49 protein-coding genes, 1 tRNA gene, 1 pseudogene and 1 riboswitch (1 of these 52 only partly in view) are annotated in these 56,619 nt (G+C 69.1%); of the genes and pseudogenes, 21 read left to right on the forward strand and 30 right to left on the reverse strand.

What is annotated here, in order from left to right; all coding sequences use genetic code 11:
• The 3 genes from AB0J16_RS30230 to AB0J16_RS30240 form a co-directional block, all read right to left on the reverse strand.
• Window positions 1-12 carry the beginning of a ThuA domain-containing protein gene (locus AB0J16_RS30230; protein WP_358545405.1) on the reverse strand. The gene continues 693 nt to the left of window position 1, outside the view, so the window shows 12 of its 705 coding nt (coding positions 1-12); it begins with the start codon at window positions 10-12; the stop codon falls past the left edge of the window.
• A 122-nt stretch (window positions 13-134) separates the two neighbouring features.
• Window positions 135-599 (reverse strand): winged helix DNA-binding protein, encoded by a 465-nt coding sequence (locus AB0J16_RS30235; protein WP_358545407.1) that lies wholly within the window; start codon window positions 597-599, stop codon window positions 135-137.
• 96 nt (window positions 600-695) lie between these two features.
• Window positions 696-1,589: an N-acyl homoserine lactonase family protein gene (locus AB0J16_RS30240; protein ID WP_358545408.1), complete on the reverse strand. Its 894-nt coding sequence runs from the start codon at window positions 1,587-1,589 to the stop codon at window positions 696-698.
• A gap of 174 nt (window positions 1,590-1,763) precedes the next feature.
• Between AB0J16_RS30240 and AB0J16_RS30245 the strand changes: the two genes are divergently transcribed.
• Window positions 1,764-3,140 (forward strand): serine hydrolase domain-containing protein, encoded by a 1,377-nt coding sequence (locus tag AB0J16_RS30245; protein WP_358545409.1) that lies wholly within the window; start codon window positions 1,764-1,766, stop codon window positions 3,138-3,140.
• 125 nt (window positions 3,141-3,265) lie between these two features.
• Here the strand turns inward: AB0J16_RS30245 and fdhA are convergent, their stop codons facing one another.
• The 5 genes from fdhA to AB0J16_RS30270 form a co-directional block, all read right to left on the reverse strand.
• Window positions 3,266-4,492, reverse strand: a complete 1,227-nt coding sequence (fdhA, locus tag AB0J16_RS30250; RefSeq protein ID WP_358545410.1) for a formaldehyde dehydrogenase, glutathione-independent — start codon at window positions 4,490-4,492, stop codon at window positions 3,266-3,268.
• Between the two features lie 54 nt (window positions 4,493-4,546).
• Window positions 4,547-5,440, reverse strand: coding sequence for an MIP/aquaporin family protein (locus tag AB0J16_RS30255; RefSeq protein ID WP_358545411.1), 894 nt, complete (start codon window positions 5,438-5,440; stop codon window positions 4,547-4,549).
• A 174-nt stretch (window positions 5,441-5,614) separates the two neighbouring features.
• Window positions 5,615-7,765, reverse strand: a complete 2,151-nt coding sequence (locus AB0J16_RS30260; protein WP_358545413.1) for a SelB C-terminal domain-containing protein — start codon at window positions 7,763-7,765, stop codon at window positions 5,615-5,617.
• Window positions 7,765-9,141 (reverse strand): L-seryl-tRNA(Sec) selenium transferase, encoded by a 1,377-nt coding sequence (selA, locus tag AB0J16_RS30265; protein ID WP_358545414.1) that lies wholly within the window; start codon window positions 9,139-9,141, stop codon window positions 7,765-7,767. Before selA ends, AB0J16_RS30260 begins: the two co-directional genes overlap by 1 nt.
• A 15-nt stretch (window positions 9,142-9,156) precedes the next feature.
• Window positions 9,157-9,249, reverse strand: a tRNA-Sec gene (locus AB0J16_RS30270).
• A 72-nt stretch (window positions 9,250-9,321) separates the two neighbouring features.
• On the opposite strand from AB0J16_RS30270, the gene selD reads away from it, so the two are divergent.
• A complete protein-coding gene (gene selD, locus AB0J16_RS30275; RefSeq protein WP_358545416.1) occupies window positions 9,322-10,380 on the forward strand; it encodes a selenide, water dikinase SelD in 1,059 nt (352 codons plus the stop codon).
• 224 nt (window positions 10,381-10,604) lie between these two features.
• Here selD and AB0J16_RS30280 read toward each other — a convergent pair whose 3' ends face one another.
• The 5 genes from AB0J16_RS30280 to AB0J16_RS30300 all read right to left on the reverse strand — a co-directional run bounded on the left by AB0J16_RS30280 (window position 10,605) and on the right by AB0J16_RS30300 (window position 17,647).
• Window positions 10,605-11,279, reverse strand: coding sequence for an SDR family NAD(P)-dependent oxidoreductase (locus AB0J16_RS30280; protein ID WP_358545417.1), 675 nt, complete (start codon window positions 11,277-11,279; stop codon window positions 10,605-10,607).
• A gap of 129 nt (window positions 11,280-11,408) precedes the next feature.
• A complete protein-coding gene (nrfD, locus tag AB0J16_RS30285) occupies window positions 11,409-12,344 on the reverse strand; it encodes an NrfD/PsrC family molybdoenzyme membrane anchor subunit (protein WP_358545418.1) in 936 nt (311 codons plus the stop codon).
• Complete coding sequence (locus AB0J16_RS30290; RefSeq protein ID WP_358545420.1) at window positions 12,341-13,189, reverse strand: 4Fe-4S dicluster domain-containing protein; 849 nt, start codon at window positions 13,187-13,189, stop codon at window positions 12,341-12,343. The genes nrfD and AB0J16_RS30290 overlap by 4 nt, the downstream gene beginning before the upstream one ends.
• Window positions 13,182-16,433 carry a formate dehydrogenase gene (gene fdh, locus AB0J16_RS30295; protein ID WP_358545421.1) on the reverse strand — a complete coding sequence of 1,084 codons (3,252 nt, stop codon included), beginning with the start codon at window positions 16,431-16,433 and terminating at the stop codon, window positions 13,182-13,184. Before fdh ends, AB0J16_RS30290 begins: the two co-directional genes overlap by 8 nt.
• A gap of 29 nt (window positions 16,434-16,462) precedes the next feature.
• Entirely contained in the window at window positions 16,463-17,647 is a 1,185-nt protein-coding gene (locus AB0J16_RS30300) for a cytochrome P450 (RefSeq protein WP_358545423.1), read from the reverse strand.
• Window positions 17,648-17,847: 200 nt separating this feature from the next.
• On the opposite strand from AB0J16_RS30300, the gene AB0J16_RS30305 reads away from it, so the two are divergent.
• Window positions 17,848-18,279 carry a hypothetical protein gene (locus AB0J16_RS30305; RefSeq protein ID WP_358545425.1) on the forward strand — a complete coding sequence of 144 codons (432 nt, stop codon included), beginning with the start codon at window positions 17,848-17,850 and terminating at the stop codon, window positions 18,277-18,279.
• Window positions 18,279-18,638 carry a hypothetical protein gene (locus AB0J16_RS30310; RefSeq protein ID WP_358545426.1) on the forward strand — a complete coding sequence of 120 codons (360 nt, stop codon included), beginning with the start codon at window positions 18,279-18,281 and terminating at the stop codon, window positions 18,636-18,638. The genes AB0J16_RS30305 and AB0J16_RS30310 overlap by 1 nt, the downstream gene beginning before the upstream one ends.
• Before the next feature lie 50 nt (window positions 18,639-18,688).
• Here the strand turns inward: AB0J16_RS30310 and AB0J16_RS30315 are convergent, their stop codons facing one another.
• A complete protein-coding gene (locus AB0J16_RS30315; protein ID WP_358545428.1) occupies window positions 18,689-22,189 on the reverse strand; it encodes a WD40 repeat domain-containing serine/threonine protein kinase in 3,501 nt (1,166 codons plus the stop codon).
• Window positions 22,190-22,315: 126 nt separating this feature from the next.
• Window positions 22,316-23,197, reverse strand: a complete 882-nt coding sequence (locus AB0J16_RS30320; RefSeq protein ID WP_358545429.1) for an SDR family oxidoreductase — start codon at window positions 23,195-23,197, stop codon at window positions 22,316-22,318.
• Window positions 23,198-23,283: 86 nt separating this feature from the next.
• Here AB0J16_RS30320 and AB0J16_RS30325 point away from each other — a divergent pair, with 86 nt between their 5' ends.
• The 3 genes from AB0J16_RS30325 (at window position 23,284) to AB0J16_RS30335 (ending at window position 27,376) form a co-directional block, all read left to right on the forward strand.
• Window positions 23,284-23,862, forward strand: a complete 579-nt coding sequence (locus AB0J16_RS30325) for a helix-turn-helix domain-containing protein (RefSeq protein ID WP_358545431.1) — start codon at window positions 23,284-23,286, stop codon at window positions 23,860-23,862.
• 76 nt (window positions 23,863-23,938) lie between these two features.
• On the forward strand, window positions 23,939-25,192 hold the full coding sequence (locus AB0J16_RS30330) for an ATP-binding protein (protein WP_358545433.1): 1,254 nt from the start codon (window positions 23,939-23,941) through the stop codon (window positions 25,190-25,192).
• 96 nt (window positions 25,193-25,288) lie between these two features.
• Window positions 25,289-25,377: riboswitch (SAM riboswitch) on the forward strand.
• A gap of 859 nt (window positions 25,378-26,236) precedes the next feature.
• Window positions 26,237-27,376, forward strand: a complete 1,140-nt coding sequence (locus AB0J16_RS30335) for an RICIN domain-containing protein (RefSeq protein ID WP_358545435.1) — start codon at window positions 26,237-26,239, stop codon at window positions 27,374-27,376.
• Between the two features lie 60 nt (window positions 27,377-27,436).
• Here the strand turns inward: AB0J16_RS30335 and AB0J16_RS30340 are convergent, their stop codons facing one another.
• Window positions 27,437-28,234, reverse strand: a complete 798-nt coding sequence (locus AB0J16_RS30340) for a hypothetical protein (protein WP_358545436.1) — start codon at window positions 28,232-28,234, stop codon at window positions 27,437-27,439.
• 373 nt (window positions 28,235-28,607) lie between these two features.
• Here AB0J16_RS30340 and AB0J16_RS30345 point away from each other — a divergent pair, with 373 nt between their 5' ends.
• Window positions 28,608-29,135 carry a hypothetical protein gene (locus AB0J16_RS30345; protein ID WP_358545438.1) on the forward strand — a complete coding sequence of 176 codons (528 nt, stop codon included), beginning with the start codon at window positions 28,608-28,610 and terminating at the stop codon, window positions 29,133-29,135.
• A 73-nt stretch (window positions 29,136-29,208) separates the two neighbouring features.
• Here AB0J16_RS30345 and AB0J16_RS30350 read toward each other — a convergent pair whose 3' ends face one another.
• Window positions 29,209-30,744: an alpha/beta fold hydrolase gene (locus AB0J16_RS30350; RefSeq protein ID WP_358545440.1), complete on the reverse strand. Its 1,536-nt coding sequence runs from the start codon at window positions 30,742-30,744 to the stop codon at window positions 29,209-29,211.
• A 120-nt stretch (window positions 30,745-30,864) separates the two neighbouring features.
• Entirely contained in the window at window positions 30,865-31,494 is a 630-nt protein-coding gene (locus AB0J16_RS30355; RefSeq protein WP_358545441.1) for a helix-turn-helix domain-containing protein, read from the reverse strand.
• Between the two features lie 76 nt (window positions 31,495-31,570).
• Between AB0J16_RS30355 and AB0J16_RS30360 the strand changes: the two genes are divergently transcribed.
• The 7 genes and pseudogenes from AB0J16_RS30360 (at window position 31,571) to AB0J16_RS30390 (ending at window position 35,563) form a co-directional block, all read left to right on the forward strand.
• Complete coding sequence (locus AB0J16_RS30360) at window positions 31,571-31,978, forward strand: DUF4345 domain-containing protein (RefSeq protein WP_358545443.1); 408 nt, start codon at window positions 31,571-31,573, stop codon at window positions 31,976-31,978.
• A gap of 42 nt (window positions 31,979-32,020) precedes the next feature.
• Window positions 32,021-32,146, forward strand: a complete 126-nt coding sequence (locus tag AB0J16_RS30365) for a hypothetical protein (protein WP_358545445.1) — start codon at window positions 32,021-32,023, stop codon at window positions 32,144-32,146.
• 296 nt (window positions 32,147-32,442) lie between these two features.
• A complete protein-coding gene (locus tag AB0J16_RS30370; RefSeq protein ID WP_358545447.1) occupies window positions 32,443-33,360 on the forward strand; it encodes a hypothetical protein in 918 nt (305 codons plus the stop codon).
• Entirely contained in the window at window positions 33,357-33,806 is a 450-nt protein-coding gene (locus AB0J16_RS30375; RefSeq protein WP_358545448.1) for a hypothetical protein, read from the forward strand. The genes AB0J16_RS30370 and AB0J16_RS30375 overlap by 4 nt, the downstream gene beginning before the upstream one ends.
• Window positions 33,807-33,854: 48 nt before the next feature.
• Window positions 33,855-33,980 (forward strand): annotated as a pseudogene (locus AB0J16_RS30380) (BTAD domain-containing putative transcriptional regulator); the annotation flags it as partial.
• 52 nt (window positions 33,981-34,032) lie between these two features.
• On the forward strand, window positions 34,033-34,602 hold the full coding sequence (locus tag AB0J16_RS30385) for a TetR/AcrR family transcriptional regulator (RefSeq protein ID WP_358545449.1): 570 nt from the start codon (window positions 34,033-34,035) through the stop codon (window positions 34,600-34,602).
• A 49-nt stretch (window positions 34,603-34,651) separates the two neighbouring features.
• Entirely contained in the window at window positions 34,652-35,563 is a 912-nt protein-coding gene (locus AB0J16_RS30390; protein ID WP_358545450.1) for an SDR family NAD(P)-dependent oxidoreductase, read from the forward strand.
• Window positions 35,564-35,573: 10 nt separating this feature from the next.
• Here AB0J16_RS30390 and AB0J16_RS30395 read toward each other — a convergent pair whose 3' ends face one another.
• Window positions 35,574-36,035 carry an anthrone oxygenase family protein gene (locus AB0J16_RS30395; RefSeq protein WP_358545451.1) on the reverse strand — a complete coding sequence of 154 codons (462 nt, stop codon included), beginning with the start codon at window positions 36,033-36,035 and terminating at the stop codon, window positions 35,574-35,576.
• A gap of 97 nt (window positions 36,036-36,132) precedes the next feature.
• Entirely contained in the window at window positions 36,133-36,489 is a 357-nt protein-coding gene (locus AB0J16_RS30400; RefSeq protein WP_358545453.1) for an antibiotic biosynthesis monooxygenase family protein, read from the reverse strand.
• 139 nt (window positions 36,490-36,628) lie between these two features.
• Between AB0J16_RS30400 and AB0J16_RS30405 the strand changes: the two genes are divergently transcribed.
• Complete coding sequence (locus AB0J16_RS30405; RefSeq protein WP_358545454.1) at window positions 36,629-37,351, forward strand: TetR family transcriptional regulator; 723 nt, start codon at window positions 36,629-36,631, stop codon at window positions 37,349-37,351.
• A gap of 15 nt (window positions 37,352-37,366) precedes the next feature.
• On the opposite strand, the gene AB0J16_RS30410 is transcribed toward AB0J16_RS30405, so the two are convergent.
• Window positions 37,367-38,794 carry a serine/threonine-protein kinase gene (locus tag AB0J16_RS30410; protein ID WP_358545456.1) on the reverse strand — a complete coding sequence of 476 codons (1,428 nt, stop codon included), beginning with the start codon at window positions 38,792-38,794 and terminating at the stop codon, window positions 37,367-37,369.
• 169 nt (window positions 38,795-38,963) lie between these two features.
• Between AB0J16_RS30410 and AB0J16_RS30415 the strand changes: the two genes are divergently transcribed.
• The 3 genes from AB0J16_RS30415 (at window position 38,964) to AB0J16_RS30425 (ending at window position 41,280) form a co-directional block, all read left to right on the forward strand.
• On the forward strand, window positions 38,964-39,506 hold the full coding sequence (locus AB0J16_RS30415; protein ID WP_358545458.1) for a DinB family protein: 543 nt from the start codon (window positions 38,964-38,966) through the stop codon (window positions 39,504-39,506).
• A 401-nt stretch (window positions 39,507-39,907) separates the two neighbouring features.
• Window positions 39,908-40,423 (forward strand): RNA polymerase sigma factor, encoded by a 516-nt coding sequence (locus AB0J16_RS30420; RefSeq protein ID WP_358545777.1) that lies wholly within the window; start codon window positions 39,908-39,910, stop codon window positions 40,421-40,423.
• Window positions 40,420-41,280: a hypothetical protein gene (locus tag AB0J16_RS30425; protein ID WP_358545459.1), complete on the forward strand. Its 861-nt coding sequence runs from the start codon at window positions 40,420-40,422 to the stop codon at window positions 41,278-41,280. Before AB0J16_RS30420 ends, AB0J16_RS30425 begins: the two co-directional genes overlap by 4 nt.
• A 1,212-nt stretch (window positions 41,281-42,492) precedes the next feature.
• Here AB0J16_RS30425 and AB0J16_RS30430 read toward each other — a convergent pair.
• Both AB0J16_RS30430 and AB0J16_RS30435 read right to left on the reverse strand, forming a co-directional pair.
• Window positions 42,493-42,792 carry a hypothetical protein gene (locus tag AB0J16_RS30430; RefSeq protein ID WP_358545461.1) on the reverse strand — a complete coding sequence of 100 codons (300 nt, stop codon included), beginning with the start codon at window positions 42,790-42,792 and terminating at the stop codon, window positions 42,493-42,495.
• 90 nt (window positions 42,793-42,882) lie between these two features.
• Window positions 42,883-45,222, reverse strand: a complete 2,340-nt coding sequence (locus AB0J16_RS30435; RefSeq protein WP_358545463.1) for a hypothetical protein — start codon at window positions 45,220-45,222, stop codon at window positions 42,883-42,885.
• Window positions 45,223-45,619: 397 nt separating this feature from the next.
• Here AB0J16_RS30435 and AB0J16_RS30440 point away from each other — a divergent pair, with 397 nt between their 5' ends.
• Window positions 45,620-46,069: a hypothetical protein gene (locus AB0J16_RS30440; RefSeq protein ID WP_358545464.1), complete on the forward strand. Its 450-nt coding sequence runs from the start codon at window positions 45,620-45,622 to the stop codon at window positions 46,067-46,069.
• 91 nt (window positions 46,070-46,160) lie between these two features.
• Here AB0J16_RS30440 and AB0J16_RS30445 read toward each other — a convergent pair whose 3' ends face one another.
• The 6 genes from AB0J16_RS30445 to AB0J16_RS30470 all read right to left on the reverse strand — a co-directional run bounded on the left by AB0J16_RS30445 (window position 46,161) and on the right by AB0J16_RS30470 (window position 51,595).
• A complete protein-coding gene (locus tag AB0J16_RS30445) occupies window positions 46,161-46,772 on the reverse strand; it encodes a glyoxalase (RefSeq protein ID WP_358545466.1) in 612 nt (203 codons plus the stop codon).
• 53 nt (window positions 46,773-46,825) lie between these two features.
• Window positions 46,826-47,161 carry a VOC family protein gene (locus AB0J16_RS30450; RefSeq protein WP_358545468.1) on the reverse strand — a complete coding sequence of 112 codons (336 nt, stop codon included), beginning with the start codon at window positions 47,159-47,161 and terminating at the stop codon, window positions 46,826-46,828.
• Between the two features lie 1,346 nt (window positions 47,162-48,507).
• The gene (locus tag AB0J16_RS30455; RefSeq protein ID WP_358545470.1) at window positions 48,508-48,969 is read right to left on the reverse strand and encodes a hypothetical protein; all 462 of its coding nucleotides are present in this window, start codon (window positions 48,967-48,969) and stop codon (window positions 48,508-48,510) included.
• Between the two features lie 121 nt (window positions 48,970-49,090).
• On the reverse strand, window positions 49,091-49,606 hold the full coding sequence (locus AB0J16_RS30460; RefSeq protein WP_358545472.1) for a hypothetical protein: 516 nt from the start codon (window positions 49,604-49,606) through the stop codon (window positions 49,091-49,093).
• 108 nt (window positions 49,607-49,714) lie between these two features.
• Entirely contained in the window at window positions 49,715-50,101 is a 387-nt protein-coding gene (locus AB0J16_RS30465) for a VOC family protein (protein ID WP_358545474.1), read from the reverse strand.
• Window positions 50,102-51,595, reverse strand: a complete 1,494-nt coding sequence (locus AB0J16_RS30470; RefSeq protein ID WP_358545476.1) for an MFS transporter — start codon at window positions 51,593-51,595, stop codon at window positions 50,102-50,104.
• A 105-nt stretch (window positions 51,596-51,700) separates the two neighbouring features.
• Here AB0J16_RS30470 and AB0J16_RS30475 point away from each other — a divergent pair, with 105 nt between their 5' ends.
• On the forward strand, window positions 51,701-52,327 hold the full coding sequence (locus AB0J16_RS30475; protein WP_358545478.1) for a TetR/AcrR family transcriptional regulator: 627 nt from the start codon (window positions 51,701-51,703) through the stop codon (window positions 52,325-52,327).
• Window positions 52,328-52,457: 130 nt separating this feature from the next.
• Here the strand turns inward: AB0J16_RS30475 and AB0J16_RS30480 are convergent, their stop codons facing one another.
• A complete protein-coding gene (locus AB0J16_RS30480; protein ID WP_358545480.1) occupies window positions 52,458-56,609 on the reverse strand; it encodes a discoidin domain-containing protein in 4,152 nt (1,383 codons plus the stop codon).
• Window positions 56,610-56,619: the final 10 nt, after the last annotated feature.

The raw sequence follows: 56,619 nt of genomic DNA on the forward strand, positions 1-56,619 counted from the left end.
ATCACCCGACATGCTTTCACCCATCCCGCTCGGCAGTCGACGCCTCCGATCATCGCATTGACCACCAAAGCGGGCAAAAGGTTAGATGCCGTTCGATTTGGCGGTGAGCTGGCGATTCGGCGATCCGAGCGAGTTCACGACGCCGATTCGGCGATTCGGCGCGCCAGGGCCCGGCCTGCCGGCAGATCGGCGACGAACGTTCGGAGGAAAGCGGTGATCTGATCGAGGTCACGCCCCTCGGCTGCGGCGTCGATGGATCGGTAGAGATCATCTTCGATCGTGGTGATCTGCCGGGCGAGGCGCCTGCCCTCTTCGGTGAGGGACAGCTCGATGTGGCGGCGGTCGTGCGCGGACACCTGACGGTCGATGAGACCCATCGTGGTAAGCCGATCGACCAGGCGGCTGGGGCTGTTGCCGCTCTCGCAGACCAGCAGCTCGCCGAGCCCGTTGAGCGTAAGGGGCCGGCGATCGGCGAGGATGCGGAGCACCTCGGCCTGGGAGGGCGTGACTCCGAGCGGCTTGAGCGCCTGGCCGAGCAGCCGGTTGCCTTCGCGCTGCGCGGCCAGGATCAGGTAGCGGAGTTCTTCAGCGGGTCGCATGTGAGCCAGCTTGTCGTGTCTTGGCGAGAGCTGCCGCCACGGGTCTTGGCGATAGCCGCTGTCATCGGCGTCCGCCGGACTTGGCGAGAGCCGCCATCACGGGCGTCCGCCGGTCTTGGCGAGAGCCCCCGTCACGGATGCCAGCCGGGCCGCCGCTCTCGGATCGTGGGCCGGCAGGATCACCAGGCCCGGGTTGTTCTCCCGCAGCGTGTTGATCGCCTTGGTGGTGTCGTCCAGTTGCCGCCTGTCCCCTACTCCCGGCACATGGCCCTCGTGCAGGAGATGGGCGTCGTAGGTCAGGTCGCCGACCATGAGCAGCGGCGCGTGCCCGGCGCCACGGACCAGCAGTGACAGTGATCCGGGAGTGTGACCGGGGGTGGGCAGCAGCACGAGGCTCCCGTCGCCGAACAGGTCGTGGCCGGCCGCGAAGGGCGCGAGCCCCGGATCCTGGATCTCGCCGAACTCGATGTGCCGCCAGCGCAGCCCGGGGATGTCGATGTGGGACCGCAGGAGCCCCCGCAGCTCGGGCAGGGCTCCATCGAGCGTCCGCCATTCCGAGCCGCTGACCACGATCTCGGCGCCGGTCAGCTCCCGCAGTCCCCCGATGTGGTCCTGGTGCAGGTGGGAGATCACCACCGTGTGTACGTCCGCGATGTCGTAGCCGGCGGCGGCCAACTGGGCGGTGAGGGTGTCGCCGGGGCCGATGTCGAAACGGGCCAGCCGGTCGTACATCACTCCTGTGATGCCGCCGGGGAAGTAGCCGGCGTCGGTCACCGACGCCCGATCCTGGCCCGCGTCGAACAGCACCAGCCCACGCTCGTGCTCGATCACATAGACGTTGATCGGCAGCGGAGGCGTCCACCGGCGCGAGGTGAACAGCCACCAGTACATCGGCTTGCGGGTGGCGGCCACGTGCTCCGGGTGGATCGACACCGTCCCGGTGCTGACCACGGATACCTGCTTGATCGGGTTGATCATCTCGTGTCTCATAGGAATTAGATTACACGACATATATGTCGTGTCAACTATCTCTGAGGCGCCCCGGCTGAGAGCGCGTATCACGGCGCTGTCAGGCCCGTATCAGCGACGGCGGCCATCGTCCTACCTGCACGCCAGAACGTACGAGATCTCGCCGGGAACGGTCGGGAGAAGAGGAGAGACACGATGTCGCAGGAGAAGCTGTCCGAGTTCGTCGCGGCGACGGCCAAGGAGTTCGGCATTCCCGGTGTTGCCGTAGGAGTGCTGGCCGGCGGTCAGGAGCTCGTCGCCTCTCACGGGGTGACGAGCCTCGAGAACCCGCTGCCGGTCGATGACAAGACGCTGTTCCCCTTGGCCTCGGTGACCAAGTCCTTCACGGCGACCGCGCTGATGCGGCTGGTCGCCGAAGGCAAGGTGGAGTTGGACGCGCCGGTACGACGTTACGTACCCGAGCTCAGGCTCGCCGACGAGGCCGCCGCCGCGCAGATCACCGTGCTGAACCTGCTCAACCACACCGCCGGGCTGGACTGGAACCTGATCGACACCGATGAGGGGGCCGGTTCCCTGGCCGCGTTCGTGGCGAAGCTGGACGAGCTGACGTTGATCGCGCCGCCCGGCGCCCGGGCCTCCTACAGCCAGGCCGGCTACAACCTGGCCGGGCGGGTCATCGAGAAGGTCACCGGCCTGCCCTTCGAGAAGGCCGTGGCCGCGCTGGTCCTGGAGCCGGTGGGGCTGTCGAACACCTTCTTCGATCACGACGACGTCATGATCCGGCGGTTCGCCGTGGGCTACAACCGGGGCGAGGACGGCACGATGCGCGCCGCGCGGCCGTGGACGTCGTGGCGGGCCGGCTCGCAGGCCAACTACCCCGGCGGGGGCAGCGTGTCCTCCGTGAGTGACCTGCTGCGCTGGGCCCGGTTCCACCTCGGCACCGGTGACGGTGTGCTGCCCGCCGAGGCGCTGCGCCGCATGCAGGAGCCGACGGTCGAGCTGCGGGCCAGCACGCTCGGCGACGCCTTCGGCATCTGCTGGTTCCTGCGTGAGGTGGACGGAGTCCGCACCTTCGGGCACGGCGGATCGGGCAACGGTCAGTTCGCCGAGCTGATCATCGTGCCCGAACACGACTTCGCCGTCGTATCCCTGGCCAACGGCGGCCCTGATGGCTACCCCTTCAACCAGGCCGTCGTCCGCTGGGCGCTGGAGAACTACCTCGGCGTGGTCGACCGGGACCCCGAGCCGATCCCCTACGACGAAGCTCGGGCGCGACAGGTCGTCGGCCGCTACGAGATCGACGCCATGAACCTCGACATCGCCACCGATGGGCTTCAGCTCACCCTCGAGGTCGGGATCAAGCCGGAGATCCGCCAGGCATCGGATGCCGACATGCCCCCGGACTACGCGCCGGCCGCCTTCGGGTTCCTGCCCGGCGACGGTGACGAGTACATCATCACCGAGGGCGGGCTGAAGGGGCAGCGCGGTTACTTCAGCCGCGACGACAACGGCACGGTCGTGGGCGTCGACCTCGCCGGCCGGCTGTTCGGCCGGGCCACGGCCTCATCGTGATCGACCGGACGAGCAGGGGCGGTCCCTGGATGTGCTGCGAGCGGCGCGCGGCGCGCCGCTCGCAGTGGAGACCGGACCTGCTGCGAGCGGCGGGCGTTACACCGCTCGCAGTGGAGACCGCGTCGTCAGGACGCCGTCTTGGCGAGCATGCCGTGCGGGTCGAGCACGTACTTGCGCGCGGCCCCCTCGTCGAACTCGTGGTAGCCCCGCGGCGCGTCGTCCAGCGAGATGGGCGTCGCGTTGACATTCTTCGCGATCTGCACCCGGTCGTTGAGGATCGCCATCATGAGCTGGCGGTTGTACCTCATGACCGGGCACTGGCCGGTGACGAAGGAGTGCGACTTGGCCCAGCCGAGGCCGATCCGGATGGACAGCGAACCGTGCTTGGCCGCCTCGTCCTGCGCACCGGGGTCACCGGTGACGTACAGGCCGGGAATGCCGAGCGCGCCACCCGCCCGGGTGATGTCCATCAGCGTGTTGAGCACGGTGGCAGGACGCTCCACGTCCGACTCCCCGCCGTGGCCGCGGGCCTCGAAGCCGACGGCGTCGACGGCGCAGTCCACGACCGGCTCGCCCAGGATGTGCTCGATCTGGTCCTTCGGCTCGCCCAGGGCCACGTTGATCGTCTCGCAGCCGAAGGTGTGGGCCTGGTCCAGCCGTTCCTTGTTCAGGTCGGCGACGATGACCACGGCGGCTCCGAGCAGGAACGCCGAGGTCGCCGCGGCCAGGCCGACCGGGCCGGCACCGGCGACGTAGACGGTCGATCCTGGCTTCACCCCCGCGCTCACGCAGCCGTGGAACCCGGTCGGGAAGATGTCCGAGAGCATGGCCAGGTCGAGGATCTTCTCCATGGCCCGTTCCTTGTCGGGGAACTTGAGCAGGTTCCAGTCCGCGTACGGCACCAGGACGTACTCGGCCTGCCCGCCTACCCAGCCGCCCATGTCGACGTAGCCGTACGCCGAGCCGGGCCGGTCGGGGTTGACGTTCTCGCAGACGCCTGTCTTGCCCTCCTTGCAGTTGCGGCAGCGGCCGCAAGCGATGTTGAACGGTACGGACACGAGGTCGCCGACCTTGATGTACTCCACGTCGGAACCGGTTTCTATCACCTCACCGGTGATCTCGTGGCCGAGGATGAGGCCCGGCGGGGCCGTGGTGCGGCCGCGGACCATGTGCTGGTCGCTGCCGCAGATGTTCGTCGCCACCGCTTTGAGAATGGCGGCGTGCGGTAGTTTGCGCCCTACGTTGGCCGGGTTCACTCCCGGGCCGTCCTTGAGCTCGAATTCGGGATAGTCGGTCTCGCGTACCTGGACGTTGCCTGGCCCCTCGTACGAAACTCCCCTATTGCCGGGCATGACTCCCCCTTGCCCGATAGGTGGCGGATGTTCGTTCGCTCACGTGGTCACGGATCACCCCCCATGGCCGGGGCGCCAACGGCGGCGGCCGATGTGCCCCACTCGGTCACGGATCCGGTCGTCGTGCGGGCGCCGGGCCGTCGGGATGTCACCCGCGGTGCCCTGAGCCGCCTCGGGCAGATCCTGTCCCCGCGCGCCGATGATCTCTCCGGCGGTGCCCTGCTCGGCCGACACGGGCAGCTCGCGCATCGGGCGCGCCACCAGGTCGTACACCACGACGGCCAGCACCGCGCCGATGATCGGGCCGGCGATGTAGACGCCGTACTGCCACCATGGCGCGCTACCGCCGAACACCGTGGTCGTCAGGTACGGCCCGAACGTACGGGCCGGGTTGACGGAGCCACCCGTCAGCGGGCCGAGCACGAAGATCTCGCACGCCACGGCCAATCCGATCATCCACCCGGCCCAGCCGCTCGGCGCCCGCCGATCGACCGCCAGCGCCATGATCGTGAGCAGCAGCAGGAACGTCCCCAGTGCCTCCAGCAGGATGCCCTGCCCATAATTCACGCCCTGGCCCAGCGCGGTGAGCCCGACGCCGTTGTCCACCGCCCGCCGACCGAACCCGCCCACGATCAACAGCCCGCCGGCGAACGCGCCGACGAGCTGGGCAACGATGTAGAACGGCACCTCCGACCACGGAAACCTGCGCCCCGCGGCCAGGGCGATGGTGACCGCCGGGTTGATGTGCGCGCCGGACGTACTGCCGAAGGCGTAGATGACGAGCGCGACCACCACGGCGAACGAGAACGAGATGATGCCCAGTGCGGCGTAGTCGAGTCGGCCGTTCTGCATGACCAGCGCGGACACCACGGACCCGGCACCGAAGAGAACCAGCAACATCGTTCCGATGGCTTCCGCGACAAGACGTCGCGGCAGATCTCCAACCATCGCAACCCCCCGATGACGATGGTTTATCCCCAAACTCGAATATATACCCGCCCTCCAGCAGAAACCCAGGTCAGGGTGGCTGCCACGGTGGTTGGCGGGGTGGCTGTTGGGGTGGCGCTGGGGTGGTTGGCAGGGTGACTGTTGGAGTGGTTGCCGGGGTGGCTGGCGGGGTGATCAGAGACAGCGGCGATGAACCTCGTCCACTCGCTGCGTCAGCCCGCTCCGGTCGAGGTGTTCGAGCAGCGGCACCGCGACCCGCCGGCTGGTGTCGAGGGCCCGCCTGGCCTGGCTGACCGTGAAGGGCTGCGGCAGTCGGCGCAGCAGCTCCGCCGCCCGTACCTCCGCGCCGGGCAGCAACACGATCCCCTCGGCCACGCGCAACAGACGCCCGGCCCGTACGGCCGCTGCCAGCTCCCGCGACCCCAGCCCCAGCTCGGCCAATCGCCCGGCCTCCGGCGCCTGGAAGGGGTGTGCCACCAGCTCCCCCCTGAGCCGCTCGACCGCCCGCGCCACCGGCTCGGGCAGCCCGGCAGGCCGGGTCACGATCCGCCCCTCGGCAAGCGTGAACGGCGCCCGCACCAGCGCGGCGACCAACTGCCGGTCGGGCAGCCCGAGCGCGTGGCGGGCCGCCTCGATCGGCATGCCGGGCTCCAGAGGGTGCTCGACGGCGTAGCGCCGCGCCGTGTCAGCCAGCCGCTCGCCCAGCTCGGCCCAGTACTCGGGGTCGGCGTACCAGTCCCCGCAAACCGGGCCGCCGCCCAGACCACCGGCCTCGACCGTCGGGTCCGCGTGGAGCACGCCAGCTGTGGCGCCCGTGGTGGAGCGGGCCGCGCCGGAATCGCTCGTGGTGGGGTCGGCCGAGCCCAGGCCGAACGTGCCAAGCATGGCGGTCAGCTCAGCCACGCGCAGCAGCCGATGGATGCGCACGGCCGAGGCGGCGTCCGGGGCGGCCGACTCCAGCCGGGCGGCGTGCGCACGCGCCGCGCCCCGGCGGCCGAGCGCGGGCGGGCGCACGTCGAGCACGCTCGCCCCCGCCACCACCCGCACCTCGGCCCGGTCCCGGCCGGGGTCGCGCAGCAGCAGCACGTCTCCGAGGTGGAGCGGGAGCGGGCGGGCCAGGCGCAACCGTACGACGCGCCCGCCAAGCGTCCGCACCTCGCACGTCACCGCCGCCGACCCGATGTGCACGGTCAGCCGCCGAGGCAGCCGCCACTCATCCTCCCTTCCCCGACCGCGCACCCGAACGCCACCGCGGCTTCCTTCCGGAACGCCAGCGCCGCTTCCTCTCGAAACGTCAGCCGCTTCGGGACCGGGACCGGAGCCGTAGCCGGTGTCACGGAGGGTCCCGAGGGTCCCGACGGGGGTGATCCGGACGTCGACCAGGTCCGTAAACGTCCACCGGCCGGGCGTGACCAGCGCCCGGCCCCGCTCGGGCAGACCATGGCCGCGCTCCGGCAGGCCGTGACCGCGCAGATTGACCGCCACCCTGGCGACGCCGGTCACCGAGGACAGCGGCTCCTTCAGGGACTCCAGCGCCCGCACCCGTACGGGCTCGCCGTCCAGCGCCAGCTCGTCACCCACCGAGATGACGCCCTCGGGCAGGGTCCCGGTCACGACCGTCCCGCTGCCCGTCACGCTGAACGCCCGGTCGATCCACAGCCGGACCGGCGCCTCCGGATCGGGCGCGGGCAGCGCGGTGACCAGCCGGTCCAGCGCCTCCCGCAGCTCATCGAGCCCCTGCCCGGTCCGCCCACTCACCACCACCGCCTCAACCGCACCACAGCCACCACCACTGCCCAACCGGGCCACATCCGGGCTCTCTCCGCGCAACCGGGCCGCTTCCAGACGCGCGCCCTCCAACCCGGCCGCATCCGTCCGCATGCCTCCCAGAACAGCCGTATCCGGACGCACGCCACCCAACCCGGCCGAGGTCAGGCGAGTGCGTGCCTGGTCGAGGGCCGGAGCCGGGTCGGCGAGGTCGGCCCGGGTCACCGCGAGCAGGCAGTGCCGTACGCCGAGCGCCTCCAGCGCCACCGCATGCTCCTCGGACTGCGGCATCCAGCCCTCGTCCGCCGCCACCACGAAGAGCACCGCCGGCACCGGACCGACCCCCGCCAGCATTGTGCTGAGAAACCGCTCATGCCCCGGTACGTCGACAAAGGCGAGGCGCCGTCCCGAAGGCAGCGTGGTCCACGCGTACCCCAGCTCGATCGTCAGCCCCCGCCGCCGCTCCTCCTCCAGCCGATCGGGCTCCATCCCGGTGAGAGCCCGCACCAGCGTGGACTTACCGTGATCGACGTGACCCGCCGTGGCCACGACGTACATCAGCCACCCGCCCCGAAGCCACTCACCCCGAAGTCGCTTGGCCCGAGACCACTCACCCCGAAGCCACTCCCCTCGCAGCGTGCCATGAGGCCGCTCGCCCCCAGGATCGCGCGGGCCACGTCGCCGTCGCGATCACCGGGAACGGTGCGCAGGTCCAGCAGCAGCCGCCCACCCTCGATCCGGCCGACCACCGGGGGATCACCAACGCGCAACGGTGCGGCGAGCCGTTCGGGCAGGCTGACGGCGGCGCTCGGCAGCGTCACCCCGGGCGCCCCGCCGCCCCCGACAGCGGCCTGGCTCGGCACCGCCCGCGCGTCGACCCCCGCCTCGGCGAGCCGCCCGGCGAGGGCCGCGGCACGGTCGCCCAGCACCGCTGGGTCGGCATGCAGCGCCAGCCGGACGGGCACAACAGGACCCCGGAGCGTGGCCTCCAGCGCGGCCAGCGTCAGCTTGTCGACCCGCAGGGCGCGGGCGAGCGGATGCCGCCTGCAGCGTTCGACCAGGTCACGGCGTCCGAGAAGGAGACCCGCCTGTGGTCCGCCGAGCAGCTTGTCGCCGCTGGCCGTCACCAGGTCCGCCCCGGCCGCCAGTACGGTCGCCGCGTCCGGCTCCTCGGGCAGCAGCGGCTCGCGCGCCAGCAGCCCCGAGCCGATGTCGGCTACGACGGGCACGCCGAGCCCGGTCAGCTCGCGTACCTCGACGGAGCCGGTGAAGCCCTCGATCCGGAAGTTCGACGGGTGCACCTTGAGCACGCATCCGGTCTCCGGCCCCACGGCCGCCGCGTAGTCGCGGTAGGAGGTGCGGTTGGTCGTACCGATCTCGCGCAGCCGCGCCCCGGTGGAGACGAGCAGGTCGGGGATGCGGAACCCGTCGCCGATCTCCACGAGCTCGCCCCGGCTGATCACGATCTCCCGACCGGCGGCGAGCACGGTCGCCACCAGGACGAGCGCGGCGGCGTTGTTGTTGACGACATGCACGTCCTCGGCGGCCGGCACGGCACGGGCGAGCGCGTCCAGCGCCCCCCGCCCGCGCCGGGCCCGGGCGCCGGTCTCCAGATCGAACTCCACGTCGGCGGCACCCGCCGCGGCGGCCATCGCCTCGATCGCGGCGGGCGACAGGGGCGCCCGGCCCAGGTTGGTGTGGACCAGTACGCCGGTCGCGTTGATCACCGCACGCAGGCTCGCGGCCCGCGGCGGGAGCGCCGCCACCGCCGCGTCGGCGACCTCCTCGGGACCGATCTCACCGCTCCGCGCCCGCTGCTGCGCCCGCGCCACCGCGTCCTTGACGACCGACCGACCCAGCCGCCCACCCGCCGCGACCAGCCGCGGATCGGCGAGTACGGCATCCGTACGGGGTACGTGCCTGCGTGGGTCCACTCTTCGAAAATAGAACGGAGGCGGACGGGAATCGAACCCGCCAGGCCGAGGACCTCGGCCTCGTCGGTTTTGAAGACCGCGGGGGCCACCAGGCGCCCAGACGCCTCCAACGCAAAACCTACCCGTCACAGCGGGTATGACCTCAAACGCCACACCCGTCGCGAGCCACCCGAGGGCGCCATGACACGCACCACCGAGACGGTCCGGCTGACGCAGTACGCGCACGGAGGCGGCTGCGCCTGCAAGATCCCGCCGGGCGAGCTGGAGGCCGTGGTGGCGGAGCTGCGCATACGGGACGGCGGCGCCGCCGAAGAGCGTCACGCCGCAGGTGGGCGCGACACCGCAGACGGGGATGGCGCTGACGGGGAGCTGATCGTCGGGCTGGACGACGGGGACGACGCCGCCGTGGTCCGCATCGACGGCGACCGGGCGATCGTGGCCACCGCCGACTTCTTCACCCCGGTGGTCGACGACCCCTACGACTGGGGCCGCATCGCGGCGGCCAACGCCCTGTCGGACGTCTACGCGGTCGGCGGGGAGCCCTTGGTGGCGGTCAATCTGCTCGGCTGGCCAAGGGAGAAGCTGCCCATGGAGCTGGCGAAGGAGGTCCTGCGCGGCGGCCTGGACGTGGCCCGGGCGGCGGCTTGCCACGTCGCGGGCGGCCACAGCGTCGACGACCCGGAGCCGAAGTACGGGATGGCCGTCACCGGCCTGGCAGACCCCGCCCGGCTGCTGCGCATCGACGGCGGCCGGCCCAGGCTGCCGATCTCCCTCACCAAGCCGCTCGGCATCGGCGTGCTCAACACCCGGCACAAGGCGACCGGCGAGGTGTTCCCGCAGGCGGTAGCGGCGATGACCGCCCTGAACCGCGACGCCTCCCGGACCGCGCTGGCCGCCGGAGCCAGGTGCGCGACGGACGTGACCGGGTTCGGCCTGCTGGGCCACCTCTACAAGCTGGCTCGAGCGAGCGGCGTCACGGCCGTGGTGGACGTGGCGGCCGTACCGTACCTGGAAGGGGCCCGGGAGGCGGTACGCGACGGCTACGTCAGCGGCGGCACCCGCCGCAACCTCGACTGGGTCCGCCCCTGGCTCGATCCCGGCGGCTACAGCGAGGACGACCTGCTGCTACTAGCCGACGCCCAGACCTCCGGCGGCCTGCTGGTGGCCGGCGAGATCCCGGGCGCGCCGATCATCGGCGAACTGGTCCCTCTGGACGGCCCTCAGCTGCGGCTCCGCTGACCGTATCTCGTGTGGACCCCGCCTCGGCAGTGTGGACCTTGGTCGGCTCCGGATAACGAGCCGTGGTCCGCGTGGCAGCCGAACCTCGACCATGGAGTACTCACCGGACCCTGCCTCCTGCCGGTTAGGTGGAGGAGACGACATCGGCCGGTCGAGTGTCGGTGCTGATCAAGGGCGGGCACCTCTACGAGTTGTCGTATCACCAGACCGCAGGCTGACGCCCCCTAGAGAGCATCTTCCGGCGGTGTTGGGCCGGCGTGCAGCACTTCCCGCTGCCATCGGTGTCGTGGCTGTGTGTGCAACTGCCAATAGTGCTCGGCGATGCCGTCCGGGTCGAAGTCGGTGCCAGGGGCGACCCGGCCGGCCACGGTGACGCTCGCCACGTGTACGCCCGAGGGTCCGTACTCCTCGTCGAGCAGCGTGACCAGGGCTCGGACGCCTGCCTTGCCCAGGGAGAGGCTCACGTACTGAGGCTTGGGCTCGGGCATGCCGCCCGTGATGAGGAACGTACCGCTGCCGCGTGCCGCCATGGCGGGCGCGACATGGGCCGCGGCGTTGATCGCGCCGACCACGTTCACCGCCCATGCCTCCATGTGGCCGCGTACGGACAGCTCGCCCGGCGCGTCCGCCTGGATGATCGCGGCGTTGTACACGACGACGTCCGGCACGCCATGCTCACTGACAGCCTGATCGAGTGCGGCGTTCAGCCCGGCCTGGTCGGTGCTGTCGGCTGCCAGCGTGACAACCGGGACACCGCTGGGAGTGAGCGCCTCGGCCGCGGTGCGCAGCGTCTGCTCGTTGCGGGCGATCAGCGTCAGCGGCAGGCCCTCCCTGGCGAACCGGCGGGCCACCGCCTGCCCGATCCCCGGACCCGCGCCAATGATCACTGCGCCTGACATCGGCATCTCCTCGTTTTTCGTGATCAGTAATATTTGCGACGGTAAGGGTTCACATCCATGTGAAGGTCAAGGGGAGCAGGCGGATGCGGATCGGTGGCCTGGCTCACGTGACCGGGTGAACACGCGACATCAACGCGGCTGCCCTTGCCGCTGCCGCTGGGGAACGATCGTGTACTTCGGGTCGGCGGCCGACGCCCTGCCCGCCTCCAGGACGCCGAACCGGGTGCACAAAGCACCCGCCGTAAGGGCGAGACCAGACAGGGCGGTGAGGGTACGGCTACGCCCGGCGATCGAGGCGAGCAGCCCGCCGCCGACCGCCAGTACGCGGGCCGCGCGCATCCGGCCCCCCGCCTTTCCCAGCCGGTACGGCTCGCCCACCAGGCCGAGCCGCCGTTCCATCACCACGCCCGCGACGCTCTCCACGACGGCACCCATCACCGCCATCACGCGAGCCGGCCCCGCCTGCGCCCTCGGGGTGGCCAGCATGCCCACCGCCCCGGCGCTGGCCAGCGCGCTCCCGGCGAACAGGAACGGCAGTTCCCGGTAGGCCTCGTGCCAGGCCGGTACGGCGGTGTCGGCGACCACGACGGCTGTGTAGGTGGCGGTCAGCGGGCCGGTCAGGCCCGTGGCGAGGGCCGCCGCGTCTCCCACGGCGGGCAGGATCCTGGTCAGCTCGGTCGTGGCAGCGACCGCCGACAGCCCGCCCTGTGCGGCCAGGAGCCAGGAGCCCATGCTCATCGGCGATGTGGGCTTGAACACGCGGAACATGTTGAGGAAGCGTTCGGGCCTGCCCAGTTCGGCGATGAGGAACCCGGTTCCGATGGCGGCGCCGATCGCCGCCGCGACCCGGGCGGTGCGCTCCAGCCGGTCGTTCCCGGTGAACCCGGCCATGATCGCCATAGCCGACGAAACCCCCGACAGACCTCCAGCGTAGAGATATGCCGGCATATGGGGTTCGTGCCAGACAGGGGCCTTGATCACTGGCCGCCCGTAGTAGGACCGGAACTCCCCCTCCGGCACCATCGACCGCTCCCCCTTCGGCGCCGTCGACCGCTCCCGCGTCACCGCCGTCTTCCCTTCCGTGGACCAGTGAAGGCGCCCGAGCCCGCGAATGCCGCCACCACCGCCCCGGCCACGGACAGCGCCGCCGCCCCCGCCCAGCGCCACATCGACGGCAGGTCGCGAGTGGTCACCACGGGATCCGGCGGCAGCCCGTACACCTCCGGCTCGTCCAGCAGCAGGAAGAACGCCCCCGCCCCGCCCACCCCGTCGTCCGGGCTCTCGCCGTACAGGCGGGCCTCGGCCTGACCGTCGGCGTGCAGCCGCTCCACCCGCTCCTCAGCCCGCTCCCGGAGCTCGTCCAGCGGGCCGAACTGGATCGAGTCGGTCGGGCACGCCTTGGCGCACGCCGGTTCGAGGCCGCCGCGTTGCCGGTCGTAGCACATCGTGCACTTCCACGCCCGCCCGTCATCCTCGCGCCGCTCGATCACGCCGTAAGGACAAGCCGACACGCAGTAGCCGCAGCCGTTGCAGATGTCCTCCTGGATCACCACCGTGCCGAACTCGGTACGGAACAGCGCGCCGGTCGGGCAGACGTCCAGGCAGGCGGCGTGCGTGCAGTGCTTGCACACGTCCGACGACATCAGCCACCGCTCGACGCCGTCGTCAGGAGAGCCGTCGTCAGGAGAGCCGTCGTCAGCGGAAACGGGCATCGGCACCGGGCGGGACTGTTCGATGAAGGCCACGTGCCGCCAGGTGTTCGCCCCGAGCGCCCCGGTGTTGTCGTAGGAGTTCGCCTCGAACACGAAGCCGTCGTCGGGCAGCTGGTTCCACTCCTTGCACGCCACCTGGCACGCCTTGCAGCCGATGCAGACGCTCGTGTCGGTGAAGAAGCCCATCCGCTCAGCCATCGCGGTACACCTCCAGCAGGTCGAGCATCGCCTGCCCCCTCGGCCGTCTACCGGGCCGTAGGTCGCAGGTCACGGCCTTGCTCTCCTGAATGTAGACATTCGGGTCGAGCACCAGCGGAAGCAGGTCGTTGGCGACGTCGCCGGTCACCAGGCCGCCGCCGCCCCACCCCCAGTGGTACGGCAGGCCGATCTGATGGATCACCCTGCCCTGGATCCGCAGCGGCCGTACCCGGCCGGTGACCAGCACCCGGGCCTCGATCACGGTGCGACTGGTCACGATCGTGGCCCAGCCGCCGTTGACCAGCCCCACCTCGGCGGCCAGCTGCGGCGAGACTTCGCAGAACAGCTCCGGCTGCAGCTCGGCGAGGTAGGCCAGCGGCCTGCTCATGCCACCCGCCGTGTGGTGCTCGGTGAGCCGGTACGTGGTCAGCACGTACGGGTAGCGCGGCGACTCCGGCGGGTTGTAGGGGCTCTCCGGTCGCGAGTACATCTTGCGCGCGGGGTTGGCCTGCTGGGCGTACAACGGGTTGCCGACCGGCGACTCATGCGGCTCGTAGTGCGCGGGCAACGGCCCGTCGGCCAGTCCGGCGGGCACGTACAGCCAGCCCTTCCCGTCAGACTGCATGATGAACGCGTCGGTCCCGGAGAGCGCGTCCTCGGCCCGGGCGCCTTCGGGCGGCAGGTAGTCCGGCGGCTTGTTCGGCTCGAAGTCGGGCACGTCCCGCCCGGTCCACTTCCCCTGCTCCGCGTCCCACCAGACGTACGCCTTGCGCTCGCTCCACGGGCGGCCCTCAGGGTCGGCGGAGGCCCGGTTGTAGAGGATGCGCCTGTTGGCCGGCCAGGCCCAGCCCCATTCGGGCGCCACGGGCGACTGCTCCTGCCCCGGCCTGCGCCGGGCCGCCTGGTTGACCTCGTCGGCGTAGACGCCGCAGTAGATCCAGCAGCCACAACTGGTGGATCCGTCCGGCTTGAGCTGGGTGTAGGCCGACAGCGCCCGCCCGTCCGGGCCGACCCCGTTGATCTCGCGGAGCACGGCCGACGCCGACGGGTCCCGATGCTCGCCCAGCTCGGGGTAGTCCCAGGTCAGCTCGCGCAGCGGCCGGTCGATCTCGTCGTCGCTCAGCCGTCGCCTGACCAGTTTGCCCAGGTGGTAGTAGAACCACAGGTCGCTGCGGCAGTCGCCGGGCGGGTCGAGCGCCTTCTCCCGCCACTGGAGCAGCCGCTGGGTGTTGGTGAACGTGCCTTCCTTCTCCACGTGACTCGCGGCGGGCAGGAAGAACACCTCGGTGGCGATGTCCTCGGTACGCATCTCCCCGGTCTCAAGCTCCGGGCCGTCCTTCCAGAACGTGGCCGTCTCCACCAGCGTCAGGTCGCGTACCACCAGCCAGTCGAGGTTGGCCAGGCCGAGGCGCTGCGCCCGGCCGCCGGAGGAGCCGACCGCGGGGTTCTCGCCCGCCACGAAGTAGCCCTTCACCGTCCCGTCGATCTGGCCCATCACGGTGGTGTAGTGGCTGTGGTCGCCGGTCAGGCGGGGCAGGTGGTCGAAGCAGAAGTCGTTCCGCTCGGTGGCCGCGTTCCCCCACCACGCCTTGAGCAGGCTGACCAGGTAGGCGCGCCGGTGGCCCCAGAAGCCGACGTCGCCGCCCTCCCGGGCGAGGTAGTCCTCCAGCCCCTCGTGCCGGTGGGCGTGGGGCATGGTCAGATAACCGGGCAGGAGGCTGAACAGCGTCGGGATGTCGGTGGAGCCCTGGATGCTGGCGTGCCCGCGCAACGCCAGGATGCCGCCTCCGGGGCGGCCCATGTTGCCCAGCAGCAGCTGGAGGATCGAGGCAGTGCGGATATACTGCGCGCCGACGGTGTGCTGGGTCCAGCCGACGGAGTACACCCAGGCAGTGGTGCGCTCCCGGCCGGAGTTGGCGGTGATCGCGTCGGCGAGCTCGGCGAAGTGCGCCCGCGAGATGCCGCACAGCTGCTCGACCAGCTCCGGGGTGTAGCGGGCGAAGTGCCGCCGGAGGATCTGGTAGACGCAGCGCGGGTGGCGCAGCGTCGGATCCGTCGCCGGGGTGGGATGCGCGGCGGCGCCCCCGGAGCCGTAGGTGTCCGCCCCCGCGGCCTCGGCGTGGACCCGTCCGCCCTCCAGCCGCTCGCCCGGCGCCTGCTCGCCCTCCAAGTCCTCGCCCGGCGGCTGCGCGCCAGGCGCCCGCGCGCTCGGCGTCTCCTTGTCCGTCCCCTCGCCCGTCGCCTCGTACGCCCAACTGCCCGGATCGTACGAGCCCGTCTCCGCATCGAACCCGGAGAACAGCCCGTCAAGATCCTCGGTGTCCCGGAAGTCCTCGGACACGATCACGGCGGCGTTGGTGTAGGCCAGCACGTACTCACGGAAGTCCAGCTCGTTGGCCAGCACATGGTTGATCAGCGCCCCGAGCAGCACGATGTCGCTGCCCGCGCGGATCGGCAGGTGCCGGTCGGCCAGCGCGCTGGTCCGGGTGAAGCGCGGATCCACGTGGAACACCTTCGCGCCCCGCGCCTTGGCCTCGACCACCCACTGGAAGCCCACCGGGTGGCATTCGGCCATGTTGGAGCCCTGGATGACGATGCAGTCCGCACCCGCCAGGTCCTGCTGGAAGGTGGTCGCGCCACCGCGTCCGAAGCTGGTCCCCAGACCGGGGACGGTGGAGGAGTGTCAAATACGGGCCTGGTTCTCCACCTGGATCGCGCCGAGGGCGGTGTACAGCTTCTTCATCAGGTAGTTCTCTTCGTCGTCGAGCGTCGCCCCGCCCAGTCCGGCGATGCCCATGGTGCGGCGCACGACCTTGCCCTCATAGGTCTGCTGCCAGGTCTCCCGCCGGGTCCGTATGACCCGCTCTGCGATCATCTCCATCGCGGTGTCGAGGTCGAGCCGCTCCCATTCGGTGCCGTGCGGTCTCCGGTACAGCACCTTGGTCTGGCGGCCGGGGTGGGTCACGAGCTGCTTGCTCGCCGAGCCCTTGGGACACAGCCGCCCGCGCGAGATGGGCGAGTCCGGGTCGCCCTCGATCTGCGTGACCTTGCCGTCCTTGACGTAGACGAGCTGGCCGCAGCCGACCGCGCAGTAGGGGCAGATCGAGCGCGCGACCGTGTCGGCCTCCTCGGTGCGCGGGGCGAGCGCGTCCGTACGGGCGGAGCGCACAGCGTCGCTCCGACCGTCTTCTCCCTTGAACTGCCGGATCACCGGCCACCGGGAGAACCACCCCTTACCGGACACAATGCAGGCCCTGCCCCAATCGGTGCGAGCTAACCACCCCGGCGGTCGAAGGTCAGGTAGAGCTCGGAAGGGCTGCCGAAGGGCTCGCCGACCTGGCGCGGGATGTCGGCGCCCGCTTCGAGGCGGAAGTTCGTCGCCTGCTTGAGCAACTCCTCGAAGGCGATCACGAGCTGGATCCGGGCGAAGTTCTGGCCTATGCAGCGGTGCACCCCGGCGCCGAACGCCAGGTGCGGGTTGATCCGCCGGTCGAAGACCAGCTCGTCGGGCCGGTCGAAGCGCTCGGCATCGCGATTGGCCGAGTAGAACTGCAGGACGACCCGGTCCCCCGCCTTCAACGGGGTGCCCGCCAGCTCGGTGTCCTGAGTCACCGTACGGGCCATGAACGCCACGGTCGTCTCAAAGCGCAGGAACTCATCCATCGGGCCGCGCCACCAGTCCGGGCTGCGCAGGATCGGCTCGATGTCCGCGCGGGTGGCCAGATGGTAGGCGATGTTGACGATCACGCCGCGCGTGGTGTCCAGGCCGCCGAGCAGCAGCGTGGTGACGATCGCCACCTGCTCCTCTTTCGTCAGGGGCCGCCCGTCGACGCTCGCCCTGGCCAGGGCGCTGAGGACGTTCTCGTGCTCGGCCGAGGCCGGTGGGTCACCGGCCTCGGCGATCGCCTCCATCGCGAGCAGGGCGACCGCTTCGAACGTCTCGGGCGTGCTTTCTATGGCGCACCGCTTGACCGCCGCCACCCCCCGGCGCATCAGCTCCATGTTGTCGGTGGCGAAGACGACCCGGGCCAGCGACCCGGCGCTGAAGGGCACGGAGTAGTCACGGACCATCTCCACGCGGCCCTTGTCGATGAACCCCGCGATGGCGTCCCGGGCGATCTCCCGCATCTGCTCGGCGTACCGGAGCAGGAACGAGCGGGAGAAGTACGCCTCGAGGAACTTGCGGTATTGACGGTGGTCCGGCGGGTCGACGTCCAGCGGGATGAGCCGGACCGGCACGCCGCGCACGCCCGGCTGCGCCGAACTGAAGATCGCCGGTCGCATGCACACCGTGCGGACGTCCTCGTAGCGGGTGACCATGTAGTAGCCGCCGTCGGTGCGCGTGTGCACGACCGGGCATTCCCTGCGTGCGATGGCCAGCGCGTCGAGCAGGTGTTCGCGCTGGTCGTCGGCGAACAAGTCGACGTTCGCCAGGATGTCCGCGGCCGGTGTGTCCATCTGTCCTCCATTCCGAGAAGACCTCACAACCGTCATTTGACCTCGCCGCGGCTGTTTGCCCAAAGGACCGACCAAAGGGACACAAAGGACAGAGGGCGCACGTCACAGTTCGACAGCCCGAAGTATCAGCGGTGACGGGCGGGCGGCCCCATTCCCTGTAGGGAATCGTAAAGTCGCAGGCCGCGCTGGACACTACTCACATGAACCAACTTGATGTGAAGCAGTGGGCCGACCGTTATATCGCCCAGTGGAACGAGCCCGATCCGGCGACGCGGAGCGCCCTCATCCGCGAGCTGTGGGCGCCCGACGGCATTCAGGTACTGGTCGACCCGCCCCAGGAGATCCGCGACGCCGCCACGGCGCTCGCCTTTCCCGTGCCGCCCCTGGAGGTCCGGGGTTACGACGCCTTGGACGCCAGGGTGAGTCGTGCCTACGAGATGTTCGTCGAACCGGGCGAGCACGTCTTCGAGGCCGCCGAGGAGGCGTACCCCCTCATGCCCAACGTGCTCGCCATCCGGTGGTCTATGGTGTCGACCCGGACGGGCGAGGCCGTCGGCGGCGGCCTGGACATCCTGGCTCTGGACGGCGATGGCCGGCTGCGTACCGACCACCAGTTCATCGGAGCGAGCTGATGCGCTTCACCCGGATCGCCCGCACGGAGGACGGCGGATCGACGTTCGAGGACGGCGAGATCACGCTCGCTCACCGACAGGTCGCCGAAGGGGTGCCGGCCATGGCGGTCGGCGGGCTGCCGTCGAAGGGTGGCGTGCAGTTCGTCCGCAGCGCCGCGTTCGACAGCGCCGCTCATCCGGCGCCGCGCGAGCAGTGGGTGATGATGCTGCGCGGCACGATCGAGGTGACGGTCACGGACGGCAGCCGGCGCCGCTTCGGCGCGGGCGACCTGGTGCTCGCCGCCGACACGACGGGGCTGGGACACATCACCACCGGCGTCGGCGAACCACCGTTCGAGGCCCTGTTCATTCCGCTCTGACCGCCGGTCGGACGTGCGCCTCACCGGCTCGCGTCCGGCCGGTGTGAGGCTCACTGGCCGGGGGCCTCCGGGCAGGTCTCCCGGTACGCGACGTCACCCAGGTACCGGCTCCACTCCGCCTCGGTGAGCCGGCGGCCCGCGCGCCCGCACACCAGCGCGGCGACCCGCTCGGTCCCCACTGGCATCTCCAGGATGTCGCCGTCGGCCGAGAAGTACAGCGTGCCGCCGTCAGCGCTGAAGGTCAGCGAGTCGACGTCCTGGATCGTCCGGGCGTCGAAGGAGCCCCCGAGCCGGCGCCTGTTGACCGGGTCCCAGAGCTGAACGAGACCGCCGATGGCCGCCGTCGCGAGCACGTCCCCGCGCGGTGAGAACGTCAGGGCGTCCACGGGGCCCGCCGCTTTCGGCAGCATGGGACGTAGCGCCGTCGGCCCGGACGGGTCATAGAGCGTGACGTGTCCCATGTCGCCGTGGGCGACAGCCATGAGGCCGCGGCTGCTCAGGGCGACGCCCGCCCAGCCGCCAGAGGAAACGTCGTATCCCTCTCCGACCGGTTTGCCGGTGGCGACGTCCATGAACCTGCCGGAGCCGGTGGCGAGTCTCTTGCCGTCGGGCAGATACGGGCCGCCGGCGCTGGTGGTGGAACTGTCGTGCAGGACCCGGCCCGTGGCCGCGTCGAGCACGGTCAGCCAGTACTCCAGCGTCTGCCCGTACGGGCCGAGGACGAGCGCGATCGTCCTGCCGTCCGGGCTGAAGGCGGCCTGTGACGGTGGGAAGCCGTCGACGGCGTGCCGGGACCGGATCGACCAGATCCGTTTGCGGGTACTGACATCGACCAGCTCGACCTGGCCGGATTCCGACGCGATGAACAGCCGTCTGGCTGGCTGGTCGAACGCCGACAAAGCCGACAAGTCAGGTTCGACGGGGAAGCGGGCTACCTCCTGGTGTTGGTGCACATTCCAGAGCCGGACATACTTGCTCTCAAGACTGGAGATCGCCGCCCACTGACCGCCGGGGCTGAGGACAGCGTCGTCGCCCCCCGCCCTGATCGAGGTGGCGCGCGGGGACAGGTCCACGCTGACCACCGAATCGTCCATCAGGTAGCGCAGCGTGGAACCGTCGAAACCGACGCCGGACAGGTTGCCCTCGGCCTGGTACGTCAGCAGCTCGATGTCGTGGTCGGCGACCTTCCATACCCGGAGCTTCCGGCCCTTGAACGCGGCGAGGTAGCGGCCGTCAGGGCTGAAGCGCAGCCGCGGTGAGAAGCCCTCGCAGACGTCACAGGTCCAGTCACGCTTGTCGCGGCGGGACCCGGTGGCAGCGTCCAGGAGCACCACGTCGCTGCCCGCGCAGGCCAGGGTGGCGCCGTCGGGCGAGAACGCGGCGACCGAGTGCGACCCGCGGCAGCCGGGGTAGCGGTGCTCGGGGGTCCAGCCGGGCAGGGCACGCTCGGCGAAGCTGTCGCCGGTGAGCAGCAGGTGCCTGCCTGTCGGGTCGATCACCGGCCCCCACCCGTGCGTGGCTGCCTTATTGCCGAACTTCCTGCCGGTACGCAGGTCCACCAGGTGGTCGAGGTCGTTGTCGAAACTTACGGCGAGGGTGGCCTCGTCCTCGCCGATGTCGATCTGGATCGTCATGTCGCCCGGCGGGAAGCTCTCCTTGAACAGCCGCTTGCCGTCGGCGAGGCTCCAGACACCGAGCTCGTCGTGGGTGTACACCGCCAGCAGCCGTCCGGTCCTGCTCAGCACCGGATCGGAGAGCTCCTGACCTTTCAGCCCCAACCCCTTCCAACCGCCCGTCCGCTTGTGCGTGCGGACGTCGTACACATTCACGCCACCGCCCTCGCTGACGCTGACCAGCGTCCGGCCGTCGCCGCTGAGCGTCCGCGTAGCCAGCCCCCTGACCTGCGGATCGTGGAAGACGGCGGTCTCCTGCTGCTGGGCCGAGGCCATCAGCGCGGAGTGAGCCTCGACCTGCGGGGAGACGCGCCAGGCCGCCACGCTGAGCAGCATCGCCAGGACCGGGTCGGTGGTACGCAGCCGGTCCGCCTCGGCCGCCACCTGCTTGGCCGTGACCACGTCACGCTGGTCGGACGCCTGCTGGCGCTGCCACAGCGCCAGGCCGCTCGCCACGAGCGAGACCACCAGCAGCCCGGCCAACCCGGTGGTGGTCAAGGTCCTGCGCCTGGCGCGCTTCTTGGTCAGCGCGGTGCCCGCCTGGAGGAAGTCGCGCTCGCGGGGAGTCAGCGTCACGTGGCGGCGCCCGGTGGCCGCCCAGCTCAGCGCCTGCTCCAGGCGGCTGCCCTGGAGCAGGTCGGCGTCGCGCCTGCCGTTGCCGGTCCAGTGCCGCGCCGCGCTGGTGATCTGGCTCAGGACGGCGAGACCCTCACGGTCGGCGTCAACCCACATGCGCAGCCTGGGCCAGGCCCGCAGCAGCCCGGGACGCGACAGCGCGACCGACTCGTCATCGGCGGCGACGACGTACGAGAACGTCCGCAGAATGCGCCGGATGGCGGCGGCCTCGTGCTCGGGACGCCCGCCAAGCAGCTCCTCCTGGGAGACCGTCCGGCCGCTCTCCCGACCGTCCTCGTCCACGACGACCAGCCGCAGGAACACCTCGGCGGCCAGCTCACGCTCCTCCGGCCCGAGCGCGCCATAAGCGTCCTCGGCGATGGCGCCGAGCGCCGGATCGGCCCCACCCTCCCCCCGCACCCCCTGGGCGGCCCGACTCCCCTCCGCCAGCAGCCCCCGGGTGTCGGCGCGATTGCCGCTGACCAGCGCGAGCAACAGCTCGTGGGAGGTCGGCCTGCCAGCGGGATCCTTGCTCATCGCGGCCGAGATCAGCCCACCCAACTGCGGCGGCAACGCGCTCAGATCGGGCTGGTACGACAACACCCGATGCATCACACCGCCGAGGTTGTCGGCGTCGAACGGTTCCTGCCCGGTGGCGGCGTACACCATGATCGCTCCCCAGGCGAACACGTCCGCCCGAGCCCCCGCCCGCTGCCCGGTGAACACCTCGGGCGCCATGTAACTGGGCGTGCCCGACACCTCTCCGGTCTTGGTGAGCGACATGTCGAGAGTCCGCGCGATACCGAAGTCGATCACCCGCGGCCCATCCGGACCGAGCAGCACGTTGTCGGGCTTCAGATCACGGTGGATGACCCCCGCCTCGTGGATCGCCGTCAGCGCCGTCGCGACCGCCGTGGCCAGCCGGTGCAGGTCGTCACCGGTGAACCTGCGCCCCTCGCGCACGGCCTGCCGCAGGCTCGGCCCCGGCACGTACTCGGAGACGATGTACGGCCTGGGCCCCTCCAGATCCGCAGTCAGCACCCTGGCCGTACAGAACGAGGCCACCCGGCCCGCGGCGGTGGCCTCCTTGGCGAACCGGTCGCGGCTGCCGTCGTGGCCGGCCGCGTGCAGCATCTTGAGCGCCACCCGGCGCCCATCCGCGTCGTACGCCTCGTAGACGACACCCTGCCCCCCGGAGCCGAGCCGCCCGGCCAGCCAGTAGCCCCCGATGTGCTGCGGATCTCCCCCGCTGAGCGATTCCACGGCGAATTAGACGCAAATGGTCACCCGCGAGTTGTACTGCTTCGCCCCTCTATGCACGTACCACCTGGCTTCCTATGCACGTACCACCTGGCTTCGTCACCGTGGAGGACTACCAGCGTTTTCAGGTCAGGGCTGGATGTTCTCCAGGTCCTCCAGAAGGCGCGGGTGCTTCGGCTCCCAGCCGAGCGCCTGCCGGGTGTGGGTGCTGGAGGAGGGCTGGTCGCTCGCGAAGATCGGGCCGAGCGGGCCGTAGGTCTCCGATGGCACTGACTCGACCGGCAGGCCCAGCCGTCGGCCGATGACCGCGGCGATGTCACGCACCTTGTCTCCCTCATCGTCCACGGCGTGCCAGGAGCTACCGGCCGACGCCGACTCCAGAGCGAGCCGGAAGAGGACTGCCGCGTCGAGCGCGTGCACGGCCGGCCAACGCTGTGCGCCGTCGCCCGGGTAGCCGGACAATCCGGTCCGGCGTGCGATGTCGGTCAGCAAACCGGCGAACCCGCCCGCGCCCTGGTTGTGAACCGTGCGCGGCAGGCGTACGGCCGTGCTCCGGACCCCGCGCGAGGCCAGGCCCAGGACCGCCGTGACCGCGCGACCGCGACCACCGACCGGCCCGTCGGTCGGCAGCGGGTCGGCCTCGGTGGAGAGGCGGCCCGGCACATAGGGCGTACCCGCGACGGTGACGAAGGGGCGGTCGCTGCCGACGAGTTCCCCGCCGAGGGTCGCGAGGGCGGCACTTTCCTCGACGACCGACTTCGCGAGGGCGTCGGGGCTGCTGAAGTCGTTGCCGAATGCCAGATGGATCACCCCATCGGCCTGAGCGACGCCGGCGCGAAGGATGTCCAGATCGGCGAGACCTCCCCGGAGCGGCTCGGCGCCGGCTGCCTCGGCGACCAGCGCGGACGCGTCGGAGCGGGCGAGGGCGAGGACGGTGTGGCCGTTGCCGAGCAGTTCCGTGACCACGGCGGAACCGATCAGACCAGTGCCACCAGTGACAAAGACGCGCATGGATCTCTCCCGAAAGTGATGGGACTCTTGTCCCGTCACTTTAACAGGGCGACGGGACAAAAGTCCCATCACGCTAGGATGGACCCATGGGCCGGTGGGAACCAGGGGCGCGCGAACGCCTCGTCGTGGCTGCCGTCGACCTGTTCGCCGAGCAGGGGTACGACGCCACGACGGTCGCGCAGATCGCCGAACGCGCCGGAGTCACCAAAAGCACTTTCTTCCGGCATTTCCCGGATAAGCGCGAGCTGCTGGTGGCCGGACAGGAGACGCTGAGCCGGCTGCTGGTCGAGGGGATCGCCGAGGCGCCCCGTGACGCCAGCCCGCTCGAAGCGGTCGCCGCCGGTCTCGAGCGCGCGTCCAGCGCGATGGGCCCCATGAATCGCGAGCTCGCCCCTCGCCTGAAGGCGGCCGTCGCCGCCAGCGCCGAACTTCAAGAGCGTGACGCCCTCAAAAGCGTCAGCCTCGCGACCGCGATGACAACCGCTCTGGTCGCCCGCGGCGTACCCGATCCGGCCGCGGCTCTCGCGGGCGAGCTCGGCGTCCTCGCCTTCAAACGGGGGTACGCCCAATGGTCCGAGGGCGACCGTGACGCCAAGGACGAGCTCGCCGGATACACGCTGGCGGCCCTGAACGAGCTGCGCGCGGCGAGCGCATCACTGGGCTGACCGGCGGGCCAGCCGCGTAGATAATCTGCATGCATTGACCTAGAATCGATCCTGAGCATGGATTAGAGGGTGTTCAGTGCTGCTTAGATTCAGAGGCGCCAACCATAGATCGTTCCGTGACGAGTTCGAGGTCTGGCTGGCGGCGAGCAAGTTCAACCAGGGGGCAAGCCGCCCTGCCTGCCTCGCTGACGACCCCGACTTGGCCTATCTACCGGCGACCGCGATCTATGGTTCGAACGCGTCTGGCAAGTCGAACGTCCTGCATGCCATCCGCTGGATGCGACAGGCCGTCCTCAACTCCGTTCACGGCTGGTCCACCCTTGACGGCATTCCGCGCGAGCCGTACGAACTCGACCCGGCCGCCCGAACGGACGCTTCCCTCTTCGAGGTCGACATCGTCCTCGGCGGCGACCGGTACATCTATGGCTTCGAGGTCTCCGACCAACGGGTCGAGACCGAATGGCTGCATACGTACCCCGGCGGACAGGCCCGTCGGCAGGTCTGGTTCGAACGCGACGCCGACACCGACGAGCCCTTCACCTTTCCCGGCGAAGGGCTGAAGGGGCCGAAGGAAAGCCTTGTCTCCCAGACTCGACCCGACGCGCTGTTCCTGACCGTCGCCGCGGCCTTCAATCAGCCCTATCTCAAGCCGATCCACGACTGGTTCCGGCACAACCTCTGGTGGATCAGCCCAGGTCGCGACTTCGAAGATCGACAGAGCTGCACGCGCAAGATGCTCGACGACCCACGGCAGCGGGATCGCATCATCGCGCTTCTCAAGGTCGCGGACCTGGGGGTCGTGGGAACCGAGATCGACAGCCTGACCGGCGAACTCCGACTCGTGCACCAAGGGCCCCACAGCCCTGTCGCACTGAGCTACGAACGCCAGGAATCGATGGGCACCCGATCCTGGTTCGCCTTCCTGGGCCCCCTCCTCACCACCCTGGACCACGGGGCGGCCCTCCTTGTCGACGAACTCGACACCAGCCTGCATCCCCTCTTCGCCGCCGAAATCCTCCGACTCTTCCAGGATCCCGCGGCCAACCCCAACAACGCGCAATTGGTATGCACGGTCCACGACGCGACCTTGTTGGGCCGCACGCACCTCTTCCAGCCATTGGAGCGGGACCAGGTGCGCATCACCGTCAAGAACCGGGACGGCGCCTCCGAGATCTATCCGCTGACCGACGCCCGTCCCCGAAAGTCCGAAGCCCTCGACCGCAACTACCTGGCCGGTACGTACGGCGGCGTACCGAGGCTGACCGTAGGCGAGATCGCAGAAACGCTCGCCGGCCCACTCGCGGAGCCGACAACAGAGGTGCCGACCTGATGGCCGAACGCGGGCCGCTGCGGTAACCCTCGGCTCCACGCAGCTCACCATCGACGTTTGACGCCGTCCTCGCGCTGAGGCAGGATCTCTCCACCGAGATCATCCAGAGGATCCGAGGGACCTGGCCCGCCGACGGTCCGGCAACCTGCCCAAGGGCAAGGTGCCAACGCCAGGAACGATGAGGAGGGTCCCATGCTCGTGGGCACCCGGCGAAGCGGGGAGGTTGCGAGATTCGGCCATGTTCTCTGTGGTCGCCGCTGAATGGCCGGCCGTGAAGTCGGCACTACGTGCTCGCCTCACCACCGTGAGCGCCGGATAGCTTCGGGCTTGCGCCTTGAGCGTACGGCGGTCCGCGTCGGCCGCCAGGCAAGCCGACTTCAAGACCGCGACGACGGTCGATCTGGACCACCTCGTATAAGCCTTACGGGCCCAACTTCCCGAGCGCGGACGGCCGGACCGGGCCATCCCGGCTCCGCCCCGCGTCGAAGAGGTAGAAGAGAGGAAATCCGCCAACCGACAGCTGAAGGGAACTCGCATGCGTACTGCCCTCAGATTTGTGATCATGCTCGCAGTAGCGCTGGTCACCGTCGCAGCCGTACAGGCCGCGGCCTCCGCCGCCACGGCCATCGAGTACGGGCTCATGCTCTAGGCGGATCGAGACCAGTCCGGTGCGTGCGTCCCTGTTGGTTCGCCGACGTGTTCGGCCGCTACGTCGAGCAGGCCGAGGACTGGGCCTGGTGCCCGACTCCCCGCTAAGGATCAGTAGGTAAGGAGCAGAAGGCCGGTGGACACCCACCGGCCTTCTTTTCTCGCCGTCATAAGACGGGCGGGCGCGTCCAGTCGCGGGGCAACCGGCCCGATCTCGCGGCATTTACCGAAAAGCATTTCGCAAGCCGCACTGGCGTACCTAGTGCCGTCGCCCCCGTGACCTGCTGTCCTCGTCGCTCTCTCTGTAACGTTCACAAGATCTTGCCGAAAACCTTTTCGCGCGTCATCGTATCCACAGGCCTGCCCTCGCTCTCAGGACTCGGAGGACGCGTGTCGATGAAACGATTAGCCGCCGCCCTTACCTCGCTGACCACCGCCCTGGTCTTCGTGATCACGATGGTCGGCGCCGCACCCGCCAACGCCGCCACGACATTCACCTCGACAGCCGTCAACCAGAACGGCGCCAACTGCCTGACCCTCCCCAACAGCTCCACCACCAACGGCGTCCAGCTCACGCAGGCGTCCTGTAACGGTGGCGGCAACCAGAACTTCACCTTCACCCCGGTGAGCGGCACCACCGACCAGTACACCGTCGGCACGTCGACCAGCGGCAGATGCGTGGACGTCTACGGCGCGTCCACCGCCGACAACGCCACGGTCATCCAGTGGAACTGCTCAGGCGCCAACAACCAGAAGTTCCGCCTGGTAACGGTCAGCGCCACCGACAAGACCTTCAGGCTCCAGGCCGTGCACTCCAGCAAGTGCGTCGTCCCCGCGGGCGGTTCGTCGGCCGCCAACACCGGGCTCGTGCAGTTGTCCTGCGACGCGGTGTCCTCACGGACCTGGCGGTTGCCGAACTACACCAGCGGTGGCGGCAACCCCACCACACCCCCGGAGAAGACAATCCGGGTGTACTGGCTGAAGCCATCCGACGTGGCCTTCGACCAGCGGTGGCCGGACGGCATCGCCAATGTCCTGCGGGAGGCGCAGCGCTACTACAAGCAGGAGCTGGGCAAGACCTTCACCCTCAACAACCCCGTGGTGGAGGTCGTCAACGGCGACCACGTGAAGAACTGGTACGAGACCACCCCCAACGGGAGCGACCCGTACTGGTGGACCGTCTTCAACATGCAGCAAGAACTCCTCAGGAAGCTGAACCTGAGGGCACCCGACCCGCGCTGGATCAACGTGGGTGAGATCAGCGCGGAAGGCAACGGCGCGGGCGGCGGTGGCGGAGGTGGCTGGGTGATCCTGAACCAGCACGACGCCGATGGCGCCGCGGGCGTCAACGGCCCGATGAACCGCTGGTACGGCGGTATGGTCCACGAACTCGGCCATGCCTTCGGCCTGCCCGACTCATCGTCCACCGACGGGACACCGATGTCCGCGTCGTTCTACGACTACCCGAACACGCATTTCAACCAGAGCCAGAAGAACCAGATCCTGTCCGGTCCGTACGGCAGCTTCCTGAGCTGACCTCGGCCAGACGTACGACCGGCCCGTCCCCGCTCGATCGGGAACGGGCCGGCCCAACGATCACGGGCAGCTCTCCCGGTACGGCACGCCGGGCAGATACCGCTGCCAGTCGGCCCGCGTCAGTCCCCGCCCGGCGCGGGCGCAGATCGTGGCGGCCGTCGCCTCGGGCCCGACGGACATGTCGCGCAGCACGCCTGTGCCGTCGAGGGTGTGCAGCATCACGCCACCTGATCCGAACGCGGCTGACACGAAGCGGTCCTCGTCCACCGCCATCGACGGCCCGAGCTTGCGTGGCGTGGCGACGTCCCAGAGCTGAACCTGTCCTGCGCCGATGGACGCGGCCACGTCGCCCTTGGGGGAGAAGACGATCTGGGTGATCCCGACGCCGTCGTTGGGATTCGCCCGGAAAGTCGGGCCGCGCTTGCCGCCCGTGGCCACGTCCCAGAACGCGAGCCTGCCCGACTCGTCCCCGGTGGCGAGGATCGCTCCGTCAGGGCTGAAGGCCATCGTCCGCAGCCTGCCGTTCAGGCCTCCCGGGCCGAACGCGGGGCCCATCGGCTGGCCGGTGGAGAGGTCGATCAGGTGGTTCCCCGAGTTGGTCACCGGGATCATCATCGGGCGACCCGGCCGAAACACGACCTCCGACAGGTTCCCGGTCTCGACGGAGCGCATCCATGTGTGGTGCGGCACGTCCCAGACGAACACGCGGCTGTGCCCCGTGCCCTCGGCGTCGTCGGTGGTGTCGCTGGCGCCGACCGCGACGAGCGTCCCGTTCGCGTTCACCGCCACCGTGGAAGCCATCCAGCGGCCCCGCAGCCGGGCCTCGGACACGTGCGACGGCTGCGATATATCCCGCATCTCCGCCGCCTAATTCGACCATGAGCCGCACGTTCTGTTTGGCAGTACGTGATTATCGCGGTTGGCGATATGAGCCCGGCTGACGTCGCAGGACATTAAAGTACCGCTCTTCCGTTTTTCTTCCGCCCGCCTTCCGTCGCAGGTGAGCGATGTGATAGCCACCCGAAAAGCCGCTTTCCGCCGCCGATCGAACGGAGCGGATTGCTATCGCGATCGGTTCGAGAATTCGCCGTCACTCTCAGAGACCGGGCGAATCTGCTATACCTCTCAGGGCCGTTCGAAATGCGCGCGGCATTAACGATCGCGGAGTGCCTGACACAGGTCGGCAATCACCGCGTCGTCAAGACGCACAACGTTCCTGAAAGAGGTCCGCATGGCCATGTACGAACACCAGGCACCCGCCGACTTCGAAGCCCGGCGCGCCGCCAAGGCCCCCGAGAGGCCGGCGAACTTAACCCGGGCGGTGTACGCGGCCATCGCCGCCGCGGCGCTCAACGTGATCAGCGCCATCGGACTCCTCGTCTCCGGCGCAGCGGCGATCAAAGAACAGATCGCCGCGAATTCGGACGGGGGCTCTGCCCCCGTGAGCCTCGACGAGGTCGACATCCACAGCGACCGGTTCGAGTCGCTCCAGATGATCTACTCCGGGCTCGCCTACAGCACGATCTTCTGGTCGCTCGTGCTCGTCCTGCTCGCCTGGCTGGCGCTGCGCGGCGGCGGCGCCGTCCGGATCTTCGCCACCATCATCCTCATCGTCTCTGTCCTGTTCAAGCTGGTGGGCCTGTTCATCACCCTGCCCACTCTCACGCTGGTCGCCGACGTGCTCGTCGTCGTGCTGGGTCTGGCCGCGACCGTCTTGTTCTTCGGCGCCGGTGGCAAGGCCGCCCGCCAGGGAAGGTGACGAGGTCCCACCCCCCGCATGAGAAAACCGCCGGACCGCGGCGTGTGCCGTGGTCCGGCGGCTCTGCGTTTATCTACCAGTGCTGTTTGTCCGTGGGCCACGTCTTCTGTGGCGACTGCTGCTGCTTGCGCAGGCTCTCCTCAGGCGTGCCCACGGCGCAGCGGGTGCCGGGCGGAGGCACGGTCAGAGCGATCAGGTACTGGTCGATGATGTCCGTCTGGCACTTGTCCTTGCCGTAGATGCGGTGCCCCCAGCCCTCGTAGGTGAGCAGCACCGCCTTCGGACCGAGTTGCCGCGCCGCGTTGGCGGACCACATGTACGGCGTCGCGGGATCATGCAGCGAGTTCCCCAGCAGGATCGGCGCGTCGCCCGTGTACTTCAGCCGGTGCGGCGGGTTGGTCGGCGTGGAGTTGAGGCAGATGGGCAGGTCGTCGATCGGGTACGGGTGGTACCGCACGTCGGGCGCCAACCGCTTGGAAATGCCCATGTAGAAGGCGTACTCGGCATAGTTCCGCACCCGGAGGTTGTAGTCCTGGCAGAGGATCCGGGTGGGCAGCTCGGCGGTGTCGCCCTCCACGGGACCCCGGCCCGGCAGCGGCGGCACCCACGACGGCTCTGGGCCGCCGCTCAGCCAGTTGATGACCTCGCTCAGCAGGCGCCAGTCGGGCCCCTCGGTGCCGAGCGCCGCGTTGTAGATGACCTGCAGCTCGGTCATCGGGCGGTCCGGGGCGCTCGGGTAGTACAGCTCGCCGCGCCGGGCCTTGGCCCGCAGGTCACTCCACATCTTTCGGACGTCACGCCCGTGCAGGATGCAGCTGGTGTCGGCCTCGCACCAGCCCACGAACTGGTCGAAGGCGTCCTCGATGGCGATCGCCTCGGTGCTGAGGAAGCCCGCGACGCCGAGACTGTGGTCCATGTTGCTGTCGAGCGCGAGGGCCCTGATCCGGTTCGGGAACATCTCGGCGTACATCTGGCCGATCAGCGTCCCGTACGAGATGCCGTAGTAGGTCAGCTTCTCCTCGCCGAGGGCGGCGCGCAGGGCGTCCATGTCGCGCGCGACGTTGCGCGAGTCGACGTGGTCGTACAAGGGGCCGGTGCGTGCCCGGCAGTCCTGGTGCAGCTTCTTGGTGAAGGCGTCCCAGGCGTTGTAGTCGGCCTGGCTCGACATGACGGTGTGCGGCATCTGGTTGTACACCGAGGCCGAGCAGATCACCGGGTGACTGCGGCCCACGCCCCGGGGGTCGAAGCCGACGATGTCGAAGCGCTTCTGCAGCTCCTCGGTGTAGGAGTCGGGAGCGCCGTACACGGCCTCGACGCCCGACCCGCCCGGGCCGCCGGGATTGATCACCAGGGAGCCGACCCGAGCCGCCTGGTCGGTGGCCTTGCGCCGGGCGATGGCCAGGTCGATGCTCTCGCCGTTCGGCTTGGACCAGTCGATGGGGACGGTCAGCTTGCCGCACTCGGCACTGGGTTCCTCCTCACAGGGCGCCCAGGTGATGCTGCTCTGTCCTACGGCTTCCGGCTCGGTCGCCGCGCCGGCCGCGGGAACAGGCAGAAGCGCCGCCAGTGCTAAAAGCGCGGTAGCGAGCAGAGTCGTCTTTCTTCGCACGTTGCTCCAATCGTGGTCGACCTGCACGCCCCCCGTTTAACGAGCGTGCGGCCAGCCTCGATCATGGCGCGTGCGGGACTTTGTTGGGACTTGCACTCATAAATTGGCACAAAGTCGGCCCTAGGCACCCGCGGCGGGCCCTTGTCGCGGCCAGTCGGGGGCGGGGTCCTCGGCGAGCAGCGGCCGGAGGGCGCCGAGAACCGCGCCGACGCAGACATCGCGCAGCTGGGTGCGAGTACAGGTCTCATGGGTGAGCCAGTCGACGCAGAGCACCTGGACGAAAACCAGCCAGCTCTTCAGGACGCCGGACACAGCCTCGCGGGCGCTCTCGTCCGCGAGCGGGAGTACGGCCAGCAGCCGCGCACGGAGCGCGTCCAGCTCGTTCGTCATGATCGTCTGGATCACCGGGTCGCCCGCGAGGACCCGGTTCGCGGCGAGGACGGCGTGGCGGTTCGCCACGAAGTAGTCGAGATGGACGTCCATGCCCTGGATGAGCTGCTCCGCCAGGGAGTCGGCGGGGTCGAGCCGCGTCTCGGCGAGCAGCTGGTCGGCCGCCTGCTGGTAGATGGCCGCGAAGAGGGCGTGCTTGCTGGGGAAGTGACGGTAGAGCAGGGCCCGGGAGACGCCGGCCTCTTCGGCGACCTCCTCCATCAGCACGTCGGCGTACGGGTGCGCGGCGAAGAGCCGGACGCCGACGGCGAGAAGTTGGGCGCGGCGGTCGGCAGGGGTGAGTCGCTGGCGGGGTGGCACACGAGAAGCTTAGTTGACATGAGTCTACTAGCGCGCTCAATCTAGTAGACACATGTCAACTAAGCTTGGAGGGATCATGGCCAGGGTTCTCCGCGTACTCACACAGCTGATGGGCTGGACCAGCGTCGCGATCGGCCTGTTCCACGTGGCGCTCGGCAACACGGCGATCCCCGGCGCCGGTTCCGCCGGCCCGACGATCGACAGCTGGGGCCGGTTCATGGGGGCCAGCTTCGCCGGCTACGGGCTGGCCTGGCTCTGGGCCGCGCGACAGCGTCCGATCCCGGCTCGGGCGGTGCGGTGGCTGGCCGGCGTCTTCCTACTGGGCGGCGTGGGCCGGCTGCTCTCGCTCGCCGTGTACGGATGGCCGCAGTGGTTCCAGATCGCGCTGACGGTGATCGAGCTCAGCCTGCCGCCGGTCTTCTTCTGGCTGGCCGACGCGGAGGAGCGGGTGCCGCCACACCGGGCCCACACCCTCGCTTCGTAGGTTCAAGAGCGGCAAGTGATCCAACGTACGAAGGGAAACAGCATGCCGACTCAGACCGTGGAATTGCCGCAGTTCCCGCTGGCAGACAACACCGCCCCCAGCGTGGCCACCGACGCCGTGCACGAGCGCGCGTGGTACCCGCCGTTCTCCTCGCCCCGCGCCCAGTAACGGAGAGCTAGCCGACCGGCGGCGGGACATCCGGCCGCCGGTCCCCCACCAGTGAATGGAGGCGACGTCTTGGACACCGATCTCACGGCCCGCATCGACCTGACACTCGGCTCGGATCCCCGGTTCGGCAGCGCCGAGGCGATCGAGGTCAGGAACCTGGCTCGCTACCGCCTGGGTCTCGGCGTACTGGCCCGCCACCACCCACACGCCGCCGACCGGCTGGAGCGGTTGTGCCAGGCAGAGGACGCCGAGCTCCGGCCGGTCTTCGTCCATGGCCCGGCAATGCCGTCTCATGGGTGTGGACCGACCTCGAACCGCACTCCGAGCCGGAACGGGTGCTGGCCGCCCGCCTGGAAGAACTGCTCGCCGGTACGCTCTCGAAAAACGGCTCCGGCGTTCGAGTACGTCCCGACGCCGACATGCTGGCCGGGCTCAGCCGGGGCGCCGAACTGCTCGCCGAGCTGCTGCCTCACGCAGGCGCCGGCGTGACGCTGTTCCACGAGGGCCTGCACTTGAAGTTGTTCGACATCCTGCGCACCGGGTCCATGGCCGCCGATCCGGACCAGCTGATCCCGATCCCCTGGCGGGTGAAGTCGTGGACGCTGACGCGGGTGCTGTTCGCCATGCACGTCTACGCTCACCTGCTGCTGTTCCGCGCGGCCGCGACCGGCGCCGGCCCGGACCTGTGCGCCAGGTACGGAGAGCCGCCCGCGACCGACTTCGTCGATCAGGCCACGCCCGGCAGTCAGGCGGCCGGGAGCGGTGAGTACACCACCACGGTCGAACGCGTAACCTATCTCGCCCAGCAGGCCTCGCAAACGTACGGCGGGATGCTGACGGCGAGCGGCAGGCGGTTCGTCGACTGGCTGATCGGCGCCGTGGCCCCCCTCGCGCCGGGAATCCTGCCCGAATCGCCGCCCGTCGAGGCCCGCCCACGCACGGAGGTGGAGTTGGCGGTACGGGGCTACCGCCAGGCACAGCCGGTTCAGGTCTGCCCGATCCCTGAGCAGCGTGAGCTGGTGGCCGTCACACCCGGCGCGCCGAGCTTCCAATGGCTGAACGAACACGCATGGCTGATCTACGCCCTGTGCGACGGCAGGGACCTGTCGTCGCTGCGCGACCGGTACCGCCAGGCGGCCGAACCCGGTACAGACGACCAGCTGGGGCTCGGTGTGGCCGATCTCCTCTCGGTCGGGCTCATCGTCCCGGTGTGATCACGCCCAGCTCCTCGAAGAGCTGCGGCGACCAGATGGTGGTCGGCGGTGGCGTCGCCCTGGTCGGCGAGGGCCTCGCCGAGATCCCGGTGGGTTTCGGCGAGGCCCCTGCGGTCGCCGATGCCGGAGCGGATGCGCAGCGCCGCGGCGAAATGCGTGCGCGCCTCCTCCTCCCGCCCGAGACGGCGGCCCAGGTGCTCCAGGACGGCGCCGGGGTTGTGGTGGGCGACGGCGGCCGCCACGTGCCGGCCGGCCCGCTCGGCGGCGGTGGCGGCCAGGGTGTGCAGTTCGGCGGTGTCGGTCAGGCAGTGGCGCAGTCGCAGTGGCTGGGCGAGCGCCGCGGGCAGCCCGCCAGGCGGCGTCCATGCCGTGCTCCGCGGCGTGGCGGGTGCCCGTCATCATGTTCTCGTGCTCGTCCTGCAGCACGAGCGGGTCGTCGATGGTGAGGTACCACTCCAGCAACCGGCGTACGGACTCCTCGCGGATCGGGACGGCAGGCCGAAGCCCTGTCGGTGTACACCGGGTTGCGCGCGGCGCTGATCTCCGAACAGGGACTGGAGCCGGGGACGACCATCCGGGAGCTCCACCACCGAATCCTCACCACCGATCCCGCTGCCTAGGCTCAATCCGTTACCGCTTGACTGACTGGCCACTCATTTATAACCTTCAGCCATGGCCCGGCCGAAGAGCAAAGACAAGAGGGACGCGCTGATGGCAGCGGCGACTCGCGTCATTGTCGCGCAGGGCCTCAGCGCGCCGACGGCGGTCATCGCGCGGGAAGCAGGCATCTCGAACGGCTCGCTGTTCACCTACTTCTCGACAAAAACCGAGCTCTTCAACCACCTCTACCTTGAGCTGAAAACCGGGATGGCCAACGCCTCGCTCGCCGGATTCTCGGCAGAGGCCCCGCCGCGCGAGCAGCTTTCTCGTATGTGGTCGAACTGGACGCGCTGGGCAACGTCGAACCCCGACAAGAGGCGGGCTCTCGCCCTGCTGGGCGTCTCCGACGACATCACCCAGGAGACCCGTGCCGCCTCTCATCAGGCGATGGCAGAAGTCGCGGGAATTCTCGAACGGGTGCGCGCCCACGGGCCAATGCGGGACGCGTCGATGGATTTCACCGGCGCGATCATGGACTCGCTCGCCGAAGCGACGATGGACTTCATGGTCAACGACCCCGACAACGCCGACGAACACCGCAGGATCGGGTTCGACGCCCTGTGCCGGATGTTGGGCTGCTGATTTTTTTTGAAGACAAATGACTGACTAGACAGACAATTAAGGAGGGCACATGACGAGGACAGAGCGCAAGGCGTACATCATCACCGGCCCGACCTCGGGCATCGGCCACCGCACGGCTCTCGAGCTGGCGAAGCACGGCACGGTCGTCCTGGTGGGCCGCGACCAAGGAAAGCTCGGCAAGGTGCGGGAGACGATCGAGCGCGCGGGCCGGCACGCGGTGGCGGTCGTGTGCGACCTGTCGGATCTCACGAGCGTACGGCGCGCGGCCGCGGAGATCATCGCGCTCGATCTTCCGATCGCGGGCCTGGTCAACAACGCGGGCATCCATGAGATGCGCGCCACGAAGAACGCTCAGGGCTGGGACACGACGTTCGCCACGAACCACCTCGGCCCGTTCGTGTTGACCGAGGCGCTCATGCCGCATCTCCCCGACGGCGCGAACGTGGTGTTCCTCTGCTCCGGCGTCGAAGATCCCGAGCGGAGACCCGCCGTGATCGCCGGGTTCCGAGGTGGTCGCTATATCTCCGCCGAGGCGAGCGCGCGGGGCGAATGGAAGCCCGGTGGTTCCACCCTTCCCGGCGGCGACGCCTACGCGACATCGAAGCAGAGCAACCTGGCGACGGTGATGGCGTTCGCGCGCGAGACTCCGCGACTGCGTTTCAACGCCGTCGAACCGGGCTTCAGTCCGGCCACGAGCCTCTCGCGCGACGCGAACGTTTTCCTGCGCCTGCTCGGGAAGTACGTCCTGGGGTCGCTCGCCCCGTTCATCAGGTACTGGAGCACTCCGGCGCGGGCCGCGAAGGTCACCACGAACGCCCTGCTGAACGAGTCGCGAGAGACCGGCGTCTACTACGACGAGCGGGGCAAGCCGATGCTCGGCTCGACGCAGGTGCGTGACCCGCGGTTTCAGGACCGCGTCGTCGCAGAGACGCGCGCTCTGCTCTCGACGGCGTTGACCTGAAGCCGGCGGGTCAGCTCGCCGTACCGTACGCGACGGCGAGTACCGCGAACAGGAACGCGGCGGTCGCCGCAGTCGATCGAAGCACGTCGATCCACGCCCAGCGGTCTATCACGGCCTTCCAGTCGGCCGGTGGAGCATCCACCCGCCAGTCGTTGACCTTGATGTTGATCGGCACCGTACCCAGGAACGACAACAGCAGGAACACCACCATCGCGATCAGGGTCGCCCACCGCAGCGCCAGACCGGGACCGGTGACGGTGGCCAGCCCGACCAGGGCGAGCGCCGCTGCCGGGAGCATCACGATCGGCACCATCACCCGCAGACGGCGTATGAGGGCTTGCCGCGCGAGCAGATGCGCACGGTCGTCGAGGCTGGACAGTACGGGATGGATGCCGTAGCGGACGATCAGCTCCTCGCCCGCGAGAACACCGAGCAGGAACAGGCCGACGTACTGCACCACGCCACCGCTCATGCCGCACCGTCAGAGGTGAGCGGTTCGACGCGGCAGCTGTCCGGGGCCAGTTGTTTCCACTCCGCCACGGTCTCCGCGAACAGTTCGTCCGACGCCGTCACGAGTGCGCATCCGAAGAGGCGGTCGGATCCGGCGTCACATGCGCGACCGAATACAGCGTCGGGTGCGCGGACACCGCGTCCCAACCGCCGTCCACCCGCCCGGCGTCGTCGCTCCGGCCGGGGCCGGAGAAGTACTTGTCGAACGCGGCCTGCCAGTCCTCGACGCTGTCCCATCGGGCGATGTTGACCACGGGATATGGGGCGTCGGGGTCGAGGGACCGGTGCAGGCGGGTGCCGCGGAAGCCTGGGGCGTTCTTCGCCGCGGCGATGCTCGCCTCCCACCCGCCGACGAAGTCGTCGACCATCTCGGCGGGCATCGAGAAGAGGTTGATCAGGACGAGGGGTTCACTCACGAGACAACTCCAAAAGTCTTCGGCCGCGATTCTACTGACGCTGAAAGATTACGGTGACTGAAGTTATAGCCGCAAGGCTGTAGCCGGAACTACTTTCGGCGACTGGAAGATTGCAGTCGCAGTAACTAAAGTTCGAGGCATGAGCTCAACCACCGTGGACTGGCAGGCGCCCGACAGGTCCGGCGTGGTGGAGGGGCTGCGGGAGCGTAAGAAGCGGCTCATGCGCCAGCAGCTGACCGACACCGCCACCGCGATGTTCCTGGAGCGCGGATTCGACGCGGTGCGCGTCACCGAGATCGCCGAGGCGTGCGGGGTGTCCGAGAAGACCGTCTTCAACTACTTCCCCAGCAAGGAGGCGTTGATCCTCGATCTCCCCGAAGCGACGATGGCCGCGCTGCGCACCGGGCTGGCACGAACCGACCGAACCCCCACCGACGCGGCGCTGGACATCCTGGCCGGCGAACTGGACGCCCTGGTGTCCTGGCTGGGCGGGCAACCAGACCTGGCTCAGGCCAGCGCGAGAATCCAGGATTTCAACGCGCTGATCCTTTCCACGCCTTCACTGCGCGCGTACCACCGGGAAATGACCGAGCAACTCGTCACGGTCGCGGCGGAGGCGCTGGCCGCCCGAACCGGGCGCGGCAGTGACGATCCGCTGTGCCAGATCGCCGCCACCGCTCTGCTCGGGCTCTGGCGCGTCCAGTTCAACGCGTTGCGCCGGAACCTCAACGGCGAACACCCGCCCGAAGAAGTCCGCCACGCCGTCATCGCCGACGTGCACAGCGCGGCCCGACTCATCGACACCGGACTGGCAGGGTTGGGCAACGCGACGGAGGGCGGCTCTGCCGTTCGTTCCCGGTAAGAATGGTCGCGTCCGTCAGCAGACCTTGATCGATATGGTCCTGGAGCGCCGCGTGCCCGGCCTGAGAAGCCAGAAGGTGGCCGTGTGGGTGCCGGGTTCGGTGAAACCTTCCCGGGTGACGACCTCGAAGGGCCCCTTGGGGCTGTAGCTGGTGGTCATGCCCATCTCACGACCGTCGAGCACCCAGCGGTGCCCTATCGGTTCGACGTCGTCGAGGATCCTCCCTCGGAACCGGACGCGGACGCCGCTCTCGTAGCAGGTTCCGCGCTTGCTGCCCTGCGCGACCAGGCTGCCGAACACGATGGCCTCCGGCGTCGAATTGGCCGGGGGCGGCGTGGACTCGGTGGGGGACCTTGTGGGATTCGTAGGAGAAGGCCTTGTGGGGGAACTCTTGGAAGACTTCTTGGGGGTACTCGTCGAGGGATCCTGTGCCTGTTTCCCCTGAGACTCGGAGGCTTCGGCGACCGGTGAGCTCGTGGCGCCGTCCGCGGCTCGGTTCGAGCCTCCCCCCGGAAGACCGAGCAGCAGGGTCACCGTGACGGTGACGGAGGTGACGACGACGGCGGTGCCGCCGACGAGCAGGCCGGTGCGCAGGGGCGTCGAACGGACCGTGGGCCTGGTGTCCGCGACCAGTTCGGAGGGGGCGATCGGCCGTACGCGCTGCTGCCCCAGCAGCTGGAGCAGCACGTCCTGCATAGTGGGGCGGCGGGACGGTTCCTTCGCCAGGCAGCTGGTGACGATGGAGCGCAGGGGTTCGGCCATGTCACCGAGGTCGGGGGCGGCGTACAGGATGCGCGAGATGACGGCGGGCAGGTGGTCGACACCGAAGGGCGGGCGGCCGGTGGCGGCGTAGACCATCACCGAACCCCAGGCGAACACGTCGGTGGCGGGTCCGGTGTAGTGGCCGCCGAGTTGTTCCGGCGCCATGTAGGAGGGGGTGCCGACGATGCTGCTGGTGACGGTGAGGGATGCCTCGGTGTCGCGGGCGATGCCGAAATCGATGACGCGGGGCCCGTCCTTGGCGAGCAGCACGTTGGCCGGTTTGAAGTCGCGGTGCACGATTCCGGCCCGGTGAACGGCGGCGAGCGCCGTCGCGGTGGACACCGCCATCCGGTGGAGCGCGGGGCCGTGGTGCACGCCGGCCTGCTGCAGCGAGAGTCCTTCGACGAACTCAGTGACGATGTACGGCCGCCGGCCCTCGAAGGAGGCGTCAAGCACCTGGGCGACGCAGAACGGCTCGACCCGCCGGGCGGCGGCCACTTCCTTGGCGAACCGCTCGAGCACCTGGTCGGAGACCGCGTCATGCAGCACCTTGACCGCCACATACCGCCCATCCCTGGCCTGGCCCAGGTAAACGACACCCTGCCCGCCGGCTCCCAGGCGGCCAATCAGCCGATATGGGCCGATTGCTGGTGGGTCATCCGGATAGAGAGGCTCGGGCATGATCCAGGACCTTATTACAGGCTTTGTCAGACCGAAGGTCGTTCTAGGTGTTGGAGGAGGCTACTCAGCGGGAAAAGGGGCTGTGCCAGGCAGAGGTCGGAAGTGCGCTCGTGCTCGCCCAGTTCTCCCAGCCTGGACCGCCGGGTAGGCAGCACGCGAGCCTGTGGTGGTGAATGATGACGGGATGTCGAGCCCTCCGTTCGTCCAGAGTGACGGCAATTCCCGCGCCAAACGGCCATCGCAAGCGGATGAGCGTACGACGTTGGTGGCATTCCTGCGCTGGCATCGGGAAACCCTGACACACAAGTGCGCCGGCCTGGAGCCGAAGCAACTCGCGGAGCGGGCAGTAGGCCGATCCGCGTTGTCGCTCCTGGGCCTCGTGCGGCACGCGGCCGAGTCCGAGCGCTTCTGGTTCCGCCGGGTGATGACTGGACAGGAGCTCCCACCCCTGTTCGCCCCCGACGACGCATTTGCTGTGGCGAACGCGGACGCGCAAATGGTTGCCGAGGCGTGGCAAGCGTGGCAGGCGGAGATCGCGTTCGCGGACCGTTTCGTCGACGCGGCGCCGGATCTCGAAGTCGCCGGGGATGAACCTGGAGAAGGACCCGTGTCATTGCGCTGGGTACTGATGCACATGGTCGAGGAGTACGCGCGACACAATGGCCACGCGGACCTGCTTCGGGAACAGATCGACGGAGCAGTAGGACTCTGACCGCGCCGCCACCTGCTGCCTTTCCCACTCACCACGACCACCGGCCACCAGGATCGGCCTTTTGGGGCGAGGCCCCTGGCTGGCCGACATCCCCGCCAGCCCGATGATCCAGGCGCACGCCGACCGGCTGGAGGAGGCGCGGAGAGGAAGTCCTGCACGGCCTGCTCAGGGACACGAAAGCTGCGTAGTCGCACGAGAGCCGGCGCGATCTGCTTGGTGGTGTTCGGCCGGGCATCAACCGCGGCGGCGACCGAGGCGTTCTCGACTCCTCAGGGTTTCTGCGCCGACCTGAAATTCTGCCGACGCTCGCGGACACGTAGAGAACGAAACCCAAAAGCGTTCGGAGGGTCGGATGAGGATGACGCGTGGATGAAACGAGTAGCCGGCACCGGTTCGAAGCCATGTACCGGCAAACGCATGAACAGATCCTTGGTTACGCCATGCGGCGATGTTCCAATCCCGAGGACGCGGCCGATGTCGTGGCCGAGACCTACGTGGTCGCGTGGCGGCGGATAACGGAACTTCCGCGTGGCGAGGCCGGCAGGCTCTGGCTGTACGGCGTGGCCCGGCGGGTCCTGGCCAATCACCGTCGTGGCGAACGGCGCAGAGCCACCCGGCACACCGAACTCACGGCCGAGGTTGAAGTCCTCTACGCCCTGCCCTCTCCTCAGACGGGGACTGACGAAGTGGGCGAGGCCATGAACATGCTCTCCAACGATGATCGCGAGCTGCTGGCCTTATCCGTCTGGGAGGAACTCGACCCCGCGGAGATCGCCGCAGTGCTGGGCTGCTCACGCAATGCCGCCCGCATACGCCTGCACCGGGCCCGCAAGCGCTTCGCCAAGGCGCTGGAGAAGACCCGCCCATCCATGCCCCGCCTCGAAGCGCGGCCCCTCATCGAGAAGGAGTCACGGTGAACAACGACCAGATCTTCAAGAACCGGGCCAGGGTGCTGGACGAGGACCTGGCCGGCCGCGCGTCCACCGCGGGGGCGGACGCGCTGCTGGCGGAGATCGTCCTGCTGGAGCAGGAGCCGGCCCGGCGGCGCCTCACGCCGTCACCCCGGCGCGCGTTGCTGGGCCTGGCCGCCGCGGTTGTCCTGGCTGGAGGCTTTGTCGTCGTGCCCTCCCTCTTCAAGGGGGCCGAGCAGGTGTACGCCAGCCAGGCCGTGACCATTGACCGCGACGGTGACTGGTACAACTTCTACATCACTGACGGCGATCCCGATCCAGCCGAGTTGGAGAAGGCCTTCCGAAAGGCCGGACTGGACAACATCACGGTCAAGCTGATCCCCGTCTCGCCGCAGCAGCGCGAGCCCGTCGTCGGGTTCGACAAGACCGATCCCGACGCCCGCATGTCGTCCACTCTGTCCAACTGTGGCGAGCGTGTCGAAGGGTGCCTGACGGCCTTCGGCGTCACCGCTGACATCAAGGGGTCCGCGGAGTTCCACCTAGGCCGCCCGGCGAAGCCCGGCGAGAAGTACGCCTACCCTGCCGATGCGAGCTGGCCAGGTGAAGCGCTGGCCGGAGTGAAGCTTCAGGGACGTTCGGTGGCCGAGGCGGTTCAGGTCGTACGCGAGCACGACCTGAAGGTGGCTTACGAGCTCGACTGGCCGCTCCGGGGCGGGGACAAGGGCGTCCGCTTCGAGCAGGGCGTGCCCGCTTCCCGTATCGATTCGAGTTGGAAAGTGGCGACAGCCGAAACCTACAACGACGGCGTGATCACGCTGCACGTCGAGCCAGGGGCAGGCGCGACTCCACCGCCCGGATTCTGAAGTTACGAACCGGTGAGCGCTCGCTAGTACGAAACGGCTGGTCACCCGCCACTCAACGCGAGCTGCGGTTGCGGCGGGTGGCGCCGGAGAAGCCGCGGTTGATGTAGATCCGGTCCTGGGATCCCCTAACGGACAGCGTCGGCGAAGTCGGAATGGAACGCTGCGGAAATGCCGAGCCCGCTGGTAAGAATCGCACCACACGGCCCTGAAGCCGAAGCAGCTCGCGGAGCGGGCGGTAGGTCGATCCGCGCTGTCGACCACCCCTCAACAAACGGTGTCGCGAGTGTCGATTTTCGAAGTCATCTGCACGGATGTCTGAAGTCCTGCGCACAGGGTGTCACACCAGGCGTAGAGGGTCGGCCCGCAGGTGCGCAATGTCCGGTAAATGTCCGGCGAGTGCCCTCGTCGACCCCTAGACGGGAATGCGACCCTTATTCAAGGGTGCCGCCTACCGACCCGAGTTGCTGATGCCCGGAGAGGGTAACAGGCTTCGCCCTCAGACACCCGGGCCTCGAGCGGCAGCCTCGATCGCGGCCGGGGAGAGTCGATGGTGACACCGCGTTTTCACGGATCGATCACACATTGACCTGCGACTCTGGGAGCAGACATGCAAATCCGTCGAACGATCACCTGCCTCGTAATGACGCTGATGGGCATCGCGATGATGACCCTACCTGCATCCTCGTCGGCGACTGCCACTTCGCGAGCGACCTCCTCCTCCATAGGGCAGTCAGCGATCATGGCAGACGGATGTAGTAACTACGTATGCATCGAAGCGGGGCCCAACAGCGCGACGACCGGCATGGTCAAGGCATCATGGCGCTGGAATTACTGCTGGATTCAGTCCCACTTCCATTTCTGGGGCCCTGGATTCGATTTCAACACACCTGAATTGCCAAACTGTTCTGGTACACCGCCAACGGAAACTAAATGGTACGGACCATTTCAGCGAGGGACGTATTGCGTAGAAGGATGGTATAGAGACAATTTCGGCGTCTGGCACACCATAGGGCTCCCTTGCGTCACCATTTAGACCCCTGGATGCCGGGTCGTCGAGACCGGCTCGGCCTCGACGTAGCCGAAGCCTGGGAGTATGCGCACGCCCTCGTACTGCCAGGCTTCGGCAAGCGCCTGCTGAGTGCGCGCGACGATCTACCGGAGGTGGCAGACCGACGAGTGGTGATGAACTCGGTCAGGAAGCGAGCAAGGGGATCATTGATCGCTGATCTCGGGACAGCCCGGCGGCTCCACGATCTCAACGCCGAAGGGTGCCTCAGCCCCTGCCTTCACATCAGGCATGTAGCCGCCGGACTCCACTGCTGACGGATCCGCGCTGGGCAGGAGCTCTTCCTCTTTCGGTATTTCCCCCAGGAACGGCTTCTGCACAGCGAGGTTCTCGGCCTCGGCATCTGTGAGTGGCTGCACCTGGCAGCTTGGTGGAGCGGAGGTGCTGAGCGTCGGCACGGCCGCCAATGCCACCGTCAAAAGGAAGGCTATGCTCCGCCTCTTCACGCCCCATCACCCCAACTGCCCATCACCACCGCTTGGCAAGGTCAACAGCATGGAGCATCTTGATCACAAAGGGGAAAACCGACCACGTCCTCACCCACTCTCGCCGATGCCGGTGGTCAGAGGGCAAGCGAGGCGTTGCTGGAGGGTGGCGTGCCGGAACTGGTACATCGCGCCCGCCTGCCGCAGCACGCCCAACCGATGGGCATCCGCCAGGAACGCCTGAAGCCGCCAGGGAAGCCGCCCGCTCACGGCGAAGCGCAGCCGAGCGAGCGAGTAGTACGGCCAGCAGGTAGCGGACAGGGCGATCAGCGCACCAGTCGGCCCGAAGATCGTCAACCAGTCGGTGAGCAGCATCCTGGTGATGTCCTGGGCGTCGAGGTGGGCGGCCATCGGAGTAGGCAGCAGGATCGTCGCGGCACCGTCCAGGTTGATCAGCAGCGAGCCCGCCAGCGCGGATCCGAGCCCAAGCGTTCTGTCGGTACGGATCGACCGGCGCGGGCTCGAGACCGGAGGGCCACCCGCCCGCTCGTACCACCAGGCCGCAGCGGCGAGCAGCCCCGCCACGACGCCCGCGATCAGCGGCACCATGGCCACGCTCCTGGCGCAGGACGTACTGAGCTGGACTTCCGCACGGGCCTGAACGCAGTACACCGCCATCGAGCCAAGCTGGATGGCCACAGCCACAAGCACACCCGCGGAGACGAAGCGCGCACAGGCGCCACCCAGCCGCCGTCTCCACTCCCGGAAGGAGAAGCGCCCGCGCCGCGGCTCCGTCGGCATGACCGGAAGCCCGACGACCACCACGACGGGCAGCGCGAGGCCCACGTAGTAGGCCAGAATGCCCGTCTCGGAGAGGATCATCACGAGCGGCGACAGCCCCATGAACAGCAGGTGCTCCACCAACACAATGGCCACGGGCACCAGGGACGCGACGCCGACCGCCGGCAGCATCGTCCGCAGCGCCCCGGACCGCGACGGGCACCGCCGCGTGAACCACTCGGACGTGGTCAGCAGCGCCGGCAGGAACAGCACGGCCGCCAGCACCTTGGCCGCCGCGATGTGCCGCCAGTCATCGCCGTCGATGTCGGCGAATTGCCGACTCGTCCGCATCACCGTAGGCAGGATCGCCAGGCCGGTGATCGCGCCGGCCAGGGCCCGTACGGCTAAGCGTGACCGGGTCAGCCGCGTCCAGTCGCGCAGGTGCCACCAGGCGAAGTCGGTCGTCCCGCGTTGCTGGAGCTGCTCGCTCAGGAAGCGCAGGTACCGTTCGGCGCGTTCGGCGTCACGATGGCGCATGCGCGGCGCCTGTGCGGCCGCCCGCTCGTACAGCGCGGGTACGAAGGCGTCGAGCAGATGTTCCTCAAGGGCCGCCGCGTCGGGGAACCGATCGCGGTCGAGGAGCGGGGCGGGGTCGTGGGCGTACAGGGACCGTACGAGGGCGACACCGAGCGGCCGGGCGAGCACGACGGCCAGCGGCTGCGCGGGATCGGTCCGCAACCGAACGGCGACGCGCCGCCACGCCTCCCGACCGGCCGGGTCGGCGTGCGTGAGCAGCCGGACAGCGTCGGTCACCGTCACCGGCGAGGGTACGAGCACAGCGGCACGCGGCAGCATCCCGCACCGAGCGGCGGCGGCCCTGAACTCGGCGGTACGGCAGGCGACAACGAGAGGTGCGCGCGGGTCGCCCGCCACGACCAGCGCCCGCAACACCGCCTCCAGGCGTGGCGCGGGCAACTCGTCGAGGCCATCGATGACGGGCACCACCCGGTACGCGGTCAGCAGATCCTCGGCGACCCGCGGCCCGAACCGCTCGATATCGGCCAGCAGGGGGTAGTCGCGCCGCAGCCGCCGGGCCAGCCATTCCACCGGCGTCTCGCTCTCGGGCCGGAAGCCGGTGGCGGACACCAGAACGGGCACCTGCGTCACCCGCTCGTCGTCGAGCAGCGCCAAAGTGAGCTGCAGCGCGCAGGCGCTCTTCCCGGCACCCGCGTCACCGAGAAGGACCAGGCGCCGAGCCGGCGACCCCGCCCAGGCCGCCGCGACCGCCTCAGCGCCCTGGTACCTGACACCCTCCTGAGCTGAGCCGGCGTCCTCGCGGGCCGTCCAGACGATGGACAGCGGCCAGGGCTCGTACAGCCGACGCAGCGTCGCCTCAGCGCTCCACTGCTCTCGGACGAGGTACGCCAGCGCCTCGGCGGCGGCATCGAGCTGCGCGGCACTCGTCGCGACCGGCGCCACGGTCCGGCGCCACGCCCAGGGCGCCCCGATGGCCAGGACGGCCACGGCCAGCCCGAGCACCGCGACCACCCGCTCACCCGTGTCCGCGCCGAGCGTCACAGTAGCCAGCGCACCGGCGCCCGCGACGGCGGTCATTCCCAGCCACGTCACCGTCCACCGCACCCGGCGGCCACCGCGCAAGCCAGTTCCCATGCACCCACCCCTGCGGCACTGTAGGCAGGAGCGGCGATTACGTAAAGAGGTCGATCAGATACCATCCGCTATATTCGCCGATCACGCTGATCCTCTTCGTGGGCTTCACCGGACTGCTCGTCCAGGCGTACGCAACTGCTCCAGCGCGGTGGTTGGGGGCCGGAGCCGGGTTGATGTTCGTCACGCTCAGGTAGACCAGTCGAATAAGGGTCATGACCGAAAGCCGAGAAGAAGAGACGGCACCGTCACGGCGCGCACGTACCTGTGGTGGCAGAACGCGCCCGCCGCCCGCGAGGGCACCGGCACCACACCCGACCTCGACAGCTGCTCGACCGTCAGCGGCGCGGTCGGCCACACCCGTGCCCGCCACTGCGAGGTGCTTACAGCGGGCGGGTACATGGACTCCCCGCCCGAATCGCGCACCGGGACCTTCAGCGTCGCCGGCGACGTCCTGAACATCACGTGGAACATCGCCCAGACCTGGTCCGAACAGTGGTACCTGCGACCCAACAGCGACGGCACGCTCGTCCGGCTGGAAAGCAAGTACAACACCCTCGCCACCCACGCCTACGGCTACGGCAGCAACGCGGCGCTGTCCACGCGCCGGGCGATGAGCACCGTGCAGGCCATCCCCGGGACGCTCAAGCAGGATCTCGCGTCCTGGACGAAGGAGAACGTGACCACCTCGACCGGGCAGGTGTTCACCAACACGGCCTATCGCACGTGCACGACGACGACCTGGTGCCTCACGTACGCCCAGCCGTCGTCGGCGGCTTCCACGGCTGGGTGGGCGCCGAGGCGTCCTTCTACCCTTCGGGCAGCGACCCGCGCTACTCCGACATGCTGAGTGTCTTCCGCCTCACTGACACCCGGTAGCGGCGAGAGACACCGAGTTGCCCTGCGGCGCTTGTAGGCATGATGGGACAGTTCATGATGCCTCAGACGGATGCGGTCTCCCAGACGAACCCGTCAGGGTCGGTGAAGGGCCCGGCGTCGCCGCCGATGGCGATCCGGTGCGATCCTGTGCCCTCCTGAGAGACGCCGGCGTCCTTGGCGAGGGCGCGGCGCGGGTAGAGCGCCAGCGTGACGGCCGACGACGGGGTGTCGAACTCGACGTACTTGCCGCCGAAGCTCTTGGCCACCGCCAAGCCGCGGTCGACGTAGAAGCGCTTGCTCGCTTTGACGTCCGCCACGCCCAGCAGGAGCGCGACCTGATCGATGTCCCGGGTGGCAGGGCCGGTGTCCTTCTTCGCCGAGGACGCGATCTTGCAGATCGTCCCGTCCGGGGCGCGTACGACGCCGCCGTAGCCCCAGAACCCCTTCGTGGCCGGCTTCAGCGTCGTGGCGCCGACATCGAGGGCGGCGCCGACAAGGGCGTCGACGTTGCCCGGCTGGGCCACCACGAGGGACAGCGCGAAGCCACGGAAGCCGGTCGTCGGCGCGTCGGAGGCGCGCACGTTCACGAAGGCCCCCAAACCGAAGACTTGATAGAAGGCGTCCGCGGCCGTGGGGTCGGAAACTTCCAGGGTGACGGATTTGAACGAGGTCATGGCAGGTCCTTTGAGCGAGGTGGGGCCGATTGGCGACAGGGACAGGTCGGTGCTCACCGGTCCTGTAGGAGACCGAGGACGTTGCCGTCGGGGTCGATGACAGTGGCCACCCGGCGGCCGCCACCGACCTCGTGCGCGGCCTCCTTGACGGTGGCCCCCGCGGCGACCACCTCGGCCAGCTTCGCCTCGATGTCCGGCACGTGCCAGTAGGCCACCGGCGAGGTCATGTCCTGCGGTCCGCCGCCCGGCACCAGTCCGATGTGCTGGCCCTCGGCGTCGAAGCCGACGTAGTAGGACGAGGCGGTCTGCGGCGGGACGCCGAGCAGGGCGGCGTACACCGCCTTGGCCTTGGCCAGGTCGGACACGGGGTGCAGCACGGTCTTGATCATGGTCACTCCTGTAGTCGCGTGTAGGTATTCACAGCTTTTCTCCCGCCCTGGCTGGTCCGCATCCGTGGCGACCACGGAACCCATCACGGATCGACACCACGGATCGACGGCACGGATCGCGCGCGGTGGTCATTGCGGATGGGAGCGCGGAGGGGATGCGGCAAACTGGGGCGCTCGCCCAGCACCGGCGCCGCCGCCGACCTGGCGAGCGCTCGACGTGTGGTGGCGTGCAGGCAGCCCCGCCCGGTCGCTCCTCCGCCCGGCGGCGGCCGCCGTGGCGATGATCCACGGCCTCAGTGCCGAAGAAGACGCCCGACGTGAATGGGGAGATCCGCGGCAGCGCTGGCCGACCTCTGCCTTGCTCCGATGGCCCTGCCGCGGTTCAACCGTTCCTCCATCATGGAACGATGATCAGGATCTGGTGGGCTGTCGGCGTTCTCGGGGCGGTCGCGATAGCAGCCGGGGTAGTCGTCGGCCTCTATCCAAATCCTTGGGGCTTCGACGGTCACAGCGTCTTAACCTGCGGAAGCGCTTTTTTGAACGACGGCTACTCCGAAGAGTTCAATCCTCGATGTCCAACCCGACGGCTGCAGATGGGGATCATCGCAGCCTTCCTCATGGCTGGAGGCGCGGGTCTCATCTGGGTGAGCAACTCCGCGAGACGACGACGTACAAGATCCACTTCCCCTTAGCGACCGTCGCCATTTGGTCTCCCCCGCTGATGCGGCCGGTTCTGCGGCCAAGAAGCTGATCGTAGGGGGGCGGGCGAGGGCAGCGGCCGGGTGTCGGGCCGCAGATGAGCCAGCCGCCGCGCAGTCAGGGTCCTCCAGGTAGTGGTCCAGGACCAGCCGTTCCCCGCCTTTGGCGGTCAGCCGTTCGTGCCGTGCGATCTCCGTGTTTCCGTCGTAGACGACCAGGTCGTTGGCGTGCCAGACGGCCCGTACCCGGCGGCCGATGAGATCCCTGAGTGGTACAGCGACCCTCCTTGCAACCGTGCGTACGATGGCGGTCCGCAGGGGCAGTGCTCTCATGAGCGGGTGGATGGTGAGGAGCGGTGACTGCCTGGGCTCAGGTGGCCGACACGCTCGATCAGGTGGCCACGCTCCTGGAGGAACGTCCCGGCCTGGACGCGGATGGTGCGATCCGTCTGGCCATCTGGGGTGACGCCGACGCCACGTATCCGGAGTGGCCGACCGACGAGAGCGACCTGTATGACGAGGTGTCCGGGGCGCTCGTGTCAGACCATGTGCTACATCCGATAGATCAGCGCTGGAGCCCGCCGCGATGTCGGCGGGCTCCGCCATGTTGTGAGCATGGTCGGCTTCGTCCGGCCGGTGGCCCGACCGTCAGCCGTAGTTCTGCATCCACGCCCTCACAGTATGGGACTTGCCCTGGAGCCAGATGGAAGTGCGGTAGACGGTACCGACCCTCGCAGAGGAGACGCGGTAGTACCTCTTCACGCCATCGCAGGCATAGGTACGAGGCTTACTCGCCCCGTAATAGACGCCCAAGCGCCTGCGCTCGAACCGCACCGTCGCCCGCGTGCCGTCACCCCCACTCCAGCACTGGACGACGGCTTGCAGGACGCGGGCCTTATTCTTCCGACCCGGACCTACCAGCCTTTTGCCCTTGGTCTTCCCGGACCAGAGAGTGAACCAGCGGGCGGCCGATGCTTCGGCGTTCGCACCGACCGAGGTCCTCGCTGGCGCGAGCGTGAGCTCGCTGGTGGAAGCCTGGGCCGCCGCTGGGGCGAGAAGACCTGTGGCGATCGCGCCGGCGACGATGGTGTACGTAAGCTTTCTCATCATGCTGCCTTCCCTTTCGTGGTCAAGCGCTCCACGGGAGAGTAGGCCGGTGCATGTTGAGTCGACGTTGAGGATCTGTTGAGGGCGCCGAGACGGGAGACTCAGAGCGGCAAGGAATCCAAGGTCAGCCCGGAGGAGAAAGGCAGTGCGCGCGGAACTGCGCGACATCGTCGCCGAGCGCACCGTGATGCTGGAACAGATTTCCGCAGAGTTCGCGAAGCTCAAACCCAAGCAGGCCGAGTTCGAGCGTGCCCGCACGGCCTACAACCGTCACGCCGCAGCGGCTGCGCGGCGAGCGGCGCGTAGCCCGTCGCGGTCCTCCGGCGTGGCGGGGGACGACGTGGCTGGCCCAGATGCACCATTCGACGCCTCGAAGTACGAGACCGACTACTTGCGAGAACCGGCCCGTCGCCGCGTCGTAGCCGACGTACCCGCCGGCGGCCTGCCCACTCAGCCATTCGGTGAGGTAGCGCGGGTGGCACCTGGTGCGCTCGGCGAACTCCTCGGGAGTCGCGGGCCCCTCGGCGAGGGCGCGATACAGGCCGAGTCGGTGACCGATCACGACGGAGCCCGCCGCCTCGGTCGCCCCCAGGTCGCTCACGGCCCTGCCCAGGAACTCCGTCACCTTGTTCTGGTCCATCAGTGGTCTCCTCCCCGCAAGAGGACCCGACAGGGGTGAGTCTGCCCTGCTCACAGGCTTGTTATCCGTGCGGGGCGGCTGGCCTGTCCAAGGTTGCGTGACAGGCCACTAGATCGCCCGGCCGGTCAGATCGCGGGTGAGTATTTCCATAAGGTGCCCGTCGGGGTCAGAGAAATAGACGCCGCGGCCGCCGGTGCGGGACCGGTAGATCTCACCCTCCTGTTGACGATGGGGATCGGCCCAGAAAGTGAGGCCGGCCACACGAATCCGCTCGAACGTCGCGTCGAAGGTGTCCTCGGAGACCAGGAACGCGTAGTGCTGCATGGGGTTGTCGGCGAGATTCATGTAGTCGAGGGTGACGCCGTTGCTCAGGGTGAGCGGGGTGAACCGGGCGACGTCAGGGCTGGTTGGTATGCCGAGGATGCCGCCGAGGAACCCGGCGGAAGCATGCCTGTCACGGGCGGGGACGATGGTGTGATTGAGCTGAATGGACATTTAACTTTCCTCTTTCGCGGTCTGTGCGTGGGTCGTCTGCTTGTGCTCGGTGGGTTGTCGTACGGGGATGAGGAGGTAGATGAGCACGGCCATGGCCGCGAGTAAGCCGGTGGCCCAGGCGGTCGCGGTCGAGTACCCGTGGACGAGCGCTGCTCGATGCAGGCTCGGGGCGGTGCGGTGTGTGGCGAGGTAGGTGGCGGTGGCGGTGACCGCGAGCGTGTTCAGGATGGCTGTGCCGATGGAGCTGCCGACCTGGGTGGCGGCGTTGATCACGGCGGAGGCGACGCCCGCGTCTTGTTGGGTGACGCCGTGGATGGCGAGCTGGAAGGCCGGCGGGAACAGCGCGCCCATGCCGGTCCCGATCAGTACCTGGGCGGGCAGGATGGTCGCAAGGTACCCGCTGTCGGGGGTGAGCTGGGTGATGAAGGCCAGCCCGGACGCGGCGACCAGCAGCCCGCCGGCGATCAGGATCCGAGGCGACAGACGCGCCATCAGCCGGTTGCCCAGCTGGTAGCCGCTGAGCGCGTTCGCCAGCGTCATCGGCAGCACGGCCAGCCCGGTGCGGACAGGCGAGTAGTGCAGGACCACCTGCAGGTGGAAGGTCAGGATGAGGAACATGCCGAACGCCCCGACGACCGCGGTGGCGACGGCGAGATATGCGCTGGCGCGGCCGCGGTCGGCGAGGATGCGCAGCGGGAGCAGGGGGTCCGGAATCCGTGCCTGCCGCAGGGCGAACACGGCCACCATGGCCAGTCCGCCCAGCAGCGCGCCGAACACGCTCGGCTGCGCCCAGCCACCCGCGGCGGCCTGGCTGCATCCAAACACCACGGCGGCGAGCCCACCGGTGACCAGCACGGCCGAGGCCGCGTCAAGGCCGGCAGCACCGAATCTGGGTGGATCGGGCAGCACCAAGCGGCCGACGACCAGCACCGCACCGCTGATGGCCACGTTGACGAACAAGCACCATCGCCAGTCGAGATAGGCGGTGAGGACGCCGCCCGCCAGCAGCCCGGCCGCCGCACCACTGCTGGCCACCGCCCCGTAGATGGCGAACGCCCGGGTACGCTCCCGCTGGTCGGTGAAGGTGACCGCGAGCAGCGACAGCACAGTCGGCGCGATCAGCGCGGCGAACGCCCCTTGCAGGGCACGCCCGGCGACCAGGACCGGCAGCGTGGGCGCCAGCCCGGCGAGCAGCGAGGCAAGCCCGAATCCGGCGAGCCCGATCTGGAAGGATCGGCGCCGGCCGACGGCGTCGGCCACCCGTCCGCCGAACAAAAGCAGGCCGGCGAAGCACACGGTGTAGGCGGTCACCACCCACTGCCGCTGCGCGTCGCTGAACTGCAGAGCCCGCTGGGCTGAGGGCAGCGCAATGTTCACGATCGTGGCGTCCAGCGCGGTCATCAGCTGTGCGGAGGCGATCACGGCCAGCGCGAACCAGCGACGCTCCGGCCGTCCTCGCGGCCGGGTTTCACCCGTAGGACGTGCGTCGGTCATCGCATCCTCCTCTCATAAACGAAGGGATATCCTCCGGCTACCATAACCGGAGGACATCCCTTCGTCTACTGATAGAGTGAGGCGGAGCCAGGAGGGAGAGCGCGGATGCGAGCCGATGCACGCCGCAACCACGAGCGACTGCTGGAGGCGGCGCGGGACGTGTTCGTGGAGCAGGGCCCGGGCGCGTCGCTGGAGGAGATCGCCCGACGCGCCGAGGTGGGGATCGCCACGCTGTATCGGCGCTTCACAGATCGCGGCACACTCATGCACGCCGTCGTCCTCCACGCGTTGACCGGCACCATCGAAGCCGTGCGGCGAGCCCGACACGACCATCCAGACCCGCTCGACGCGCTGGCCGCCTACGTCCACGCCGTCTTGGACCTACGGACCTCGGCGGTGATCCCGACGCTGTTGGTCGCGCTTGACATGGACGAGCCACAACTCAAGGCCGCCAGCACCACCTCGGCGCGGCTCGTCGAGGAACTGCTGGAGGAAGCCCACAAAACCGGCAGGCTCCGCACGGACGTGGTCTTCGGCGACATCGGACTGCTGCTCACCCGACTGTCCCGGCCGCTGCCCGGACCGATCCCCGACGAGACCCAAAAAGCCCTCGCCCACCGGCACGCCAACCTCTTCCTCGCCGGCCTACGCGCCGACCCGACCGCGCCACCCCTCGGCGACCCCGCCCTGACGCTGACCGACCTGCAACAACTCCAGCACGACACCCGATGAGTCACATGTCACTGATGGCCGGACACCTGTTCTCCTCTCTCCAACCGCCCCCGACGGCGCATTCGCCGCGGCATCTCCAGCCCTCCACGTGCTCGAACAGGCCCCGCGAAGTGGCGGGGGGCCTTCCCGGTCAGCGGATCTTCACGACGATCTCGCGAGTCCGGGTGACGCCGGCCGCGTTCTCCAACTCGGCGCGGTAGGTGTGCTCGCCGGCGGCCCCGCCGGTCAGTGCGGTGGACACGTGCTGGGCAGCGGGGGTCGCCGCGGTCAGCGTCCGGGTGTCGATGAGCACGCCGCCTTCGTACAACCGGTAGGCCGTGCCGTTGGTCCCCCACCACAGGTCGAAGGAGACGGTGTACGAGCCGTTCTTGTCCCAGTTGTCGTGGGAAAGCACGCCGACGCCGGGTTCGGCGTCGGTGACGCGGACGGTCAGCGGCTTGGTCGTGCTCTGCCCGTTCCGGTTGATCAGGACGGCCGTGTACTCGTAGTCACCGTTCGGGCGCCCGGTGACCGGGACGGAGACGTGCTGGGCGTTCGGGGTGTCGTCGGTCAGGTCGCGGGTCGCGATGAGTTCGCCGTTCTCGTAGAGCTTGACCCGGGTGGCGTTCGGGCCCCACCACAAGCTCATCGTGACGGTGTGGTTGCCATCCGCGAGCCCGTCGGCCCAGCCGCTGTCGCTCGACAGGACACCCTGGCCGGGTGGCTCGGTGGTGGTCCCGACGGGGACCGCGGGCTCCAGGGCGGCGACGGCGTTCGCGAGGCCGCCGGCCGCCGCGTCGACGGCCTGCTGGGTCGGTTCGGCCCCGTCGGCGACCAGCGCGGAGGCGGACGTGCGTGCGTCGGTGAGCGTCGCCCAGCTCTCCGGCGTCCAGTCGTCCTTCGCGAGTCCGTCGGTCTCGGCCAGGTAGAGCCGCACGGCCGTGGTGTCCACGATCGTCCGCACGAGCTGGACCTCCGCGAGGTTGGTGTTGCCCGACGGCGCCAGGACGCGCACGGCCCCGTAGGTCACCGGCTGGTCGAGAGTGATCTCGTTCCAGGAGGCGCTGGTCACGGTGCCGGCGGTGGCGAAGGTCTGCCAGGTCTGCCCGCCGTCGCCGGAGCCCTGGAACTGGACGCCACTCGCCCGGGAGGCGAACCCGTCCCTGGGCAGGAATCGCACGGTCTTCACCGTGAAGGTGGCGCCGTCGTCCGGGACCACGCTGACCCACCCGGAGGACTGGGTCGTGTCGGTGAAAGTCGTGACGTTGCCGTCGAACATCGACCAGCCGTTGGCGGCGGCGTCCTTGCGCCCGTCCCAGGACGGGCTGCTGGCGGTGACCCACGGCTGCTGGACCTTGGCGACCCCGACCGGGGCGGGCTCCAGCAGTTCCCAGGCGTCGAGGAGGCGGACGGCCAGCGCCCGGGTGTCCGCGCCCTGTTCCAGCGCCAGGGCCCGCACAGCGGCGGCCTCACGGGTGAACAGGATCGCGGATGCGCGGGAGTACGGGGCGAGGTCGACGGCATCGGCCAGGTCCAGGACGGTGTCCAGGCCCACCTCGGAGCGCTCGCCATCGATGCGGAAGTCGGCGAGGGTCCAGATGCCCGGGTAGGCGGGGTCGGACGGCACGCCGGGTTCGTCGACCTGCAGTTTGAGATACCGGTAGGCGGTGTCCCGCAGGTCGGCGCGGACCGGGACCCGCTCGATGCCGACGTCGTCGCCGACGTTCGGGTGCTCCGTGAGCAGGGTCCAGGTCTGACCGTCGACGGAGCCGTAGACGTTGGTGCCCTCGGCACGGTTGGGGAAGGTGTCCCGGGCGAGGAACCCGAACCCGTCGGCGCGGAGCCGGTAGCCGACGCCGAAGTCGAGCACGATGCTCTGCACGCGCTGGTCGCCCCAGGTGGTCTGGTTGTCGCCGTCGGTCAGGGCGACGAGGGTCGGGGTGGACAGCGGGGAGGTGACGATCCTGGAGAAGTCGAGCGTTTTGTCTTCCAGCCGCGGGTTGAGCAGTGCGAGACCGTCGACGGCGACGCGCAGGTTCTCGAGCAGGGTCGCGAACTCGGCGGAGCCGGCGTCGGCGACCGCGGCCAGAGCGGCGTCCCGAGCGGCGGCGACGTCGGTCCACGTGGCCGTCGTGTACGTCTCGGGCGCTTTGAGCCCGTCGAGGCTCGCCTCGACGGCCGCCGCCCGGTCTTTGGCGACCGTGACGGTGATCGGCAGCGCGGTGTCGGTCTCCCCGACGGAGGCGACGACAAGGAACGTGTGGTTTCCGGTGTCGCCGGCGGAAGGGGTCCAGGTGAGCTTTCCGTCGCTGGACAGGGTGGCCGACGACGGCGAGCCCTGCATACGGAACGTGATCGGGCTGCCGCCTGTTGCCGACAGCATGCGGGTGAACGGCTCGCCGGCCACGGCCACGGCGGCCAAGGAGTCGCCGGCGGCGAAGACGGCCGGGGTCAGCGTCCCGTTCGCCTGAGCGAGCACTCCCGCGACGTCGACGTGCCCGTTGCCACCGGTGGCGCGCAGGAACACGATGTTGTCGCCCACCGGGGAGATGGGGTGCCTGGCCTGGTCGATGTCGAGCGTGACGTAGCGCCACTTCCCCCCGGTGTCGGGGAGCTGGACGGTCGCGTGCGTCTGGACGCCCGGCGTGGGCCGGACCTCGAGGGTCGCGGCCGCATCGGTGCGGACCTTGAACCCGATGAGCGCGGTTCCGACGCGGCCAGGCCACACGGCCCGGCGCACCGCGAGCCGCCCCTCGTCGGCGGCGTCGAGGCGCACGTACCGGATGCCGTCCTCGTCGGCGCCCGGCTGCGCGCCGTCGCCGACGGCGTGGCCGAACTGGGCGACATCGAGCTCGGGACCGTCCTGAAGCGGTGGCACCGAGTCGCTGGAACCGGCGAGCTCAGGCGGGAACGCCACCCAGTACTCGGCGGCGTTGAAGTCCGAGCCACGCAGGTTCCAGAAGTTCGCCACCCCGGTGCCGTTGTAGTAGAGCGGGCCGTCGCGGTGCGCGAAGACCTCGGCGACGTGCGGCGCCTTGGCCTTGACATCGACGCCGGCGACATAGGTGTACTGGTAGTACAGCTCGCTGACCGAGTCGATCAGCCGCCCGCGGTAGGCCTGGGAGAGCTTGCCGGATCCGCCGGAGGTGTCGACGTAGGGCACGTCCTCGCCGAGCATGAACGCGTAGAAGACGTCGCCGCCGGCCAGGGTCCGGTTGCCGAGGAACTCGTACGGGCTGACGGCGTTCCCGGCGGTGGACACGGTGCCGGCCACCGGGTCGAGCCGGGTGCCCTGGTTGTTCACGATCCGTGCGAGCGTCGTCAGGATGTCGACGTCGCCCTGCGCGTGCGCCTGGTCGCGCCCCATCTCCATGTGCTGGACGAAATCGTGTCCGTACGGGTTGATTTTGTCCTCGGCGGAGATGACGCGGAAGAGCGAGGCGAGGGACCCGTTGACGTCGCCGCCGTTGATCGTGTGCTCGCTGGTGTAGGTCGAGTTGACGGTGTACCACTCGACGCGCTCGGCGTACAGGTCGGCGTCATCCAGGAAGATGGCGGCCGCGATCATGCCGACCACGCCGTACAGGTGCTGGTTCCACAGCCGGTTCTGGGAGTACAGGAACGTGTTCAGGACCGGGTGGATCAGGTTGTCCTTGATCCGCTGCTGGTCGCGGTCGGTCCAGCGCAGGTCGTACCCGTCGAGGGTGTCGTTGACCGGGGTGGTGGACCGGATGATCTCGGCGGCCACGAGCATCTTGTACAGCGGATCGCCGGTGTGGATGTGCGCGTCGGCGAAGTAGCGGTACTTGGCCGGGTCCAGGCTGCTCCACGTGCGGATGACGTGCAGTGCGTTGGCCCGGTACACCTCCTCGCCGGTCACGACGTACCGCAGCGCCTGCGTCAGCGCGCCCACGCCGTCGTTGAGCGCGCGGGAGCGCATCGAGACGGCGTTGTAGGCGTCGCTGAGCGGCTGCTCGTCCGACGTGCCCGCGTTCTGCGCCTTGAAAGTCCTTGAGGCGAACCCGGTCTGGATCATCGCGTCGTAGTAGCCGGCCCACGGCTTGGTGCCCGCGAGCACCTGGGTCCGCATGTTCTCCAGGTTGCCGGCGGTCAGTCCGACGCCTGGGTGGACGAACCCGGCGTCGCTCGTCGTCTCGACGATCTTGGGTAACGCCGTCCCGGTGACCTCGGCGGCCGCCGCGTCGGCCGGCACGGTGAGTGTGGTGCTCAGTGCGACCACGACCACGCTGGCCGCGGCCCTGCGCCGCCAGCGTCGTAGCCGGTCGAGTCTCGTGGTGATCATCGTTGGTCTC

Source organism: Nonomuraea sp. NPDC049750 (assembly GCF_040659625.1).
Classification (GTDB): Bacteria; Actinomycetota; Actinomycetes; order Streptosporangiales; family Streptosporangiaceae; genus Nonomuraea.

What these genes read in the sequence shown, in the direction of transcription:
- AB0J16_RS30335 (WP_358545435.1), top strand. Translation starts at nt 26,237, where the DNA reads ATGAAACGATTAGCCGCCGCCCTTACCTCGCTGACCACCGCCCTGGTC.
- AB0J16_RS30245 (WP_358545409.1), top strand. Translation starts at nt 1,764, where the DNA reads ATGTCGCAGGAGAAGCTGTCCGAGTTCGTCGCGGCGACGGCCAAGGAG.
- AB0J16_RS30460 (WP_358545472.1), bottom strand. Translation starts at nt 49,606, where the DNA reads ATGGACCAGAACAAGGTGACGGAGTTCCTGGGCAGGGCCGTGAGCGAC.
- AB0J16_RS30255 (WP_358545411.1), bottom strand. Translation starts at nt 5,440, where the DNA reads ATGGTTGGAGATCTGCCGCGACGTCTTGTCGCGGAAGCCATCGGAACG.
- AB0J16_RS30420 (WP_358545777.1), top strand. Translation starts at nt 39,908, where the DNA reads ATGTACCGGCAAACGCATGAACAGATCCTTGGTTACGCCATGCGGCGA.
- AB0J16_RS30360 (WP_358545443.1), top strand. Translation starts at nt 31,571, where the DNA reads ATGGCCAGGGTTCTCCGCGTACTCACACAGCTGATGGGCTGGACCAGC.
- AB0J16_RS30345 (WP_358545438.1), top strand. Translation starts at nt 28,608, where the DNA reads ATGGCCATGTACGAACACCAGGCACCCGCCGACTTCGAAGCCCGGCGC.
- AB0J16_RS30405 (WP_358545454.1), top strand. Translation starts at nt 36,629, where the DNA reads ATGAGCTCAACCACCGTGGACTGGCAGGCGCCCGACAGGTCCGGCGTG.
- AB0J16_RS30385 (WP_358545449.1), top strand. Translation starts at nt 34,033, where the DNA reads ATGGCCCGGCCGAAGAGCAAAGACAAGAGGGACGCGCTGATGGCAGCG.
- AB0J16_RS30260 (WP_358545413.1), bottom strand. Translation starts at nt 7,765, where the DNA reads ATGTACGTCGTGGCCACGGCGGGTCACGTCGATCACGGTAAGTCCACG.
- AB0J16_RS30455 (WP_358545470.1), bottom strand. Translation starts at nt 48,969, where the DNA reads ATGATGAGAAAGCTTACGTACACCATCGTCGCCGGCGCGATCGCCACA.
- AB0J16_RS30475 (WP_358545478.1), top strand. Translation starts at nt 51,701, where the DNA reads ATGCGAGCCGATGCACGCCGCAACCACGAGCGACTGCTGGAGGCGGCG.
- fdhA (WP_358545410.1), bottom strand. Translation starts at nt 4,492, where the DNA reads ATGCCCGGCAATAGGGGAGTTTCGTACGAGGGGCCAGGCAACGTCCAG.
- AB0J16_RS30235 (WP_358545407.1), bottom strand. Translation starts at nt 599, where the DNA reads ATGCGACCCGCTGAAGAACTCCGCTACCTGATCCTGGCCGCGCAGCGC.
- AB0J16_RS30390 (WP_358545450.1), top strand. Translation starts at nt 34,652, where the DNA reads ATGACGAGGACAGAGCGCAAGGCGTACATCATCACCGGCCCGACCTCG.
- AB0J16_RS30410 (WP_358545456.1), bottom strand. Translation starts at nt 38,794, where the DNA reads ATGCCCGAGCCTCTCTATCCGGATGACCCACCAGCAATCGGCCCATAT.
- AB0J16_RS30300 (WP_358545423.1), bottom strand. Translation starts at nt 17,647, where the DNA reads ATGGACACACCGGCCGCGGACATCCTGGCGAACGTCGACTTGTTCGCC.
- AB0J16_RS30305 (WP_358545425.1), top strand. Translation starts at nt 17,848, where the DNA reads ATGAACCAACTTGATGTGAAGCAGTGGGCCGACCGTTATATCGCCCAG.
- AB0J16_RS30445 (WP_358545466.1), bottom strand. Translation starts at nt 46,772, where the DNA reads ATGACCTCGTTCAAATCCGTCACCCTGGAAGTTTCCGACCCCACGGCC.
- AB0J16_RS30450 (WP_358545468.1), bottom strand. Translation starts at nt 47,161, where the DNA reads ATGATCAAGACCGTGCTGCACCCCGTGTCCGACCTGGCCAAGGCCAAG.
- AB0J16_RS30240 (WP_358545408.1), bottom strand. Translation starts at nt 1,589, where the DNA reads ATGAGACACGAGATGATCAACCCGATCAAGCAGGTATCCGTGGTCAGC.
- AB0J16_RS30440 (WP_358545464.1), top strand. Translation starts at nt 45,620, where the DNA reads ATGGACTCCCCGCCCGAATCGCGCACCGGGACCTTCAGCGTCGCCGGC.
- AB0J16_RS30340 (WP_358545436.1), bottom strand. Translation starts at nt 28,234, where the DNA reads ATGCGGGATATATCGCAGCCGTCGCACGTGTCCGAGGCCCGGCTGCGG.
- AB0J16_RS30325 (WP_358545431.1), top strand. Translation starts at nt 23,284, where the DNA reads ATGGGCCGGTGGGAACCAGGGGCGCGCGAACGCCTCGTCGTGGCTGCC.
- AB0J16_RS30280 (WP_358545417.1), bottom strand. Translation starts at nt 11,279, where the DNA reads ATGTCAGGCGCAGTGATCATTGGCGCGGGTCCGGGGATCGGGCAGGCG.
- AB0J16_RS30470 (WP_358545476.1), bottom strand. Translation starts at nt 51,595, where the DNA reads ATGACCGACGCACGTCCTACGGGTGAAACCCGGCCGCGAGGACGGCCG.
- selD (WP_358545416.1), top strand. Translation starts at nt 9,322, where the DNA reads ATGACACGCACCACCGAGACGGTCCGGCTGACGCAGTACGCGCACGGA.
- AB0J16_RS30310 (WP_358545426.1), top strand. Translation starts at nt 18,279, where the DNA reads ATGCGCTTCACCCGGATCGCCCGCACGGAGGACGGCGGATCGACGTTC.
- AB0J16_RS30435 (WP_358545463.1), bottom strand. Translation starts at nt 45,222, where the DNA reads ATGGGAACTGGCTTGCGCGGTGGCCGCCGGGTGCGGTGGACGGTGACG.
- AB0J16_RS30290 (WP_358545420.1), bottom strand. Translation starts at nt 13,189, where the DNA reads ATGGCTGAGCGGATGGGCTTCTTCACCGACACGAGCGTCTGCATCGGC.
- AB0J16_RS30320 (WP_358545429.1), bottom strand. Translation starts at nt 23,197, where the DNA reads ATGCGCGTCTTTGTCACTGGTGGCACTGGTCTGATCGGTTCCGCCGTG.
- AB0J16_RS30365 (WP_358545445.1), top strand. Translation starts at nt 32,021, where the DNA reads ATGCCGACTCAGACCGTGGAATTGCCGCAGTTCCCGCTGGCAGACAAC.
- AB0J16_RS30395 (WP_358545451.1), bottom strand. Translation starts at nt 36,035, where the DNA reads ATGAGCGGTGGCGTGGTGCAGTACGTCGGCCTGTTCCTGCTCGGTGTT.
- AB0J16_RS30480 (WP_358545480.1), bottom strand. Translation starts at nt 56,609, where the DNA reads ATGATCACCACGAGACTCGACCGGCTACGACGCTGGCGGCGCAGGGCC.
- AB0J16_RS30465 (WP_358545474.1), bottom strand. Translation starts at nt 50,101, where the DNA reads ATGTCCATTCAGCTCAATCACACCATCGTCCCCGCCCGTGACAGGCAT.